The organism is Sporosarcina sp. SAFN-010, from assembly GCF_059415065.1.
The window spans coordinates 264699-322369 of record NZ_JBPFDS010000002.1; the positions used below are offsets into that span (position 1 = coordinate 264699).

Here is a 57671-nt window from a genome sequence, read left to right on the forward strand (position 1 = left end):
TTATGAGCACTTCTCAAGAGTTATGAGCATTTCCCAAGAGTTATGATCACTTTTCATGATTTATGAGCACTTTCCCAGAGTTGTGATCACTTTTCATGATTTATGAGCACTTCTCAAGAGTTATGAGCATTTCCCAAGAGTTATGATCACTTTTCATGATTTATGAGCACTTTCCCATCGCTTATGGCTATCCAAGATTAATGACCAAATGCTGAGAGAAGGTTTTGCACTAAGTGCCCTTTACCAATCAAATGTATACCCATTCTCCATCGGAAAAGATTAATTAGCAGCGCCTTGTTTACTTTTTTCCAATGTTTCCTTCAAACCACTCGGTCCATTCAACAACAACCAAATATAGCGCGATTCCTCTTTACTGCCAGGTTCGAGACGCTGTTGGCGTGGATATTCAATCGTTTGAGCACGGAACGCCATCAAGTGCATGACGTTGCCATTTACTGCAGATGCTTTCTTCAGCATATCTGCCTCTTCTTCAGACTCGCCACCAGATGCTTCGTTTTCGAGCTTCCAATCCAAGTATAAATACGTGGCATCATTTTCAGAACCGCGCTCGTAGCGAACTAATAACTCTCCTGCTTCATTGAAGCGTCCAGCGTGGATCAGCGAAGCAATCGCTTCATAGCGAGCTCCTTGGTTGTCTGTCGTATTCATGCGGACGAGATCCAAGAACACCTCGGCGGCTTCGTTGAACTCTCCGTGCATGAACAGATGCGTACCGTATGCAAATGCCGCCCGCATGAACGGTCGATTGGGAATGTTTTGCCACGGATTTTCGCCCGCTTCAAAACGTTTACTCGCCTCTCGGATTGCCCGCTCATAGAGCTCGCTCGCCTTCTCTGCATCCTTTTCTGTTTCCGCTTTCAGCAATAGCCCATCAGACAAGTCCGGTACAATGGACAACGCCGAATCGGCTAATTTCCGGCGCGTTTCTTCGTCTTCTGCGCCAAACGCTTCATAAGCAAGTCGCTGTGCACGTCCTTCATCCACCCCTGGACGTCGCTCAGGTTCAACAACACCTGAAGTCGTCATCGCCGTTTCCCATAACTCCGATTCTGTTGGTCTTGGGTCTGTACCAATCTCGTAGATAGCAGCGGCTGCAGCATCTCCATCTGTCATCATCGCTTCATATAACTCTCTCAACTCTTTCGAGAAGCGGTCAACCGCGTCCGGATCTTCTGCCGGTTCAAGCATAGCCTCTTGTTTGACCAGTGATAATGATTGACCGACTTGAAGCGATGCCTGTACAAACGCAGACACATCCAATTCAGCATCCTCTGTCATTTCGGTATTCAAAAAGTATGCAACCGCCAATTTCTGAAGCATTTCTCTGACATCTGCAGGCTCATCTGCTTTCGCAAGATGTTCGTCAAGCTGCTTCAATGCAGTCAACTGTGCCGGCGCAAGCACATCTTCAATCATTTCATTCATCGAAGCCATGCTGCGTTTCACGAGCAGTTCATAGATTTGAAGCGTATGCTTGCGGACGAATTCTGCAGGTGACTGATCAGATGATTTCTCCCATAGCTCAAGCAATGATTTTTTCGTCTGTTTGCTCCATTTAGCTAAAAACAGCATAGATGAAACCGGAGCAATCGACTTGTCACCACGGCGGGCATCCGGAAGTACAACGCCAAACACTAATGTACCTTCATCTGCAGGCATCCCTTCGATACGCGCCAATTCAATTACATCGCCAGTCAATAACTTTGTAATCTCCAACGCATTTGGCTTCGCCGCTGTAATTTCACCAAGTAGCATAAACGGCTCTTCCCACTTCTTAAGAACGTCCTGTACCGTTCCACGGGCCGCAGCGATTTGTTGCTTGCGGATATACTCTTTCCATTGTGAATTGTCTTCTATGAATAAATAAAATTCAGAAGCCGCCTCTTCTATATGTGCCGGTTCCCAACTGCCACGGAGTTTTTCAGCCCACTGACGCATGAGACGCATCATGGATTCCCGCTTGTCCCCTGTTGGATATGTATCGAAAAATTGACTAAGAATACGATCGAGCTCTTCATTGACGACAGCACTAAGCAGATCATCGCCAACTTTCCCACAGCATTTTTTATACTTTTTCCCACTGCCGCATGGGCATGGTTCGTTTCTTCCAGTCATGTTCAAATCACCCCGACTATTTAAGGAGGCTGTTGGTCAGCCCCCGATGTAACTCATGTTAATCTTTTTGTTTTTACGATTTTTCACAGTTTGTTCCGTACGTTCATCCGAATAACGATCTGCACGGTTTTCCCATACGCCCGTTACAGCTGCAGCAAGTTCTTCGTCTGTAGCACCCTCACGTATAAGCGCGCGGACATCGAATCCTTCTGACGCAAATAAACACGTAAATAACTTACCTTCTGACGAAAGACGAGCACGTGTGCACGTTGAACAGAACGACTCGGATACCGATGTGATGAAACCAACCTCGGCTCCATTGTTTTTATAGCGCCAGCGCTTCGCCACTTCTCCATAATACTCTTCCTCAACCGGCTCAAGATCATGGACAGCTTGCAAACGTTCCAAAATCTCCTTCTTCGTCACGACCTTCTCAAAACTCCAACCATTGTCATTTCCAACATCCATAAATTCAATGAATCGCAACGTGATACCGCGCTCTTTGAAGTATTGAGCCATGGGCAAGATTTCTTGCTCATTGGCTCCCTTTTTCACGACCATGTTCATTTTTATAGTAAACCCTAAAGCGTGAGCCTTATCGATATTTTTAAGTATGACTTCAGGCTTCACGCCTCGACCGTTCATCTCCCCGAATAACTCCGGATCCAGTGCATCCAGACTAATATTCAACCGGCGTAAGCCCGCGTCATATAATGGCTTTGCATATTGACCGAGTAAAACGGCGTTTGTCGTGAGGCCAATATCTTCAATTCCTTCAATTTGCATCAGTTTCCCTACAAGTTCAGGAAGTCCTCGTCTCATGAGTGGTTCTCCACCCGTTAACCGTAACTTCTTCACGCCCATCTTCGCAAAGAGTTGCGCAAGCCTTTCAATTTCTTCAAATGACAGTAACTCACTTTTTGGTAGGAACACATAATCGTCCCCAAAGATCTCTTTCGGCATGCAATAGGAGCATCTGAAGTTGCAGCGGTCTGTCACGGATATTCTCAAGTCACGAATCGGACGACCAAACTTATCTGTTATTGGCTCCATGTTGTCATCTCCCCTCAAGTTGTCCAGGCCTGTTTACATTATCAAAAAGCGATGGCTTCTTTTCCAATAACGCCTGTCCATCCACCCAATGATGAATGAGTGGTCGGACACTTCTGTTCTCCATCTCGAGCGAAGAGCGGATCATCGGTTCCGCCTCCTTGCTCCAAATGGAGAGCAGCGGATGTAACTTGCCGATTTCTTCAATCGCAACGGACATATTGCCCACCCTATGGTTCATTAATTTCCGAATAATAGAGTCATCTGCAAACGGAACATCACACGGCAGCACCGCATACCAATCACTTTGAATGGTATTCATTCCCGTTAAAACCCCTGCGAGAGGACCTTGTCCCGCAAACTCCTGCAAATCCGTGACGACATGCAATGTACTAGGAAACCGGTCAACGTCTTCTGGTCTAGCAACGACTACAATTTGCGTGCAATGGGGCGTTAACGCAGCAATCGTATACTCGTAAAAGCACTTTCCATTATAAGTTGCGAATGCCTTTGTTGAACCAAACCGTCTCGACTGACCCCCTGCTAATACGATACCAATCATGACATCAACCTCCACTGACTGGTGGAATGAAAGCACATTCATCTCCTGAATGAATGACGTCTTCAGGAAGTGCATATTCTTCATTCACCGCCACTTGAATATCGTCTTTTCCAAACCCGGGATAGGTTTCTTCAGCCCAGTCCAACAGTTCTTGCACCGTCATCTGCTCACGGTCCAGCGTTTCTTGACCTTTTCCAGCAAGCTCTCTAAGTCTGGCAAAATATTGAATGCTAATCATACAGAATCCACTCCCTTGTCAGGATATTTCTTTTGGGCGCCTAGCCATTCTTCGCCGTCTTCCCAAATCTCTTTTTTCCAGATGGGAACAACTTCTTTAATGCGCTCAATTGCGTATTCATTTGCTTCGTAAGCTGCTTTTCGATGCGGAGATGAAACCGCGATCACAACAGCAATATCCGATATGTGCAATTCTCCGATGCGATGCGCAATCGCAACTTTGACCCCTGGCCATTTCGCTTCCATTTCCGCACCGATTTCAGCGAGTTTTTTTTCCGCCATTGGTACATAAGCTTCGTAAGCTAAATAGACCGTCCGTACGCCGTGGGTCCATTCCCGAACGTGCCCCGTGAACAACGTGACCGCGCCTGCACCCGCATGCAGGACGTAATTGGAGTATAATTGCGCATCAATCGGTGCTTCCACTACTTCAAATGGTTTCATAATGATCCTCCTTATTCAGCCAATCCGTGAACCAGTTATCGAGTTGCATCGAATCACCGCGATCTTTGATAGTCGAGTATTCACTGTGCGCAACCTCTCCAATAACAAGCCGAACTCCTTCAAGTTCTTGCAATGTATCCCAGTCTTCGCAGCTGCGAACGAGAACAACCTTCGCGCCGCGCTCATCCTTATAGCCTTCGATCAGCAACACGTCTGGTGAATCGTATGTAACTAGCGCTTTTAATGCTCCAAAGGGGGGCTCATTGTTCAATAAAAGCTGAGCACTGCCGCCGCCAGCCACTAGTGTCGCATCCGCGCCTTTATCGAAAAAGCGGCTGGTATCCGTTTCTATAGAAGGCAGCTCAATCTGTCCCCCGTGGCCATGGTGCTTCAACACAGCGACCGTGAGCCCTTTCGCTTTCACAACACTGATCCAACGTTCTAGCAGAGTCGTCTTTCCGCTGTTTTTATAGCCAACAATATGGAGGGTCTTCAAAGCACCCAATCCTCCACACCTTGTTCAGCGCCAATTAGCAATAAATCTACTTCATCGCCTGTAGAATACCCTCTCGTACCGCTTGGTAATACAATTAGACAGTTTCCTCTCGCAATAGATGACACCGCATTGGATTTATTGAATCCTGCAGGAGCTGCAGTTACACCCTTTTCAGTCATTTGCCAAACCGCGCGGACAAATCGAGTGAACGGATTCGGTTTTGTAAAATCTTCTGCTAATTTGGCTTTTAAATAGGGCAGGTATGGTGCCGTACATCCCATCATTGAAAGCAAGGCAGGACGCGCAAACAATTCAAACCCTGTAAAACAAGCAGATGGATTACCCGAAAGTCCGAACAAGAACTTGTCCCCTAGGACTGCAACCGTCGTCACACTTCCCGGGCGCATGGCAACTTTGTTGAACAACACTTTTGCGCCTAACCGTTCATAGATTGCAGGTAAATGATCGAAATCTCCGACTGAAACGCCACCTGTTGTAATGAGGGTATCCGTTTCCTGCAGGGCACGCTCAATCACTTCTGTGCATGCATCCAAGTCGTCTGAAGAAGTGCCATATGATCTAAATAGTACGCCTAGTCGCTGTAATTGCCCTTTCACCATAGGACCATTAGAGTTTCTGATTTTACCTGGCACTAAATCATCCGATACGTCCAACAATTCTGTTCCTGTCGATAAAATCCCGACGACTGGCTGCCGATAAACCGCTACATCTGCATATCCAAAAGTCGCAAGCAATGCAATCGTACCTGCATGAATGAGAGTTCCTGCTGCAATAAGCAACTCGCCTTCCGCAGCGTCTTCTCCTTTGTAAGAGATGTTTTCCCCAGATTCATATGGTTTCCTCACTGTAAAGCCTTCTGCCGTTTCTACTGTCTGTTCAAACATTACAACAGCGTCTGCGCCTTCAGGTATTTGAGCACCTGTCATAATTCTATACGCTTCGTGAGGTCCCACAGGTTGTTCTCCTACGTAGCCCGCGCCAATCTCACCAATAACCGTAAATGGCACACGATGTTCACCTGATGCCCCTTCACTGTCTTTCGCTCGGATAGCAAAACCATCATAAGGTGATCGATCAAACGGAGGTACGCTATGGCGGGCAACAATCGGTTCAGCTAAAATACGGCTCATAGACTGTTCCAATGAAATCGATTCGGTTCCTAATCGTTGAACGTGACTCATTACTTGCGCTACTGCTTCAGCTACTGGGATCGGCTTTCTCATCTCCACCAAAAGCACCTGCTTTCTTCTGTTATACTGAGTGTATCAGAGTTGAAAGGAATGATTCGAATGTCTGAACTCACTCATTTTAATGACCAAGGACGTGCACGGATGGTCGATGTATCCGACAAATCTATTACATCACGCACTGCTGTTGCGAGCACATCCATCCTTGTCAATGACACGATTTACAATCAAATTAAAGACGGTAAAAATAAAAAAGGCGATGTCTTCGCAGTGGCACAAGTCGCTGGGATTATGGCAGCTAAAAATACGGCAACCATCATTCCAATGTGTCATCCACTTCCTCTAACCGGTGTCGATATTCGATTTGAATGGAATATCGATGAATCTATGCAACACTATGAAGTACTCATTCGCGCAGAAGTGAAAACAACAGGACTCACCGGCGTTGAAATGGAAGCACTCACAGCCGCATCAGCGACTGCCTTAACGGTGTATGACATGTGTAAAGCAGCTGGTAAAGAGATGGTCATCGGCCCCACGATGCTTCAATCTAAAACTGGTGGGAAAAACGGGGATTATACTAGGACGGATGCGTAACTCGCTTCCGTCTTTTTGTATCCCTTATAAATGCTTCGTCAACTCATAGTGAATGTGCAGCAGCTCCGGCATAACAAGGCGATCCATCGCAAGCGCAACTGCTTTTACGGATCCTGGTAACGCAAACAGGACTTTTTCTCCGACAGCTCCAGCAGCTGCACGGCTTAGCAGCGCTTTCGAGCCAACATCCTCTGCGTAACTAATGTAGCGGAACAACTCTCCGAAACCGGTTAATTCCTTCGTGAAAAATGGACGGATCGTTTCAATTGTCACATCCCGATAACTGATGCCGGTTCCGCCAGTGATGATAATCGCATTCGCATCCTTCTTGCCAATCCACGATTCCACCGCTTTCAAGATCGCGTTTTTATCATCCGGACAAATGACTCGGGCAATCACTTTATGTCCCGCTTCCTCTACCTTTTCTCTAATTAATCTTCCGCTATTGTCATCTTCCTCCGTACGTGTATCGCTCACTGTTAATACACACACATTCAATTTCCTTTTCATCTCTGAGTTTTCTTTGTACACATCGATTCTCCCCTTATCCGAACAGTTGATGATAGATTTTGCGCCCTTTCCGCATATCCTTCAACCCATGAATGAGCAGTCTTCCATTTGAGAACCCCACACAACGATATCCCTCTGCGTAAAACTCAACAAAAAATGGGGTATGCTTTTCCACTGTCCCGAGACGTTCCGCAACGCGATAGACATCTTCTCCAGTCAACTTACGCTCAGCTGCCGGGATGATTTGAACCGTTTCCCGACCGCACAATACGGCGTAGTTCGTGCCTGACTCGGAATTCAAGGACGGGTATGTAGGAGTACTTCCACATGTTTCACACGCTTCCTTCTTCAATCGTGTGATGCCCGCTTCCACTTGCGTATTATGCCAAATATCTGTGTGTAGCAATTTTGTACGCATCGCTTCTTGGTTCCCTGTTAACCATTTTAGCGCTTCTGTACTTTGGTGCGCAGCTGTAAGTTGAACAGCTGGTGCAATAATGCCCGCAGTATCACAGGTTTCATTGACAGAAGGAAGTACTGGCAACAAACATCTGAAGCAAGGCGTTTTACCCGGGATGAATGGAAATACGCTACTGGAGCTTCCGACACACGCTCCATACACCCATGGAATCTTATATTTCCACGCGAAGTCATTCAGTAATAATCTAGCCTCAAAGTTATCGGTCGCATCCAATAAGATATCCGCATCCTGCGCATATCGTTCCAGAAGTTGCCCATCAACATGGTCAAGTAACGGAACCAGTGTCACATCACTACGAATCGCACGCAGTCTTGCTTCTGCTGCAATTACTTTCGGCACGCCTTGAACAGCATCCTGCTCTGTGAACAGTTGTTGTCTTTGCAGATTCGAAGGCTCTACGTAATCCCGATCCGCTATCGTCAGTTTCTGAATACCCGCACGCACAAGTGTCTCTGCAATTGCCGACCCAAGTGCCCCACATCCGAGGACAAACGCATGGGAGTTTTCCAATTTCCGTTGTCCTGTCTCTCCAATTGGATTGAACAAAACTTGTCTTGAGTATCGTTGTTTCAAAATACGCACCTTCATTTCGCTTAAAGTAAGCAGAGGACCGCCAGTCGATTAGACCGGCCGTCCCCGTTTTAAGCTCTGGTTATATCGCTGAATGTCCCAACGTAACGGGTTACGTCACCATCATTATTTTTAATGGCATTGATGGTCAACAGCTCTAAGTACTCAGAACCATCTCTCCGTTTGTTCCATATCTCTCCTTGCCAAGATCCTTCGTTCCCAATGACGCTCCACATAGATGTGTAGAACTCCTTGGATTGCTTGCCTGAACTGAGGACATTCGGGTTTTCCCAATGACTTCATCTGAAGGATATCCTGTCAATCTAGTAAAGGCAGGATTGACCGACAAAATCTTTCCAGATGCATCGGTGACAAGAATCCCTGAACCTGTCGAGTCAAATACTTCTTTTGCAGTAGACAGACGGTCCATGTAATAGAGCCAGATGACGAGGACTAGACTTACGAGTGCAAATTGGGCAAACGCCATGAACCCAATTGAGTACGACCCTGTCATTGAATGCACCGCAGATAAGAGTAATGGTGGGAAGAATCCACCGAGACCACCCATCATCGATACAATACCATTTGCTGTTCCTGCTTGTTTACTGAAGTAAAACGGAACTAGTTTGAAAATAACACCATTTCCGATACCAGCAGTTAGGGCAATGAGCATGATTCCGACTGTGTATAGAAGAATCGATGGGGAGAATGCGAGTAGAACCGCAGCGAATGTCAGTCCTGCGAAAACACCCATCAATAGGAACAACGGTTGGAAGCGATCCGCAAGCCATCCGCCCACTGGACGAAATAGTGTTGCTACGATGATAAATCCTGCTGTCCGCATTCCTGCATCCACTTTTTCCAACTCAAAGTAATCGACCAGGAAATTCGGCAAGAAGATTGTGAACGCGACAAACGCTCCAAAAGTGATGAAATAGAATAACGAGAAGAACCATAGTTTTTCATTTTTATAGACACCTTTAATTTGTCCGATCATCGATGTCTTCACTTTAGGTTCTTTGCGATCACCGAGTACGAAGTTCAATGCTGCGAACGCAAGCAGTAGAATCAGATAGAATTTAACAGTAGCACTCCATCCAAACTGTACCGCCAAAACAGGTGCAGCGAACGTTGTAACGGCTGTACCCACGTTCCCCATTCCATAGATTCCGTTGATCAAACCATGTTTTTCTTTTGGATAGTACTTCGGCAGTGAAGTAACCCCAACAGAGAACACAGCACCCCCGATACCTAGGAACGTACCGCCAATGATTAAGTCCGTGAACGATGATGCAGCACTTATGTAGAACACTGGAAATAGTAACAAGATGAAACTCACTGCAAAGATAATCCTTGCTCCAAAAACGTTTGCGTAATAGCCAAGCGGAATTCGCAAGATCGAACCGAGAACGACTGGAACTGCAGTGACTATCGCAACACGTGATGCTGGAATCGCAACGTCTTCACGAATAAACGGAAGCAGTGACGAAATGAGCACCCACACCATGAAACCTACGACTAAGTTTGCCGTTTGTAACGGCAGTTGCACTTTTTTAATCATCCATATCAGTCCATTTCTATAGGGAATGAAAGGCTCTTGTAGATCAGGTATTTCCTGTTTACCTTACAAAATTGGTGTATATAACTTTTCGAATAACGCGTCTTGTTGTTCAATACGCAACATGGATTCTACCATCGGAAAAACAATCGATTCTTCCTTGATGAAATGCACAGTAATTGCTTCAAAAGCTTCTCCCGCGTCTTTTGCTACGGCTTCAAGATCTTTCAATGACAGGTCATCCAGACTACCTCGTGTATGGTGAAGGAAATGTCCGATGTAGGCATCCAGCTCTTCATGCTCTTCTTCAACTGCCTTGACTGGACCCTGATCGCCTCCTATATATTGCGCAAGCACAGGAAACAAAATATCTTCTTCCTTTTCTGTATGATTCTTAAACGGTTCGATAAACTCAATTAGCGCTTTCCGCAATGAGGCAATAGCTTCACGAGCCTCTTCAAGTGAGTAGATGTTTCGTTCGAATCCAAGAACAATCGGATGCCAATTATCCATTAAATACTTCAAGTACTGATGCTCGTTTTCCAATACCTGCAACGCAGGCAAATCGAATTTGAATCGCTTAGATTCCATGACGAAGCCTCCGTTTCAACTAAACCAGTTTTAGAAATTCAAGAACTTCTTCTTAAGCGCATATTCAACTAGCTCTGGTTTACTCTTCAAGTCTAACTTCTCCATCAACTTCGCTTTATGTGCTTCCACTGTTTTTACAGATATATATAGCTTTTCAGCAATTTCTTTGTTCCCATATCCTTTTGCAACGAGTGGCAACACTTCAATTTCACGCTTTGAGAGAATTTTAAATGGATCTGTTTCCACTTGCTCTCCATCCTTTTTTACAAACTCTCGAACTAGCGAAGTCGCCATAGATGGTTGAATGTACGTACCGCCGTCATAAACTGTACGAATCGCTGTAAATAATTCTTCGTCCGGTGAGTTTTTCAATACATATCCGGATGCTCCGTTTTTCAACACATGAAACAAATATTCTTCGTCGTCATACATCGTTAAAATTACAATTTTTGTGTCTGGGAAATCTTCGTTGATTTTCCCAGTGGCGATCAAACCACTTTCTCCAGGAGGCATGCTCAAGTCCATCAAAAGTACGTCCGGTTTATGTTTAGCGACTAAATCATAAGCCTCCAAGCCATCCGCGGCTGTTGCTACGACTTCCATATCCCGTTGGAAATTCAATATGTGCATGAAGCCGCTTCTTACGACTGCGTGATCATCCGCGATGATTATTTTCAATGTCCGTTTCCTCCTTCTTTAGAGGCACGGTGAGTATTATTGTCGTTCCATTTCCAATGCCTGTTTGAACCGTTAAAGTAGCATCCACCAACTCCGCACGTTCTTTCATCCCAAATAATCCAAGCCCTGTCCCTTTGTACGTCGGCGAATTCGAGTCAAATCCCACTCCTGAATCGCAAATAGTAAGTGTCAACTCATCTGAAGACAATAAAAGATCGACATCGACTTCATCAACATCTGCGTACTTCAATGCATTGAATACAGCCTCTTGACAAACTCGGTAGACGACGGTTTCAATCTCACCTTCGAATCGTTGAGAGTGCATATTGCTTTTGAAATGGACGAGAAGTCCATAATTTTTTTCAGTCCATTTGAAGTGTGTGCGGAATGCTGCTTCTAACCCTAAGTCATCCAACGTTGCCGGTCTTAGCTGAACCGATAGATGGCGGATATCATCGAGTAGACGCATAAGTGATCCTTCTGTTTGTCTAACCTTTTTCAATACATCATCTTCCACATTCATGTACTTCAACACGCGAAGGTCAACTAAAGAGCTCAGCATCTCTTGAGCCACACTGTCATGTAACTCACGGGAGATTCTCTTGCGCTCATCTTCTTGTGCTTTAATGACTCGTTTGACGAGGGTCTTTTGATGCACGGTTTCAGACGTTTTGAATTGCTCCGTCAAATCCCGAAGCATGAACACGCGAATTCCTTGTTCCTCATCGATCATTTGAATACTTCCTGTATACGGAACAATACCTCGACCAACTGTTTCCAGAAACACTTGAAATGAAGGGATATTCCGATTCGGATCTGACATATAACAAGAAATACATGTCTGTTCTTCTTCAGCACTTGTGAATCCTTTGCACGCCATACAGATTGCATCTGCACTTCCAGATTTCATGAGTTGAGCGACCTGAGGATCGAGAATTTTTTCAGCAGCTTTGTTCATCGAAAGAACGCTACCCTCAAGGCTGAAGAAGAATATAGCTTCTGTGGAGTTTTCATATAGCTGCTCTAACAGATTACTCATGCCACTTTGACTAATTCCATTCAATTCCCGGTCAACTCCTCACTGTAATAAGGTCCGAATGTCGGTGCAACTAGGGATTGCAACAATTCATACTTCTCAACAGACATACTATTCTTCTTGCGACACCCCGCTAGCAAGATCCCCTTCACACGGTTGTATTTAAACAAAGGAATTGCTGCGAAACTTTCAAGCTCTTCTGCTATAAGAATTGGATAGTTATATAAATCTTCTTTTTTATAATATTTCTGAGCATCCGGTACGTACATCGGTTTACCTGTCTTGAATACAATCCCTGCAACGCCTTTTCCAGAATGGAGAACAATGCGTCGAAAACGTTGACTCAAATTCCCAGATGCGTACTCCCAACGAATTTGAAAGTGCCGCTCCTCGGGTTGCACAAGTGCCAATGCGACGAAATCACACGCCATTGCAAGACGAATCTCTTCAACTTGCTGCTGGTAATTAAATGCTGACTGGCTTTCCATGAGACATCCCCCCCTCTAACTTGAGAAAGGGCTCACTACGCCTCTCTCTTCATCAGTTTCTCTTATCCTTCCTGTAAAGAATATAACTTCTACCTACATAATTCAACGGCACACTCCATACGTGAACGAGGCGTGTGAAGGGCCACATTGCAAAAATAAGAAAACCTGTGAGGATATGCAGCTTGAATGCAATAGGAACGGATGCCATGAACTCAGCTTGAGGCTGTAGAATGAGCAAGGATCGGAACCAGATTGAGATCGTCGCACGGTAGTCAAATCCCGGTGTCGTAGTGTTCGTAATCAGTGAACTGTATACACCGATAAATACAATAAACAGCAAGAACGAATTCACAATCAAATCCGAAGCGGATGACAAATGACGGACATTACTATTCGTAAACCGTCTACTTGTCAAAATAATCATTCCAACGAGCGTCACGACTCCGAAAAATCCGCCGCCCCATACTGCACCGATGTGATACATATGGTCACTGACTCCCATTGCACGCGTCCACTCCATTGGAATTCCTAGCCCCGCAACGTGACCCAGAATAACAGGGAATATCCCGATATGGAATAGCAAACTCCCAATCATCAATTGCCTTTTTTCGATGAATTCACTGGACTTCGCCGTCCAGCCAAACTGATCGTGTCTATAGCGAAAAATATGTCCGACTATGAATACTGCAATACAGAGGTAGGGGAAAATCACCCATAGAAATTGACTAGTCATTGGCTGGAACCTCCCGGCGGATACATGCTTTGAATTCTTCTCTCATCCCTTTCACAAGCGAATGATACGGGCTTTCGTATTTTTCTAACGCTTTCATCAAATGATAAGAACCATCTTCAAGGACAGCTAACAACATGGAGAAACTTTGTTGCGCACGTGGATCTCCTTTCCATTCAGCGGCGTAGATGAATTCACACATGAGCGGCAACGAATCCGAAAGTTCACTATCCGGCATGACAAGACCGAACATTTCATACAACACTTTGAGACGAGCCAGTGTTTGACCACGCTCTCTGGAATCACCATATTTCACATAGGTCATGAATAACGTGGCATCTTTTTGAAAATCCAGCGTGTACGTGTACATTTCCTGGATTTCATCGAGACTGTACGTTTGCATCTTATCCCAATACTCTTTGACCTCTTTATAGGAAGGATCGGAAGGGTTCAGCGACCCTTCCAACACACTCGGATGAAACGTCATTTTGTCGGGATATGAAAATTGCTTCGCAAAGAATCCGAAGATCTGTTTCTTTTCGTAGAGAAGGTCTAAGTCAATCACGCCAGATCCCCCCATAGAAGTTCTCTTCATAAATTTCCTTACCTGTCTTTACAGGAGCACTTGGTGATGCAGGTCCACATCCATCACAACTACCATTGGATCCCATTACTGAATAGCTATAGTTATCGGATTGTGCAGCTTCACCGTACGTCCCCATATCTGTGTAACCAGCTGAACCTTGTGATCGATAGACATTCATCTGTCCTTCTTTGTGGGAAGTCGGAATAACAAATCGATCCTCGTATTTCGCAATCGCAAGGAGGCGGTACATCTTCTTTGTTGAAGATGCCGTCAATCCGACGCGTTCCAGTTTGGATTCATCAAAGTCTTTACCGGAGGATTGCGCACGCATGAATGATCGCATCATCGCCATACGCTGCAAGGACCCTTTCACTGTTTCCGTGTCTCCAGCTGTCAGCATATTCGCTAAGTACTGAATCGGAATCCGCATCTCTTCAATTGCCGGGAAGATCATATCCGGATTCTGGATGGAATCTTTCCCCTCAAAGTAGTTCATGATTGGGCTTAGTGGTGGCACGTACCAAACCATTGGCAATGTACGATATTCAGGGTGTAACGGGAATGCGAGCTTGTATTCGATCGCAAGCTTATACACGGGTGAATTTTGTGCTGCTGTAATCCAGTCTTCTGAAATCCCATCTTTTCGTGCTTGCTCCATGACTTCAGGATCATTCGGATCAAGGAACAAATCACATTGTGCTTTGTACAAGTCTTTCGGATCTGGAGTTGCTGCGGCTTCTAGTACACGGTCTGCATCATACAACAAAACGCCTAGATAACGGATTCTTCCTGTACATGTCTCAGAACATACAGTAGGCAGTCCAGATTCAATTCTAGGGAAACAGAATGTACATTTCTCGGCTTTATTTGTTTTCCAGTTAAAGTACACTTTCTTATACGGACAGCCCGTCATACAATAGCGCCATCCTCGGCACGCTTCTTGGTCAACGAGTACGATTCCGTCTTCATCCCGTTTGTACATAGCGCCTGAAGGACAAGATGCTACACAACTCGGGTTTAAACAATGCTCACATAATCTGGGTAAATACATCATGAACGCTTGCTCAAAGTTGAACTTGATCTCTTCTTCGATCTTTTGGATATTCGGGTCAGTCGGTCCAGTAATGTGACCTCCTGCTAGTTGGTCTTCCCAGTTCGGACCCCACTCTAGATCCATATAGTCGCCTGTTATAACCGATTTAGCACGTGCAACCGGTGTATGCTTACTTTCCGGAGCAGTCGTCAGTTTTTCATAGTCGTACGTCCACGGCTCGTAGTAGTCTTTCATCTCAGGCATATCAGGATTGTAAAAAATCTTCCCGAGGGCAATCTTGGACAGCTTGGAGCCCGACTTGAGCTCCAATTTTCCGTTTCGCAAGTTCCATCCACCTTTGTAGATTTCCTGATCTTCCCAGCGTTTCGGATAGCCAATCCCAGGTTTCGTTTCCACGTTGTTGAACCACATGTATTCAGCACCTTCGCGGTTCGTCCATGTCGTTTTGCATGTCACACTGCACGTATGGCAGCCGATGCATTTGTCCAAGTTCATCACCATTGCGATTTGCGCTTTAATCTTCAAGCCAGTTGACCTCCTTCATTTTACGGACGGCTACGTATTCGTCACGTTGGTTTCCAATCGGTCCATAATAGTTAAATCCATAACTGAGTTGTGCGTAACCGCCTACCATTTGGGTCGGCTTCATATGGATACGAGTTGGTGCATTATGACTGCCTCCGCGTTCTTCCGTAATCTCTGAACCAGGAACTTGAATGTGTTTGTCTTGTGCGTGATACATGAACATTGTGCCTTTAGGAATCCGGTGGCTGACTACAGCACGTGCTGTTACGACACCATTCCGGTTGTACACTTCAAGCCAAGCATTATCGTCGATGTCGTGAGCTATTGCATCCACATCAGAGATCCATACAGTTGGTCCTCCACGGAACAACGTCAACATGTGCTGATTGTCTTGGTACGTCGAGTGGATGTTCCACTTGCCATGTGGCGTCAAGTAACGCAACACCAGTGAATCCTCTGTCCCTGCGACCGGTCGATCATGCGGTCCAAGTACGAGCGGTGGTAACGTCGGTTTATATACCGGTAATGCTTCACCAAAGTCCAAGAACAATTCGTGATCCAAGTAGAAATGCTGACGTCCAGTGAGTGTGCGGAACGGTACCATCCGTTCGATATTCGTTGTGAATGGTGAGTATCTCCGTCCAAGTTTGTTGGATCCACTAAACACTGGTGTCGGAATGACCTCACGTGGCTGTGCTGTGATGCTCGCGAATGTGAATCGCTCTGCTGCACGGTCTGCTGAAATATCCTTCAGCTCGACGCCTGTGTCGTGTTCCGCTGATACAAACGCTTTTTGAGAAACACGACCATTTGTTGCGGATGAAAGAGTTAACATCGCTTCAGCCGCATGCTTCGCTGTGTGCAGTTTCGGCAAGCCGTCCTTAATGGTGTCGTCTTCGTAGACACCGTTGATGCCTTTCATCATCTCGTATTCTTCAGCGACTGAGAAGCTGACACCATGTGCTCCGACTTTCCCTGTCGATAGAAGCGGACCGAGTGTGACGTACTTGTCATAGACTTTTGTATAGTCACGCTCCACGATTGTCATGCCCGGCATCGTCTTCCCTGGTATTGCTTCAACTTCGCCTTTCTTCCAATCTTTCACGTCCCCGTGTGGCTGGGCAATCTCCTGAATTGAGTCATGAGCAAGTGGAGAAGTGACGAGATCTTTGTACACACCCGGTAAATGAGTTTTCGCCATTTCTGAGAACGTTTCTGCAATGGATCGATAAATATCCCAGTCTGAACGAGATTCCCAAAGTGGATCCACTGCCGGGTTGAACGGGTGAACGAATGGGTGCATATCCGTTGAAGACAAATCTACTTTTTCATACCAAGTTGCTGCAGGAAGAACGATATCCGCATATAGTGGCGTTGTTGTCATACGGAAATCGAGTGCAACGAGCAAGTCGAGTTTCCCTTCAACTTCTTCGCGCCAGACGATTTCTTCAGGCTTCATGCGTTCGTTCGGCTTCGCAAGCAACCCATCAGAAGCTCCGAATAAATGCTTCATGAAGTATTCTTGACCTTTCGCTGAACTAGACACTAGATTTGAGCGCCACACGAATAGGCTTCTCGGGAAGTTTTCAGGTGCATCCGGATCTTCCACTGCAAAGTTCATTTTTCCGGAAGTCAGTTGTTCCTTCACATACTCTACAATTTCAGGTGTCGTTGTTTTTCCTTCTTTCGCTGCTTCTTCCGTCAGTTGTAGACTGTTTCTATTGAACTGTGGATAGGAAGGAAGCCATCCTAGGCGCGCCGCAAGTACGTTATAGTCTGCCGGATGCTCATATCTAGCGTCCCCGCCAAGTGGTGACATAAGGGATTGAGTGCCAGCTTCTTCATACTTCCATTGGTCTGTCGAGAAGTAGAAAAAGGATGTCGCGTTCTGCAGACGTGGCGGTGCTTGCCAGTCCCGTGCAAAGGCGATTGTACTCCACCCTTCAATTGGACGACATTTCTCTTGTCCGACGTAGTGAGCCCAACCTCCACCGTTCACACCTTGCGAAGCTGTTAACGTCACTAAATTTAAGATTGCGCGATAAATCGTATCACTGTTAAACCAGTGATTAATCCCTGCACCCATGATGATCATTGAACGTCCGCCTGTATCCAGTGCATTCTGTGCAAATTCCCTAGCAATCTGGACGACAAGTTCCGGTTTCACACTCGTAATCTTCTCTTGCCACGCCGGTGTATAGATAGACGATTTGTCGAAGTAATCTTTTGCTTCCAATTCGCTGCCGATTCGATTCACACCATATTGACTGAGCATGATGTCGTAAACAGTTGCGACGCGTCTTGTTGTGCCGTCTGCCATCGTAAGTACCTTCGTTGGAATCGGACGTGTGAAGACACCGTTCGATAAATTATCGAAGAATGGGAAATGAATTTCTTTCCACTCTGCATCTGCATCCGCAATGGACAATGCAGGTTCTACGCGAGTACCATCTTCTTTGTCGAGGAGCAAGTTCCATTTGACGTCATCTTCCCAACGCTGACCCATTGTCCCGTTCGGAACGATGATTTCATTGACGCTTTCATCCAAAATAACCGGTTTCCACTCTGAGTGCTGCGATTCTTGACCGATATCACTTGCGCGCAGGAATCGACCTGCTTTATATGCCCCTTCGTGTTCATCCAAAAAGACGAGGAATGGCATGTCTGTATATTGTTTAGCATAATTCAAGAACATCGGCTCTTTGCGCTGTTCATAAAACTCATCAAGAATGACATGTGTCATCGCTTGAGCAACAGCTGCATCCGTTCCTGGGTTCGCTGCAATCCAGTCATCCGCATGTGTAACGCTTTCCGCATAATCTGGTGCAACCGAGACGACCTTTGTTCCTTTGTAACGAACTTCAGTCATGAAGTGAGCATCCGGTGTACGTGTTAACGGAACGTTCGATCCCCACATGATAATGTATCCTGCGTTGAACCAGTCACTCGACTCTGGTACATCTGTCTGTTCACCCCAAATTTGCGGTGAAGAAGGCGGAAGATCTGCATACCAATCGTAGAAACTGAGCATTTCCCCACCAATAAGGGAGATAAAGCGAGCACCAGATGCATAACTGACCATCGACATCGCCGGAATTGGTGTAAAGCCTGCAATTCGGTCAGGTCCGTACTTTTGAATCGTATAAATGAGTTGTGCGGAGATGAGCATTGTTGCATCACGCCAATGAATACGGACGTGACCTCCTTTTCCGCGAGCTTGTTTATAGTCTGTCGATTTCTCTGGATCTTCTACAATGCTAGCCCATGCTTTAACAGGATCTTTATGCTCTGTCAGCGCCTGTCCCCACATGCGCCACAACTTCCCTCTGATGTACGGATATTTAATACGAAGCGGGCTATATTCATACCAAGAGAATGATGCTCCACGTGGACATCCGCGCGGTTCAAACTCCGGCATATCCGGGCCACAGGAAGGGTAGTCGATTTGTTGGTTCTCCCAAGTAATGATTCCGTTCTTGACGAACACTTTCCAACTGCATGAACCTGTACAGTTCACTCCATGTGTTGTCCGGACTACTTTGTCATGCGACCAGCGTTGACGGTACATGTTTTCCCAATCACGGTTCTTTTCTTCTAGCGCAGACCAATTGCCTGAATACTTTTCAACCGGTTTGAAGTAATTCAAATTGAATTTCGTTTTCTTCATTGAATTTCATGCTCCCTTCCTAATGACCAACAAGATGTGCAATGATGATACATTCTAGAATTTTCCTATATTTCTATCCTATAATGTATTCTGACTATTTTCCATTAGGGTTTTCCCTATTACTAAATTCAGTTCTTTTTTCACATCTAGAATATTGATATAAAGTATCAGTTTAGTCTCTTCCCTTTTCGGGAAAGACGTATCGGCGCTAATTAGGAGTGTATTGGCATGGATAGTTTTATGTCCATCGCCCCCTAATTCCCATTACTTTTTAAAGAAATGTATTGTGCCTTAATTTGAGTATATCGATGAATTCTCCAGATATATATGAGGGTAAGTCCTATTTCACACCAAGATTTTTGACCATTTTCCCGATGGACTTAGGGAAATGGAGGGGGGATAGTCGGTAAGTTTCGAAGAAATGCTCTTGCAAGAATGAGTCACTACACATTTTTGAGTGTTATCGGTCAAATCAGCCAAGTTCCACTTCAATTGAAGAGAGTTTTCCATCGTCCAGAGTAGGTTAACTATCAAAATCATCTCGTTTTACACTAGATTGATGAGTTGATCACTACTTGACTACAATGCGATTGTTGTGAGGGATTACTCGGAGTCATTCAGGGCTTTTCTTTTCGTCTCCTTGAATTTACTCCATAAAAAAAGCCAAGCGATCAGCAATATGCTGAACACTTGGCTTTTCCATTATTTATAGATCGTCGAATCCGTTTAAATCACTCGTTTTCACGTATTGACGGGAAGTTTGTTCGAAGAAGTCTGTTTTCGTTCCATCGAAATTGTCCGTATAAGCACGGATCCACTTCATAGGATTGTCGATGAATTCCGGATAGATTTCGCTGAGTCCGAGCATGCGAAGCATTTTGTTGGCACGGTATTTGACATAGCCGTCCATTTCATCCAAGTCGATGCCATCGATATCAGCAAGCACGTAGCGGCTCCAAATCGTTTCCTGCTCCACAGAATGACGGAACTGGTCGTAGATCCATTCCGTAAATTCTTCTGTATTGTACTCAGGATTTTCCGCAAGTGCCGCACGGAAGATATCGCTAATTGCTTTTCCGTGCTGCAGCTCATCACGATTAATGTACGAAATCATCGTCGAGGTACCTACCATCTTTTGATGGCGAGCTAGGTTGTAGAAGAACGCAAATCCACTATAGAAAAATAGCCCTTCAAGCAACGTTGTGTAAACCATTGCCTTTAGTACGGTTTCAATCGTTGGATTCGTTGCGAATTCATTGTAAATCTCAACAATGCGTTCGTTTCGCTTCATTAATACTTCGTCTGACCGTCCCATTTCAAATGACTCCACTTGCTTGTCATATGTTGTCACGGAAGACAGGACGTATGCATAGCTATGGTTGTGCTCGCTTTCCTGGTCAGCGATCGTTGCCATAATCGATTTGACGGATGGATCTGTCGCAAAGTCAGCGATTTTCATCGCAACGACCGTCTGTGGACCGTCAAGCGTTGCAAGTAGGCCGATAATCTTCAAGAATGCGTCTTGCTCTAATTTAGAAAGGTTCGCGAATTGCTTCACGTCTTGTGTCAAATCTACTTCATTGGCTGTCCAGAACAATGAACGGATTCGCTGACGCAATGTATAGAAATGCGGATGTGCCAAGTTGTTCCAGTTCAGGATACCACTTGCTTCCCCGCCGAAAATCGCGGTTGCTTTGTTTGGATTTGTTGGATTTAGTACGTTAACTCGTGTAAGTGTTTCCAATGGTCTAGCACTCCTTCTGCCCAGTCTGTCACGCGGATCTCTTGCGCGCCACGCGGGCTTTGTTCAATTTTCAGCGGCTCAAGCGCTGAGTTATAAAAACGAGCTAATTTCACGGCTGCTTTGCAAAACAGATCATCGCCACCGAATTGTGTATCTCCCGTTCCAAATACGTACACGTGATCCGGCTTTACGCCGACATCCAGTACGAAATCTTTCACTTCGTCAGGCGTTGAGCCTTGGTCCCATGTAAACGATCCGACAATCATCGCGTCAAAATCTCGATAATCTGGTACGGGTCCTATGCCGATGCGATGCATCTGAACTGATGCACCGCTAGCCACTAATGTCTTTTCTATCAATTCCGCAGTTTCTGCAGTATTGCCGCTCCAAGAAGCATAGGCAATTAAGAATGACACCATTCGCACTCCTCGATTTCTGAAGCTGTTGAACGAGTATAATACGTTGTTTTCATTCCTGATTTCCAAGCTTGCAAGTGAAGATTAAGTAATACAGAAGCACGGATATTATTCGGTACATAGAAGTTAAATGAAATCGATTGGTCAATGTGACGCTGACGCGCAGCGTTTTGCTTAATCGACCAACGCTGATCGACAATATATGCAGAACGACGGTAAACATCGTACGTATTATGGTCTAAGTCCGGTGCAATGACCGGCAATTTATAGTCTTTCTTCTCTTCATGGTAGAACGGTTTGAACACAGGGTCGATTGATGCTGTAGAACCTGCGATGACGGATGTTGAACTGTTCGGTGCAACCGCCATCAGATAACCATTACGAATTCCTGTTTCCGCAACGTTTTTACGTAGCTCGTTCCATTCGTCTGAAACGTATTCGCGTTTGTCGAAGTACGCTCCTGTTTCCCAATCGGATCCTTCGAACAATGGATACGCTCCCTTTTCGCCAGCAATTTCCATAGAAGAACGAATCGTCAAGTACGCAATTTGTTCATACAGACGATCTGCGAATTCAACCGCTTCGTCTGACTCCCACTGAATTCCTTCCAGTGCAAGAAGATGATGCCATCCGAAAGTCCCAAGTCCAATTCCACGATAACGGCTGTTTGTACGCTGCGCTTGGACAACCGGAATCTTATTCAAATCGATTACGTTATCGAGCATACGAACTTGAATTGGGATCAAGCGCTCCAATACACCTGCAGGGACAGCTTTACCTAAGTTGACTGACGACAAGTTACAAACTACGAAGTCGCCTGGTTTTGAACGAGTCACAACGATATCATCTTCCAATGTGACGGACTCAAATTCAGTGGCACTCATGTTTTGCATGATTTCTGAACATAAGTTACTTGAATACACGATACCTGCGTGCTTATTCGGGTTTGCACGGTTTACTTCATCACGGTAGAACATATAAGGTGTGCCCGTTTCAAGCTGGCTGCGCATGATGCGTTTCATGATTTCGATCGCCGGGACGGAATCTCTTGAAATTTCAGGATGATTCACACACGCTTCATAGCGCTCACGGAATGTTCCAGCACCCTTTGCTTCATCGTAAGAGTCTTCGAGTGAATACCCCATCACTGTACGAACTTCGTGTGGGTCAAACAAGTGCCAATCTGCGCGAGCATCGACAGCTTCCATGAATAAGTCAGGCAAGCAAACGCCAGTGAAAATATCATGTGCACGAAGACGTTCGTCACCGTTATTCAATTTCAAGTCAAGGAACGTGAAAATATCTTTATGCCAAACATCTAGATAGACGGCTACTGCGCCTTGACGCTGTCCGAGCTGATCTACGCTAACCGCAGTGTTATTCAATTGCTTGATCCAAGGGAGGACTCCGCTGGAAGCACCTTTGAAACCACGGATGGATGATCCACGTGAACGGACTTTCCCCATATAGACGCCAATGCCGCCGCCGTATTTCGACAAGTTTGCGATATCCGTGTTGCTGTTATAAATTCCCGTTAATGAATCATCAACCGTGTCAATAAAACAACTGGAAAGCTGACCGTGTGGTTTTCCTGCATTAGAAAGTGTCGGTGTTGCAACAGTCATGTACAAGTTGCTCATCGCCCAATACGCTTCAGCGATTTTCCCAATACGATCCTCTGTTTCGCGTTGCATAAGCGTCATTGCAATTACAAGCCAACGCTCTTGTGGCAACTCAACAGGAACTTTTGAGTAGTTGACAGCTGCGTAGCGGTCCATCAGTGTTTTCAAGCCGATGTATGTAAACAGCTTGTCCCGTTCAGGTTGTATAAGAGCCCCGATTGCTGTCAATTCGTCGGTTGTATAGTTTTTCGCCAAGTCTTCCGTATAAAGACCTTGTTTAACTAGAGACGCGACATGACCCGCAAAGTTCGAATAAACAGCTTTCCCGCGAAGTTGCTGCTGGTCTGCATACAATTTTTGCAAGTATAGACGTGCTGCAACGAACGTCCAGTAGCTAGATGCTTCGTCAATCAGACTTAACGTTTCAAGAACCATTGCATTTGTCCACTCAGCAAGTGCTCCTCCTGGATGTTTTGCAAACCATTTGTCACTCGCTCCTGTAAGTGGAGCAATTCGTTCTGCACCAAATTCCTCCTGCAAAGTTTCAAGCACGCGTGTTGTATCATTCGTTTCACGGGTTAATGTCATATCGACCGTCTCCTTCCAATTTCTCTCATATTTTAGCAATTAAAAAAGAGCTGAGAAAACGCGATTCAAAGGCGTTTCCTGCGAAAGCCTTTATGACGGCATTTCGGCATCAGCACTATATATAGTGTTTATATTCTTTATCTACCCTAACATCTTGTGTCCAAACAGTAAATAGGCAAAAAGTGACGTTAATTTCCCTTTGTCGCCTATATGTGTTTTGCACCCGGGATTTTCTCTCGAAAGACTAGTTTATCACACATTGAGTTAGGACAGTTACTCGCACCGCTCCAAATTATTAGAAACAAAATCCTTGCTCTTTTCTTCCTATTCCGCTTATCAGATAGATGCATTTTCATGCATGAAAAATTTAAAACAGAGGAGAAATTTTGCAATCTCAACCTCTGCTTTAATTGTTAACTACCCAATATACTTAATCTTGTTTTGCTAATTCAAACCGTTCGACAACTTCTTGAAGTTCACTCGCAATGCGTGACATTTGTTGCACAGAACCTGCAACACGTTCAAGTTCTTGTTGCTGGGCAACTGAAGAAGCGCTCACCTGTTCTGCAGATGCAGCTGTTTCTTCTGAAACTGCAGATACACTTTGAATTGCAAGTACGGCCTGATCTTTATGTGAAATCATTTCCGATAAATTCGCTGAGAGCTCCGCGATCGATTTGTTCATTTCATTAGTTAGTTGCGCATTGAGTGCAAATGACATTTCTGTACTCGCGACAGACTCGCTCTGAGTCTTCATTGATTTCGTATTTTGAGCAATCACGTCAACCGTAGCTTTCGACTGATCCAGAATTTCTTGGACGGTCTGTTGGATTGTTCCTGTTTCGCGGCTCGATTGCTCCGCAAGCTTACGTACTTCTTCAGCAACTACGGCAAAGCCTTTTCCGTTCTCGCCTGCACGCGCTGCTTCAATACTCGCGTTAAGCGCGAGCAGGTTCGTTTGAGCCGTAATATCCTGGATGGACGTAATCACATGGTTAATGCCTGAAATTTTGTCTGTTAGGGCTGTCATTTGCTGCTCCACTTGCGCGTTCATACGGTTTGCCAACTCATTTTGTTCGCGCAACCGATCGACTTCTGCAAGTCCGTTTTGCGTAGACTCCACTGTTTGACGTGATAAGCCATCCATATTTTCAGATAGTGTTGAAATGGCCGTAATCTGATCTGCGAGGTCCCCCATGCGGTGGCTCGTCTCTTCTGTGTCTTCTGATTGCTTAGATGCCCCTTGAGCAATCTCTTCTGTTGCAACTGAGACCTCTTGGCTGGACGCAACGATTTCTTCAAACGCATGATTTACCTGAGCGGATGAATCCGTAAGTCGTGAAGAAGCAGACAATACTTCCACAAGCGCTTCATTTGTTTGGCTGAGCATATGGTTGTACGAAGTGGCAACAGAGCCAATTTCGTCTTGCTTCAGCTTGCTCACATCTACTTGTTCCGTCAAATCTCCTGACGCCGCCAATTCCATCGATTTCTGAATGCGTGTCAGTGGGTTTATGTGGCGATATACGAAAAATGCGGTAACGAGACCCATTAATACCACCATAACTGCAGCTGCAATTAACGTAAAGATCACAATGCGTGCAAAAGGAGCAACGATTACTGTGCGTGGTAATACTGTTTGGACGGACCATGTCTGTTCAAATCCATTCAAGGTAATTGGAGCAAATGCGTTGAATGCTTTTTCGTCATATGTTTTTGAATCCACATATAGTGAGTCTGTTTTTCCAGCTGTTAATTTGTCTTTCACAGGCTGCCAATCAATGGCGTCCTTCATATTCGAATTGTTCAGTTGCTCTTTCAGACTGTTTTGGATAAGAACGCCATCGTCAGATATGACAGAAGCATATCCGCCTTCAGGTGCAATTTCTTTAGTTAACTCTCCAAGAAAATCTAGTGACATGTTTGCACTGATTACCCCTGCAAAATCCCCGTTTCCTGTTAGTAACGGCACGGATAGAGAAGTAAAACTGTTATTTTTCCCATCTACCTCATACGTTGTCGGTTCTTGGAAATAAGATTTCTTATCGGCTTTTGGCCGTAAATACCAATCACCTTGGCCCGATTCTTCATAACCACTTGCAGGTTCAATTTGTATTCCATCTTTTGTTTTCAATAAGAACGGAGTAAACCTTCCTTCTGAGTCTATAAGTTTCTGGTTAGAATCAGACAAACCTTCTGTAGAAAGAACACCTTTTTCAAATACAGCACTCATACTAACTGCATTCGGATTTCCTTCTAGATTCGCTTGAAGCACTGATAGAACATCAGTCGCTGCCAATTTAGAATTCGAATTCATCGTTTCTAATACTCGTTTAGTTGTACTAAGCGATTCATCCGTTTGCTTAAATTGTTCACTTAGCTTTAATGCAACTCGCTCTGTATTCGTTGTTGCAATTTCCTCAGCATCATTTACGGTAATGCTATGTGTGTAAATCATAGTTCCAAATGCATAGAGCGCAAACAACAGGAAAAACACTCCTATTATGAGTGATGAGAGTTTAAAGACAACACTTTTCGACTTTTTCATTATGTACATCCCTTCTATACTTTAAGACTTAACGATTATACCTAATAGCATATTCAAAGGATAGCATTTAGAACTTTCGTCACAAAAAAGCCACTAGACCAATGACTCATCTAGTAGCTTCTTGTATTTGCTTCTTATTGCAATTTAGCATTTACTTTGATTGTTCTTCGCCCCAACATTCAGTTCCCTTTAACCCTGGAATCGATTTTGCTTGGAACCTAGGATTCAACCCTTTGCGACGCTGAATAGTAAAGTCATCCAATACTTTGAAGGCAGTTCGACTCAAGACTGCAATGACAATGAGGTTCAATACAGCCATCAGACCCATGAAGACATCCGCAAGATCCCATACAGTCTGGACTTTCGCCATTGCACCGAACATGACCATGCCCAGTACAGCAAGACGATACACCGTCATCCAAACCTTATGTGCATTAATGAATTCAATATTTGTTTCCCCATAATAGTAGTTTCCGATTATTGAACTGAATGCAAAGAACAAAATTGCAATCGCTACAAAATAAGGAGCCCAAGAACCCACGTGCTCCGCCATGGAAGCTTGTGTCAACAGGATTCCATCTGTCTCGCCTTTATCATAAAGTCCGGCAAGTAGAATAATGAACGCTGTCGCTGAGCAAATAATAATCGTATCGAAGAACACTCCAAGACTCTGAACAAGTCCTTGTTTCGCAGGATGCGTCACGTTTGCTGTTGCAGCAGCGTTTGGTACACTACCCATACCTGCTTCGTTTGAGAATAACCCTCGACGAACACCTTGCATGATTGCAACTCCGACACCGCCACCTACCATTTCCTTAATGCCGAATGCATGCTCAACAATCAAAGCAATCATTGCAGGAATTTCAGTAATATTCACAATAACAATATACAAAGCTACAATAATATATAATGTGGCCATGACGGGCACGATCGCTTGAGTTACTTTTACAATCCTTTTAACACCGCCAAAGATTATGATTGCTGTTAACACAACAAGAACAATACCTACAGCCCAATCCGGAACATTAAACACATCCGAGAATGACTGACTAATTGTATTTGACTGAACTGCGTTAAATATAAAACCAAAACATAGTGTAAGTAATATAGCAAAAACAATTCCTAACCCTCTTAACCCCAACGCCTTTTGCATATAGTACGCTGGACCACCTCGGAACGTATCACCATCTCGCACTTTATAGACTTGTGCTAACGTACTTTCGATGAAAGCGGTTGCCATTCCAATAATTGCAATAATCCACATCCAAAATATCGCACCTGGACCACCAATTCCAATGGCAAGAGCGACACCAGTCACATTTCCTGTACCTACACGAGAGGCAGCGCTGATTGTAAATGCTTGGAATGCCGAAACACCGTCTTCACTATCTTTCTTTTCAGTTATCAATCGGAACATTTCACCGAAGAGACGAAATTGAACAAACTTCGTTCCGATGGTGAAGTAAAGTCCGAGCACTAGCAACAAGCCGATAAGTACATAAGACCACAAATAATTATTGAACGAGCCTGTTATCCAATTTAAAAAATCTGTAAGCATCAAGCCACACCTCCACTTATTGTATTCTATTAAACTTCAATCCAACTTGCTTCTTCCTATACCCTCTTTTTTTAAAGGGTAGACAAGAAAAAATGCCGATGGTTTAGTAAACCACCGACACTGCATGTATTGCAATAGAAATTGTTATACACAGAATATTTTCAAATCACGTATTGATCAATCTTTAAGACAAGTTCTGCAATTTCAGGTTTGCTGATTTGTTCGTCTGCACCTACGCTTGTTCCTTTGTGCTTTAGTTCATCTGTGATTAAAGAAGAGAAGATAATAACCGGTAGTTTCGCAAGCCCTTTATGTTCCCGAATTCTCCTCGTGAAATGATGACCATCCATTTGTGGCATTTCAATATCTGTAATGACGAGTTGGATCGTATCCGCCACATCACCTGTTTCCGCAACCTTTTCCAAATAGGTGAGTGCATCTTTCCCATTTTCAAAAAACTCTACTCTCTCATAACCGGCTTCAGATAACGTCGTCTGCAACAACTTCCGTAAAAGTGGAGAATCCTCCGCAACAAGTAAACGCTTATCAGAACGCTCGCGCTTCCCTAGCTTCTTGATTTGCTCTAGGCGGATTCCTGTTTCAGGACTAATTTCCATGACGATTTTTTCAAAATCCAGCAACAACATCATGTCACCGCCAAGCTTGATGACTCCAATAACTGGAGAGGTTTCTGTCGAGTACGCACCAGATGGCTTCTCAATTGCATCCCATGAAATCCTGTGGATCATCGTCACGTTGTGTACGTGGAACACGACTTGTTGTTTATTGAAAGATGAAACGATGTACTTGTCATTTTGTGGGTTCGCAGACTGTCCCATCCCTAATACGCGTTCCATACTAATAACCGGTAAGATTTCACCGCGCAATTGAATAATTCCTTCTACTGCAGGATCCGCGTGAGGGATGGGTGTAATCGGCATCGGCACAATAATCTCTTTCACTTTAATGACATTAATACCATACCGGCTCCCTGCCACTTCAAATTCCACAATTTCCAGTTCGTTTGTACCACTCTCTAAGAGTATTCCGCTTTCATAAGCCATTGCAATCAGTCCTTTTCATGTAGTCGCAATTTTAATCGTTCGTCTCATGCCCCGCCGTTCTGTGCGAAGCGGCTCTACTAGTCTATTTCGGCATAATGTATCCAATCATTGAGGGCTCTTCCCTCTTTTTCTCAAATTATGATGATCTGTTGGCAGATCTGTGTCTGCGAGATGATTAAATATGTTCATAAATCATGAAATTTAATCATAACCTCTGCGATCTGCTCATAAATCGCGGAATGTGATCATAACCTCGGGATATTGCTCATAAATCACGAAATATGATCATAACTTCTGGATATTGCTCATAAATCACGAAATGTGATCATAACTTCTGGATATTGCTCATAAATCACGAAATGTGATCATAACCTCTGCGATTTGCTTATAAATCTCGATTGACTACAATAAAAAACCAACCAGCACATGCTGGTTGGTAGGTTTTCATTCAGTATTCACTTAAAAATCAGTCGTCCCATGTGACGGACATAATCTTGCCAGAGATAGCGTGGATTTGATAGGTCGCTTCGTCAGGACCATCATCTACGTCAATTTCGATTTCGACGAGGTAATAGCCTCCTTCTGACGTTTTGACAAAATCGACGTCATCCACTTCGCCATTCAATTGACGCAATGCAATTTGAATGGCTTGTTGTTCTGTAAGTAAAACCGTTGTCTGTGGCGCCGGCTTATTTACAGGTGGTTTGGGCTGAGGTTTCTCTTGTGGTTTGGGTTGCGGTTTGGGTTGCGGCTTCGGCTGAACCGGAGCTGGTTTTGGAGCCTCAGTTGGAGTCTCCGGTTGTGGCTTAGGCTTTTCTGGCGCTGACTGAGCAGGCACTTCCTCCGGTTTTCCAACCGATGACTCGTCCTTCTTAGCTTTTTCAGCAGCTTCCTTTTGTTTTGAAACCAGTTCTGTCGAAGGCTCCTTCAAAATCATTGATAGGACTTTCCCTGTTGCTCCATCCACACGAACCGCATAGACGGATCCTTCCCGTGTTAGTGTCGCCCCATATATATTATCATGCAATAATAAATTGTTTACTTCGCCATTGTACATTGTTTCCAGTTGGTTCTTGATCGAGTCGGACGGAATGGTATCCGCGTGAGAAACGATGCTTTTCATATAAAGCATACCTGCAACCACCAGGAGTAGCACGAGACTGAATGGCAGCAAAAATTTCCTGCTCTTTTTCATATCGGTTCACCTCTCCTTTAAAGTACCAGGTAGACATTAAAATTCACTGAGAATCAGACGCTTTTAATAGCCAAATTGTTATTTTCGTCCCTTTACTTTCCTCACTCTCAATGTCGAGCTTCGCCCCTAGACCAATCGCAATTTCGTTTGCAATGGCAAGTCCTAAGCCGGTTCCTCCCGTTTTACGGCTACGGTCTTCATCCACCCGATAAAAACGGTCAAATAAGTATGGGATATCTTTTTCAGGAATTCCTTTTCCGTAATCCTGGATACTAATCCGCACATATTCATTTCGCTCTTCCATCTCAACATCGATTTCACGTTCACTATATTTCCGCGCATTATCGAGCAAGATTATTAAAAGCTGCTTTAAATGAGTCCCATCTGTTGATAAAGTCAGCTGGTCCGATCCCTTAATCTGAACGGCTCTGCCATAGGCACTCGTAATCATTTGGGCAGCATCATCCACAATTACACGGACATCTGTCTCTTCGAATACGTAGGAAGCTGGTTCATTGTTTCGGGCAAGGTCCAACATTTGCTCAATCATTTCGGTCATCCGTTTCGTCTCATTACGTATCGCCGTCAGTGCTTCTAGTGCAATTTCTGGCTTGTCCATTCCGCGACGTTCGAGCAGCCTCGCATAACTATCTATGACTGTAATTGGTGTTTTTAATTCGTGAGAGGCGTCTGACACAAACTTTTCCTGCTTGCGATAGTTTTGTTCCAACTGAACCATTAAATCATTAAACGTCTGACCCATTTGTGTCAATTCGTCTTTCCCTTTTTCCGGAACAACAATTTGCTGAAACGTTCCTGAGCGCCGACTATCCGTCATCGCTTGGATGAGCTTCTCAATTGGCTGTGTAACAATTCTTCCAAGCGTGATGCTTGAAATAATGATTGGGATCATGGCAAACAACGTAATGCCGATCATAACCATCTTCAACAATCTCAAATTCGCTTTTAAGTCCGTCAAAACTTGAGTGACCTCAAGCTGGACCACTTCCCCAGTCGGCCAGATCGTAGGGATGGCAATCGAAAGGGCTTCATACCCATCGTAAGGAACAAGTGTATATTCCTCACTTCTATCCGGAACCGGGAACTTTTGGTCTAACCCTTCCATTGACTGTACTGACAAGACTTCGTTGCCGTTCTTCCCAACAATTCGCAGAGCCCCATTCGGAGGTACATACGCACGTAAAATAATCTCAGCTTCTTCTTCGTCCGTCATTTTGCTGAGTGCAACCGTTAATTCTTTCGCACTTCCAAGAAGTTGACTGTATTCGGTTTTATGTTGAGTCCGATCAAACGTGAAGTAAATTCCTATATTACTAAGAATGAGTAAAATCAGCATCATCAAAGTGGAAAGGGAGTGGATCTTATTTTTAAGTTTCATGACGCGAGTCCTTTAGTGCATATCCAACTCCTCGCACAGTATGGATGAACGATGGACCACATTCGGGATCAATCTTCTTTCTAACATATCGTATGTAGACATCGACAACATTCGTATCTCCGTAATAATCATATCCCCACACTGCATCGAGTAATTGCTCCCTCGTCAACACCTGATTCGGATGCTTCAGCAAATGGAATAACAAGTCATACTCCCGCGGGGTCAGTTCGATGAGGCTTCCATTGCAACGAACTTCGCGAGTTTGGTCATGAATGGAAATGCCATTAAACTCATGTAAATGAACATCTGCTTCTTCAGGCACTCCTTTGGCAGAGAACCTTAACGCTGAACGAATTCGTGCTAGCAATTCTTCAATTTCAAAGGGCTTAGTGACATAATCATTGGCGCCTAAATCGAGCCCCGTCACTTTGTCTTCCATATCACTTTTCGCCGTCAGTAAAATAACCGGGGTCATCGTTTCATCGGCACGAATACGTCGCAAAACATCCAGACCATTAAGACCTGGCAACATGAGATCCAGCAGAACCAGATCCCATTCTTGTTCACGATACATAATGAGACCGTCCGTTCCGGTATGACACGTCGACACTTCGTAGCCCTCAAATTCGAGCTCTAACTGTAAGACGCGAGCGATACTTTCTTCATCTTCAACAATCAATACTTTTTCAGTCATAAAAAACTCACCCCGTCACTTAGTTGCTAGACATCATTCGCTTCTATATTTGTGCTGCGGATTTTGTCAAAACAAGTTTTCCTTTAATTCTATCAGTTTTCTGTCTAGTAAGAGAAATTAAATGCAAGCATACAAAAAAGAAGCAACCCGCTTTGTTAGCGGGGATGCTTCTTAGAAGAATACGATAATCGCTAAAATAATCGCTAATACAATTCGATAGATTGCAAATGGAACGAGTTTGATCTTCGAGATTAGTTTCAGGAAGAATCGGATTGACAGCAGCGAGAACACGAATGCGCTGAGGAATCCTACGACATAGAACGAGATATGATCCATCGATAGGTACTCCCAGTTTTTCATCACAGAAACAAGACTGGCACCCATCATAATCGGAACCGCCATTATAAACGTAAAGTCCGCTGCGGTTCTGTGGTTCATCCCAAATAATACACCACCTGAAATCGTGGCACCTGATCGTGAAAATCCTGGCCATAGTGACAAACATTGAACGAGTCCAACGGTAAAGGCTTGACGGTATGTAATTTGGTCAAGAGTTGTTACGCGTGGAGTCTTTGGTCCAAATCGATCTGCCGCGATCATGAGAATCGCACCTGCGACAAGTGCGACGATGACCGTTTCAACGCCAAACAAATAGTCATCGATCAAATCCTTTAGAGCAAATCCGAGGATAACAGCAGGCAACATACCAACGATCACGTGAAGCAAGTTGAAACTTTTGCTCGCCTTTTGACCTTCCACTTTATAAAGACCGACTAAACTGAATAGCCGCTTCCAAAACACGACAACAACGGCTAGTATTGAACCGAGCTGAATAACAATTTTAAATGTGATAGAAGGATATTTCCCAAGAAATTCTTCACTTTTCAACCACATGTCATCGACAATAATTAGATGCCCTGTGGACGAAACAGGCGCAAACTCTGTCATTCCTTCAACAAATCCTAACAGAAGCGCTTTTAAAAGTTCAAATAAATCCATAGTTGATTATACCCACTTTCTGCGAAGCCTGACATACGAGATGCATGCGATCACTCCGCCAATTCCTATTAAAATATACACAACGTTTGAATAGATGTCCATATATCGGATGACCGATTCAAAGTTCGCCCCAAGCTTGACCCCCATAAAAATGAGGACACTGTTCCAAACGAAACTTCCTAAAGTCGTGAGTATGATGAAAAGAGGGAAGTTCATCCCAGACATTCCCGCTGGTATCGAAATGAGGCTTCGAACAAGCGGAACCATTCTACAAATGAGCACTGTCCAAGGTCCATACTTGTGAAACCATGCATCCGCCCGACGAATATCCTTCTTCTTCAGCCTGAGCCAACGACCATATCGATCTGTAAGTCGTTCGAGCCGGGGAACATCAAGAAACATGCCGATTCCATATAGGAACATGGCTCCGATTACTGATCCGGTCGTAGCCGCCGCAATCATCCATCCCATTGATAAACTGTGGGATGCCACTAAAAAACCACTGAAAGTCAAAATCAGTTCAGAGGGAATCGGAGGAAACAGGTTTTCCACTAAGATGAGTGCAAGCACGCCATAATAGCCATATTCCGCCAACAACTCCATGATCCACTCTTCCATCCACGCCCTCCCGTCACTAGTTGTCACTAAACTGCATAACGCCCACTACTATTGCTCATAGATCATAGGGAAATGCTCATAAAACTTGCGATGTGATCATAAATCTTGGATTCCGCTCATAAATCTCGAAATGTGATCATAAACCCTGCATTCCGCTCATAAATCCCGGAATCTGATCATAAACCTCGCATTCCGCTCATAAATCTCGAAATGTGATCATAAACCCTGCATTCCGCTCATAAATCCCGGAATCTGATCATAACCCCCGCATTCTGCTCATAAATCCCAAAATCTGATCATAACCAACTCGCCTATCTTGTCATAAAGACGACATCCCCCGTCACAAGTTTCGCCCAATCTCTATTAGTTTACGAAACAAGCTTCCATTCTATGACTTCAGCATAACAAAACCCGTCCAGCATTCTCCGCCAGACGGGCTCCATTGTCCATACTTACTTCACTTCAACCAGTTGTTTGCGCAACTCGGCTTTCAAGAACTTCCCGACAGAGGTTTTCGGAATCTCTTCCATAAAGATGATGTCGTCCGGGACCCACCACTTTGCAAATTGTCCTTCCATGTACTCCAGAAGTTCCGCCTTCATGGCCTCATTCGCTTCCCGACCATCCGCCAATACGACACAGCCAAGAGGACGTTCTTGCCACTTCTCATGTGGCACTGCAATTACCGCAGCCTCAAACACAGCATCATGCGACATAAGCGCATTCTCCAAGTCTACGGATGAAATCCACTCGCCACCACTCTTGATCAGATCTTTCGTCCGATCCGTCAGTTTCAAGTAGCCGAAGTCCGTCATAACCGCAATGTCTCCTGTATACAGCCAACCGTCACGGAATGCCTCTGATGTCCGTTCATCTTTATAGTATTCATCCGCAATCCATGGTCCTCGAACCGCGAGCTCTCCCATCGTCTTGCCATCCCACGGAACTTCTCCGTTTTCGTTGACAATCTTCACATCCAGTCCTGGCATCACAAGACCCTGCAACGAACGAATATCGATTTTTTCGTCCATCGTGACGTCATCCATCCCTGACGTCAACACCGACAAACTGACGAGTGGCGAGGTTTCCGTCATGCCGTACCCAATAATGAACGGAACCTGATAACGTTCCTCAAATGCGCGTATCAACCCTTTCGGCGAAGCCGAACCGCCACAGACAACCGCGCGTAATGAAGACAGATCACGTGGTTTGGCATCTTGAGCTTTCAATACAGCTAGCCAAATTGTTGGCACTCCCGCCGTCAGCGTCACCTTTTCTTGTTCGATCAAATCTAGCAATAAATCTGGGATAATTCCTGGCCCCGGGAGCACTTGTGTAGAACCAAAGAACACAGCAGCAAACGGCAGTCCCCAAGCATTGACATGGAACATCGGTACAACCGGCATAATAACATCCCGCTCATTCAATCCCATTGCGTCTGCTAGTCCGAGAGCATAACTATGGAGCACGATCCCACGGTGCGTGTAGACGACGCCTTTCGGATTGCCTGTCGTTGCAGACGTATAACACATGCCAGCAGGCGTGTTTTCATCCAAATCCTCTGGAAATTCGAATGTGTCCGAAGCATCCTCGAGAAGTGCTTCGTACGCATAGACATTCGGTAAGTTCGTATCTGGCACTTCTTTGCTGTCGCCCATTATGACATAGTGTTTCACTGTTTTCAGTAGAGGTGCCAGCTTCTCAAGATGTGGGAACAGATTATCGTCTACTAAGAGAATTTCGTCTTCTGCATGGTTGATGACATACGCAATATGTTCAGGGGACAAACGGATATTGACCATATGCAAAATCGCACCGGTACAAGGTACACCAAAGTACGCTTCTAGATGACGATGGTGGTTCCAACCGAACGTCGCTACTTTCGTTCCGTGCTGCATTCCTAGTTTCGTCAGTGCGTCTGCAAGCTTCCGCGTCCGTATCGCAAATTCGCGATACGGGATGCGGTGAATTGTATCTGCTGCGGTACGTGAAATGATGAGCTTCTCCGGGAAAAACTGTTCAGCACGTCGGATGAACGACGTTAAATTGAGTGGTGTTTGCATCATTATGGCCATCTCCCTTTGTCCTTTAAATTGGTCATGCGTATGTCATACATATGAATTAAAGACCGAGATTTTTAGCGATGATCACTTTCATAATTTCGTTCGTTCCTGCGTAAATCGACGTTACGGGGATGTCGCGATAGCGTCGGGCGATTTTATACTCTTCCATATAACCGTAGCCGCCGTACAATTTCATGCACTCCGTTGCAATTTCCCGTGCACTTTCCGTAATCCAGTATTTCGCCATCGATACTTTTGTGACGACATCCGCACCGCTCATATGCTCTTCAATTAATGACTCCAAGAAGGTCTTTCCAAGTTCCACTTTTGTTGCCACTTCCGCCAACTTGAACTGTGTGTTTTGAAAAGATCCAATCGACTTGCCGAATGCTTGCCGTTCCTTCACATACTCAAGCGTCATCTCTAACATGTCTTCTGAAGCCGTTTGTGCAGATAGTGCGACAATGAGACGTTCTTGCTGTAATTTTTGCATTAAGTAGTGAAAGCCTTTATTCTCCTCACCAACCAGATTCGCAACAGGCACTTTACAATCTTCAAAATAGAGGTCTGCAGTATCTTGTGAATGCATGCCGACTTTGTTCAGCTTACGCCCTTTTGTGAAGCCCTCCATTCCTTCTTCAATGAGCAGAAGACTGATTCCGCGATGCCTAGGCTCCGCATGGTCGTCCGTTTTGACAACTGTCAAGAACAAGTTGCCGTTGACTCCATTCGTAATGAACGTCTTTTGACCATTTACAATATAGAAATCGCCTTCCCTACGAGCGCTCGTCTGGACATTCGCTAAGTCTGAACCAGTTCCTGGCTCAGTCATCGCTACTCCAGTGATGAAATCAGCCGTCAGACATCCCGGCAAATACCGCTCTTTCTGCTCGTCTGTCCCGTACGATTCAATATATGGGACAACGATGTCATTATGCAAACCAATTCCTGTCAAACCTGCACCGACTCTTTCCATCTCTTCGCCGATAATGACACCGTAGCTGAAATCCAATCCCAACCCGCCATATTGCTCGTCAATTTGAGGGCAAAGAAAGCCCATCTCGCCAAGTTTCCGCCAAAACGTTTTTGGAACAATGCGCTGTTGCTCCCACTCATCGTAGTGTGGCACTGCTTCCTTTTCTAGAAATTTCCGAAGCGTCTTTCTGAATAACACATGTTCTTCCGTCTCAAAACGATAGCGCTTCATTTATATTAACCTCCCTTTTCACTGGGATTAAATCATTTCAATAATTGTTGCATTGGCCATACCCATTCCCTCACAAATCGCGAGTAACCCATAACGTCCTCCGGAATGTTTTAATTCGTGCATCAGCGATACAAGCAACTTCGTCCCCGTTGCACCAAGGGGATGGCCGAGTGCAATCGCCCCGCCATTCACATTTAACTTTGTACGATCCGCTCCCGTTTCCGCAAGCCATGCAAGCGGCACAGGCGCAAACGCTTCATTCACTTCATAGAGATCCATGTCGTCAATCGTCAACCCGGATTTCTTTAACACTTGATGGGTTGCTTCAATCGGACCCGTAAGCATAAGCGTCGGATCTGAACCGACTACTGTTCGCGCCACAATTCGCGCAATCGGCTTAACGCCAAGCTCATTGGCCTTATCTCGACTCATGAGCAACACCGCGGATGCCCCATCGCTCATTTGACTCGCGTTTCCTGCCGTAATGACGCCTTGTTCATCAAATACCGTTTTCAATCCAGCCAGCGCTTCTAGCGTCGACTCAGGTCGAGGTCCTTCATCTATAGAAAATAGTTTCGAGTTTCCTTCTTGGTCCATCACGGCAACGGGAACGATTTCTTCATCGAACCGTCCTCCATCGATTGCCTGCATGGCTTTCTGGTGGCTATCATATGCAAACTGATCAAGCGTCTCACGCGATAGCTTCCATTTTGAAGCAATCCGTTCCGCAGACAGGCCTTGATTGATGATTTCATACTGTGACATCAATTTGCCGCTAGGCTTAGCGACATGCATATTGGAGAACATCGGCTCTCGAGTCATACTTTCCACTCCACCCGCAATCACGACGTCCATATCCCCACTTGCAATCGCCTGTGATGCGAAGTGAACCGCTTGTTGACTCGATCCACATTGACGGTCAATCGTTACACCCGGAACAGTTACCGGAAATCCACCAATAAGCACAGCTGAACGTGCGATATTCCCACCTTGTTCTCCTGATTGGGTGACACAACCAAGGATGACATCGTCCGTCTCTTCTTTCGCAACGCCCGCCCGTTCCATCAGTTCATCCAAAACAAGCGCAGCGAGTTCATCAGGTCGCGTATTGGCGAGACTCCCCTTCCTTCTTCCTACCGGCGTCCGAACACCCGCAACGATTACAGTCTCTCTCATTACGACACTTCCTTCACATTAGAATAGTCCTAGTTTTCTAATAACTATACCAATTATTGAAAGCGGTTTCAATCTTTGTTTCATAGTCTCGATAGGATCTCATCCTAAAGTATGAGACAAATCTCCATACCAAGCCTGTTTGGATAAATCCCATTCCGTCTTATCATTAGGGTACAAACGAAGGGAGGCACCACAAATCATGAAAAAACTTCTACTCATTGTCTTCGGAATTATCGCCGCAATTGTAGCAGTCGCCAATATAGGCTCTATCGTAGCACTCGCGCTTTCAGCAGCTGCTGCAGTCTTCGGTTACCACTACTTCCGTAAAAGTGACTCAACAATCGGTCGTATTCTGTGGGGAATCGTCATGTTAGTCGGAGTCCTAACAGGAATTTCAAACATCCCTGCATTCATCGGACTTCTTGCTGCAGCCGGAGCTTATTATGCATGGCGCAAATGGAAACTGAACCAACGTACAAATAGCAATGTAATCGATGCAGATCCGTTCGCAAAGTTTGAAAAACAATGGAACGAATTCAATAAATAAGGAGGGCTTTTGATGAATGAACTATGGTATAAATTCAAATTCGCCGTACAAGACGATCTCGAACAGATAACAGCAAAACGCAATACTCAAAATGCCGCAGATGTGTTAAACGAAACCATCAAGGAAGCCGAGCAACAAACGAAAGCAGTTGGGAAACTTTTGGAGCGCCAACGGATTTTGCGCGATGAAGTCACAAAGGAATTACTCGAAGCGGAACAGCTCACTGACAAACGGACAGAACAACTCTCTTTAGCTGAAGCAACAGGAGACGAAGCGCTTATCAACTACGCGAAAGACGAGGCCGAAGCTTATAGTCGACGCCGAGACGAATTGCGTTCTCTTGAAACGGACACGACGGAGTCCATGATTGCGTTGGAACGCCGTTTTGAAAGCATGAAGCACAAAGTAAAAGATATGCAAGTCCGCCGTTTGAAGTTAATGGGTGAAGAAAACGCAAAACGGGCAAATAGCCGGATGGATCGCATTTTCTCTGCAGATCTTGAGCCTTCGTCTGACGAACCCATGAATCGCGATTCCGCCAAAGACGATGACATCGCATCTATGCGACGCCGTCTTGACGATTTGACGGCAGAAGAAGCAACCATCGAGAAAATCGTGTAAACTGAAAAGACAGCAACGAGCTGTCCGGGTGATCAGGGACATCCTTGGCCGCTCGGCAGTTCTTTTTTCTGAACGCTAACCTTGCTGGCGAGTGGAATCGGGCGGGTTTCTCCGTGAATCGGGCGGGTTGCCCGGCGATACGAGCGGGTTCCCCCGTGAAACGAGCGAGTTGCCCGGTGATACGAGCGGGTTTCTCCGTGAATCGGGCGGGTTGCCCGGCGATACGAGCGGGTTATCCCCTGAAACGAGCGAGTTGCCCGGTGATCCGAGATCGCCTCCACCCTTAGTAAAGTACTGACATTGAGAAAGGAGAGGAAGCAGAATGAAGCGGAGCAAAACAGAACGGACTACATTGTGGGTTATGGCGTTTGCACTCCTTGTATTTGTGGAAGCTGGTTTGTTTGGAAACGGGAACGTCATCTTCTTCTTTCTCGGTGCCATTGCCATGTACTTCGGACTTCAGCGTCGCTCTAAATGGCTCGTCATAACAGGTGGCATATTCATCGTGATTGCCTTGCTTTCGTTATGGAGTTTACGTTTACTCATTTTCGGTTTGCTCATTTATCTGGTTATCCGATTGTGGAAAGGGACGCCGGCAGAAGAAATTATGCGTCCTTTAAAAGAAACCACCCGAGAAACACAGAACGGTATTTGGAAAGACCGACTCTTCTCCAGCCAGTCGACTCCATTCACTTCCTATGAATGGCAAGACGTACACGTACAAGGAATCGTTGGAGACTTCTATATTGATGTGACAGACACGGTGCTGCCGAAGCAGACTTCCTTCATCTCCATCAGGCAAGGACTGGGACGTGTTAAAATCGAATTACCGTACGATTTGCCCGTGCGAATCCATAGCTCAGTCTTATTTGGTGAATGTCGTCTGTTCGATTTACCCCCCAAGCGATTGTTGAACGAATCCATCCATATGAAAGATGGATATGACCGCGCAATTGGTACAGAAGCTGAACTCATCATCTCAATATCTGTCCGATTTGGGGATGTCGAGGTGATTCGAAAATGACCGGACTCTTTTGGCGTGGAATCTTACTATCCACACTATTCGTCGCTGTTTGTGCCGGCGGGGTTTATTACATCATTGAATACCCTCCATCATTTGAATGGGAATATCTGTACAACCAAAATCTCCTGGATGTGCCCGTAGGAGTTTGGTTGCTTGTCATTCCGATTACTCTCGGCTGGATGTTTTCGATTTGGATCTACAACATTGCGCGCTCAAAGGAAAAGACCATTGAACGCACACTCAACCAGCTCGCAGAAGAAGGAACCGCCCCTTCGAATAAAAGCATCTCCCGCAAACTAAATCGAACAATCGCTTCCGTGTCAGAAGTATTGGATACACAGAAACGGAGCTTACAGCGAATTACTGATCAACGGGCTGAGGACCAAGACCAAATCATCCAGGAGCGATTGATTGAAGAACGGCAACGTCTCGCTCGCGACCTTCATGACTCCGTTTCCCAACAATTGTTCGCAGCATCAATGCTGTTGTCGTCACTTACAGAGCAACCCGAAGAAACAGCGCTCCAAAAACCACTACTCCAAGTGGAACGAATGGTCCAACAAGCACAACTCGAGATGCGCGCGTTACTGTTACATTTACGTCCTGCAGTCCTTAATAGTAAATCACTGAAAGAAGGACTTGAGGAATTGCTGACGGAACTGCAGGAAAAAGTAACGTTTACCATTCGATTCCGACTTGAAGACGTTCCCCTTTCGAAAGGTGCAGAAGATCATTTGTTCCGCATCGCACAGGAAACCTTATCGAACACCCTCCGTCATGCACAAGCCACGGAAGTCGACGTAGTCTTCATCGAACGGGAGGGTCTCGCGATTTTCCGCGTACAAGATAACGGTGTCGGATTTAGTGAATCGGGCGGTAAGGGTGGCTCGTATGGTCTTCAGAACGTTAAAGAGCGTGCCGTTGAAATTGGTGCCGTGTGCAAAATTGTATCCGTCCCTTCGCAAGGAACGATTGTAGAAGTGAAATTACCGATTAGGACAGAGGAGGAGGAAGCGCATGATACGCGTACTACTCGCAGATGATCATGAAATGGTTCGCATCGGAGTATCTGCATATCTAGGGACTCAACCTGATATGGAAGTCGTTGGAGAAGCAGTCGACGGTGGCGAAGCGGTTGAAAAAGCACTTGAATTGCGACCGGACATCATTTTAATGGACATGGTCATGCCAATCATGACCGGTGCTGAAGCAACGAAAGCGATCATTCAACAATGGCCAGAAGCCAAAATTATCGTTGTTACAAGTTTTTTAGATGACGATAAAGTCTATCCAGCACTCGAAGCAGGTGCTGCCAGTTACATTTTAAAGACTTCAAACGCTAAGCGTATTGCCCAAGCGATCCGCGAAACCGTACAAGGCCAAACGGTTCTAGAACCGGAAGTGACGGTCAAAATGATGGAGAAAATGCGAAGTGGCGGATCTGACCATCCTCTTCACGAAGAGTTGACGCAGCGCGAACTAGAAACGTTGTTACTCCTCGCTCAAGGAAAGTCCAATCAGGAAATTGCGGATGAACTATTCATTTCCTTGAAAACTGTTAAGACACACGTCAGTAATGTTTTGTCAAAACTCGAAGTACAAGACCGTACGCAGGCGGTCATTTATGCATTTCATCATAAATTAGTCCAATGAAAAACGCGCAGCCAGGGGTATCCCCTACTGCGCGTTTTTTGTCATCATTCGTGATTGTGATCATCTTTAGGCTTCTGATTGTTCCATTGCTCATGAGCTTCTTTGTTGAACCGGCTCTTCTGATTGTGGTCACCATATGGATATTCTTCTCCTGGTTCCACTTCGTTATAGCCCGTATCCACATCATCTTCCATGAACGAAATTGGATCATTCCCTCCAAAGTTCTCAGCTGGCGGGACGTCATTCACATCAGAATGTGCAGGTCCTGTTAACCCTGCTTCAGTGTCTCCAGGGAAATCGTCGGCAGGAGGAACTGGAGGAGCTTGTTCAGTTGCTCGTTTCAGCTGTTCCTTTTCACGCTCAACTTGAGCTTTTGTAGTATTCATTCCTTGTTTTGCTTGTTGCTTCGCTTGCTCTGCGTCTTGTTTCATTTCTTCTTTTTGCTGTTCCCAACCTTCTTTCGAAACATCTACATCTTGCAAGCTGGACTCCATCTTAGACAAGTAACGAGATGCGTGATCGCGTCCACCCAGTCCAAAAGCTAGACCAAATGCAAGTGCAACGCCACCTAGGATGAGAATGAATGCAGCATTGATGATCGCAGGTGCAATCCCAAGCTGACTAAGCGCCATGAAGAACGCGAACGCTAAGATAGCGTATTTCGCGACGTAGCGGAGAATGTGTGGATTCCCTTGCTTCGTTTGCATAACATTTCCAATGAATTTCTCTGCAAGGTTCGCAAGCCAGAACCCGACTGCTAGAATTAGTACTGCAGCAAGTACCATTGGCAAGTAAGCGAAAATCGCAGTTGCCAGAGTCACCATAAACGCAAGTTGTACAATTTGAAGCGCTTCTACAACAAACAATAGAATCACTACAATTTGTACAATCGTTCCGATAACAGATGAAACTGTAAAACTGCCAGAACGGTTCGTTGACTTCACACCCATCTTATTCGATAAGGAGTCTACGCCGAGATTGGCAAGTAACGTTTCCACAATCCCTTTAATCCATTTCGCCACATATACACCAACGAGAATCAATGCAATCGCAACGATGATTTTAGGAAGCATCACCATAATGTCATTCAACATGGCAATCGCAGGCTGGGAAATCCCTTCTAAGTCCAGTACTTCAAGTGCTGAAATGGTAACAGGAATCAAGATTAGTACGAACACGATGGTTCCGATCACTTTTGAAATACTTGTCCCTTTTACAGCAGATGAAACCTTCAATTTGTCCGCAACTTTATCTACACCGATTGATTCGAGCAACTTCGTCACAATCATGCGAACAATTTTAGCGATCAGGATACCTACTACAAAGATTAGTGCAGCACCAACGAGCTTAGGGATAAATGCGACAAATCCAGTTAATAAGTTCTCAAACGGACCACTTACTCCACTTAAACCAAGCGCATTCAATACCGCTGGGATAAACAGAAGTAAAATCAAATAGAATGCAACGTTCGCAGCCGTCGAAATCCACTGTGCTTTATCGACTGATTCTGCAGATCCGCCTACTTTAGAGACATATTTGTGTACATTCACTTTATGTCCTGCAGACAGAATCAGCTTTTTCACGAGGGTTGCAAGCACCCAAGCTAGCAGCAGGATAAGACCTGCTTTTAGAATTCCAAGTACCGCACCGCTTAGTCCTGCAAACACATCCAGGAATGGTGAAGAAATTGTGTTGAGGTTCATAATATTAAAGAAGATGAGGATGGTGAGTAGTAAAATACCGAAAAATACAATCTTGCCGGCAATTCGGTCAGCACTCCACTTTTGGTGTTGCATGTTTAAACGTTCATTCATGTGACCTTTTTTCATGGCTTTCACAACTGCCCCTTCGGCAACTTTAGCAATGATAAAACCAATGATAAGTACAATAATGCCGAGCAGTAGATCTGGTAGCCAGCTGAAAAGGTTTGAATAATACGGGTCTCGGAACATTAAGATCCTCCATTCTAGTAAATAGTCTAGTCATCTATTCCTACAAATGGAGATTGGTAAACCTGCTAAATATAAGTTTCCTTAATAGAAGCCAAGAGTTCATTCAAAATTGACCTATGCGGTTAATAAGCTAAGCATTAGAAAACCAGCTGACTGGTTGCGTCAGCTGGCTTATGTGTTGCGTTTAGATTCGTTCCATTCCGTGTGGGCTTTTTCATTATGATTACGTTCAGAGGACTTCTCTTCACTTTCCCTAAATACAGAAGGCGCATGCTCCCCTGTTTTTTCGCGTTCGTTTTCCAGAAACTCCTGGGTGAAATTCGAATCGGCAGGATCCGACAATGGTAACTCATCCGCAGGTCCTGCTGGTTTCCCTTGTTTCGGCACTTTGGGTTCCAAGTCTTCTTTGTTTGGATATTTCCCGTCTTTAATGGTCATTCCATACTCCCCCTCTTCAACTTAGTTAAGCTAACTACTCCAGTTATCTAATTATAATTCCCTATAATATATAAGTTCAAACACAAAAAACTGTATACTACCCCCCTCTCATTATCGTCCAGTTAAGCTAACGGCATACGGACCATCGCTTCACCTTTTATTTCAATTGCTTGTTACACATGCTACAAAATATTAACAGACTGCTTGTACAATTCCATAGTACTCCATCCTCCAAATATAGTAAGTTTTTTGGATTCATTTTAAGAAATGCTGAATTCGCAAGACCAATCTCCCATTGGTAATCTATGCTGCTCTCACCTACGTACTCTCGCCATACTACTCATCGAACGCTACACAGCCTTCTGTGAAATGTTCAAATTGACAGCAGGTGCATCTTCTTTGTATAGTAGTTTTAAACGATGTGCATCCCCTGTTCTTTAACAAGAACAGGGAATAATCACAGTTCACATGGTTTTTGTAAAGTCATAGCTTCGAATTGGTACTTTATAGTCATAACCATAAACAAATACCATAGACCCATTTCAATAGGTTTTTATACCATACTTCTTTATTTAATAAACCTGATTATTGCAAGTCCTGTACGTAAAATTCATGCGATGCTAGTGATAAAATTTAGTTTTTGCATAACTAAGGGTGATTATAATGTCTATCGGAAAGCGAATTCGCGAACTTCGGATGATAAAAGGATTGTCGTTAACTGAATTAGCAAATCGAGCTGGTGTAGCAAAATCCTATATCTCTTCAGTCGAGCGACAACTACAATTAAATCCTTCTATTCAATTTTTAAACAAAATAGCTGCAGTTCTAGATGTCAGTGTTGAGAAGTTAATTCTTGAAGATGAGGCTCAAGAAGAGGATTTGGACATTGAGTGGCTAGAGTTAGCCAAAGAGGCAATGGATTCTGGAATTAGCAAAGAGCAGTTCAAACAGTATTTGGAATTCCAAAAATGGCAGAAGTCTACCCACGATAATAACTAACGTCTATTATCGTGAGTCCCTTATGATTATTATCCTTATGGTGTGTGTCTAAAGTTAGAAGTAGCTGTTCTGTTAACGCAAGGGGAGCTGCAGTGATGTGAAATCTGATGGTTGCGTGCTGTAATCACAAGTAGCTTAGCAATCTGTAGTTTAGGTGTCCAACCATGTCAGTCCTGATTGTTCATAAGGATGAAATCCACAAAATGATTGCGAACTTTTTATTTTCAAGATCGATTTTACATTTCTGGACTTAACCTCTCTCTTTACGTAAACTAGCATTCCATAAGACTGCTAGTTTGCCTTTTCCTTTGGGAATCCATCATTCGTTTCCTTCAACTTCACATTTTTTAGGAACTCTCTTACTTCCTCCGGGGAGACACCTAGATTTTTTGCTTTCTTCATCAAGAACACCCATTCCCCATCCAACATCTCTCGATCGTTCTTCATCAGAAAATCCCCCTAATAGGATAGGTAGCTCAGCCGTCATAGCAACTTTCCCCTTAGACCTGAAGCTTTGCGTCCTTACTTTTAAGTAAGTTTGCCTTTTCTATGATTTGGTACTTATACCTAATTACCACTATCATATAGGAAAATTCAAAATGACAATATTGACGAATGTTAATGGGTAGGCACTTTTTTTCAAACAGTTCCATTAATACAGTTAATTAAGCACTTTATTTGTAGCGTTAAGTATAATCTCGGTTCCTTGTGTTACCTTCAGACATAGAGGTTAACTCAACCACTAGTATGTAAAAATCCACCCGCGATGGCAGGTGGTCGATTGAAGCTAATATCGCATAGATTCAAATGACAGTGTTAAGTTATTCTCTAATACTGATTATTTTGCCCTTTGTCGCTTAAAGATTTAGTCGCCACATTCATATCTAATTTATTGTATTCGGTTTTAGCTGTAAATAGCACAAGTGGATTCGAACCATTAATACGTTGCGCATCCCAAACCATTCCTTCAAATTTATTATATGAACCGTCTACTTTTATTATTTGTTTTGTTTTCTCGGTTAGTTGCACTTGCAATCCCGTGAAAAGGTTACCTGAACATTCGTTGGGGATTGTCATGGAACCTATTATTTGTATACCTAACACACAATCATCTATCGTCATATTTTCAAAGCGATTAGCATTAATCCAGCTATATGTGCCAGCTCCTGGATTCTCTGCTTTTAGTTGAATAGCTGTTTTAAATCCCACGATTGAGATATTTTCAAACTGGACGAAGCTAATATTGTGCCACTTTCCTTTAGCATATAATGAAAGCCCCGTGCCATTGTAGTTTTTACTTTTATTAATGATTGTCATATTTTCAACTCGCGTTTTATTTGTAGCATCATACTGATCCTGGCCTTTTAGAAATATAACTTCTGCTTGAAAGGTTGGATCCATTACTTGGATAGTCCCATTCCTAATGACCGCATCTTTTTCAACCGTCAACACTCGATAATTCCCTTTCACCACGATTACGGAATTACTTCCAAACTCTAGTTCTACCCCTTCCTTCACGGTAAAACCAGACTTTATTGTATATATTTTATTGGCTTTCAACTTCACTTTTTCTTTCTTTTGCGTTGCACAAAAATCAATAGCCGACTGAATTGCCTTTAAATAATCTTCTGTTTGACCATTCTCATTTGTTATAAAATCTTCTACAGCAACTGTGTCCTCCGGTAGGTTTAGGTTACTTCGCTCCACATTTGCTCTCCCCCACATCTCGTTGTTAAACATTAAATAAAGGATAACGGCACTGCTGATGACAATTATAGCTATCCATCTTATGCATACATCTTTAATCTCCATTTACTCATCTACTTTCCTAGCTCACAACAACGCTACAATGCTTCACCACCTCATCCCATTCCATGTATATGCGAAATATATCCTCTTCTATCAGCTTTGTCCCCGATTGAACTTCAATAAATTCTAAATCTGTAATTGCCTTTAAACCATGCTCAGCACCAATTGGGATATGAAGTACATCCCCGACATTTACAGAATAGAGTTCACCGTCAAGGGCAAATTCACCTTTCCCTTTAATGATGGTCCAAATTTCCCGACGATACCTATGGTTCTGATAGCTAATGTTTTTGTTGGCTTTTATGCAAATCCGCTTTGTCAAAACCTCTTCCCCGTCTTCCACCTTCGTATAGTCAAGGACACGATACCATCCCCAGCGTCTTTCTTCATACATCGGCCTTTGCTCAACACCTTCTAATAGTGCTTTCACTTGAGGACTTTCTCTTTTATCCGATACCAGAATGCCGTCAGGGCTCGCTGCGATAATAAGATCTTTAACACCAATTGCTATAATTGGAATGTCTAATTCATTGATCATATGTGTATTTGTAGAATCCTTAGTCATGGTTCCAGTACCCATTTGATTTGTACACATTTCTTCAGTGAGTGTGTTCCAAGTACCCAGGTCTTTCCAACACCCGTTATAAGGAATCGCCACTATTTTATTTGCTTTTTCTACGACCTCATAATCAAATGACCTATTCGGCAGAAGTGAATAGTGTACATATAATTCCTCGTATTGGATTGGCAAGCCCCGTTCTTCAAGAATGGAAAGGATAAATTCTAACTTGAATGCAAATACTCCTGTGTTCCATAACGCCTGTTGCTTTATTAAGTTTTCCGCCTGTTGTTTAGACGGTTTTTCCTTAAAATTACTTATCTCAATGTAACTTCCTTGATGACCATCTGATTTAGGAGAAAGATACCCATATTTTTCAGACGGGAATGTGGGCTCTACCCCTATTAAGGCGAGTTCAGCATCACAAGATAGTAATGCATCTTCTAAATCAATCACTCTCTGAAAAAAACGTTCTTCAACAAAGGGGTCAACAGGAAGGACTCCAATCACTTCTTGTACGTCCACACCTTTTACGGAATATAGATAGACTGCCGCCAAGGCAATCGCTGAAAAGGTATCCCTTCTCTCCGGTTCAATAATAAGGGGAATTTGTGCACCGATCTGACTTTGAATCATATCTACTTGGGATTTGCTTGTAGCAATCATGGTGGATTGTTGTAGCCCCGCCTTATCCAGCTGCCTCCAGACCCTCTGCACCATGGATTCCAGCTGTCCTCTCTCATCAGCGAGCACTTGCAGAAATTGTTTTGATCTTGACTCATTCGATAGTGGCCACAAACGTTTTCCTGATCCACCTGAAAGTAAGATTAGTTCCATTTAAGCTCCCCTATTCCATCAATTTTTTTGACACTAGATTGTTTCTTTATACGCCTCGATTAATCGATCCGTCACGATCTGCTCTGAAAAATGATTGGATACAAACGTCCTCGCTCTCTCGGCTAAAGAATTTGCATATTCCCTGTCGCGCAAAACTTGTTCGGTACATGTTATAAACTCTTCATTATCCTCACAGACGAGTGCCTCTTCCTGATGTGTAAAACCAATACCTGCATTTGTAATGGTACTCATAACAATTGAGCAACCAAGAGCCGCTGCTTCCAATATTTTGTTTTGTTGACCTGCACCGAAACGGAGTGGGCAAACATAGACAGCTGCCTTCCATTGCCATGGTCTAATGTCTTCCACGAAGCCGCTTACTACGACACCACTAATTTTGCCTAACCTTTGAACATCAGATGAAGGATTTGCACCTACTATCCAACATTCCAGATCCGGGAATTTTTCTTTGAGAGGAAGATAGATATCTTTCACAAGTCTTATAGCTGCGTCTACATTCGGGGCATAGTTCATCGTCCCCGTAAACACCAACGCATTCTTTTTATTTTCTAAACGATTCATATGAAAGTACGATAAATCGATATAGTTAGGTACCACATTTATATCTCCATAGCGTTTCGGGTGAAGATATTCTTTATCCGCCGGGGAAGTGATAATTGCTTTAGAACCTTGTGCATCAACGAATTTTTCATACTTTTTCATTCTTCCTAGTTCTCCCCCAACGGCTAATCTTTCAAGTGGATTCTTTGTCCACTGAGCTCTCCTTTCCAAATTCAGGCTGATAGCGTCGATATAATCAACCACAAGTGTTGAATGTGGAATGTCCAGGGAAGAAAAGTTGTGAAGTACTTTAGATTGAATGTGTATGACATCATAATGCATTTGGCTTAATATATTTTTAAGGAATACAGTTAAAATCGGAAATGAATGGAGGGATACACTTAACGGATATCCCTTCAGAAGGAAACTTCTAATGATTGAAAGGTGATTATTCTTTGCTTTCAGCCTATCCTTCTCTTCAGGGCTTCCATCTATTAGGGAAGAAGCACAGCACCAATGTGCCTCGTCATTTTCTTGAAATAGAAAATGAACAGTATGCCCATTGCTTACTAGACTTTTCATCTGTTGAAAAGCTCTTACTTGATCCCCTTTCCCGGGAACCTTTGGTACTCGATGAGTAATGAATAGAATGTTCATTCGATATCCCCTTTATAAGCCAGCAGCCTGGTTATGACCAATCGACTGCAATAGCTTCTTTTCGTCCTGTTTGGCTGTCACTTTCAACCCTTCTGCCTGCTCCCTTTGAAAGAGTATCCGAATTGTTTGGAGTAATATTTTGATATCATTTCCAAAAGAATAGTGACGAATATACAGCAAATCAAAGCGAAGCTTATCCTCAGGAGTTGTCGTATACTTCGCCATTACTTGTGCAAGACCAGTTATACCTGGCTTAACGTTCATTCTGTAAGAATATTCTGTAAACTCCTGTTGGAACTGGTCACAAAAATACTTTCTTTCGGGCCTCGGCCCTATCAGACTCATCTCTCCTTTCAGGACGTTGTATAACTGTGGTAACTCATCTAGCCGCGTAGCTCGAAGCAATTTACCGACCGTCGTTATCCTCGGATCATACTCTACAGCCAGCACAGGCCCCGTATTTTTTTCCGCATCTCGTACCATGCTTCTGAATTTATAAATTTGATAAGGTTTACCACTCATCCCCAGCCTCTCTTGCTTAAATAACGCTGGTCCCTTAGATGTCAGCGGGATCAAGATCCATAGACAACACATGACAGGACTTATCGCAACGAGTAATGAAAAGGATACAGTTAGATCGAAAGCTCGTTTAACACCACGTTTTCCTCTACTAGTCTTAATCGATGGAATAGAGAGAACTAATCGATCATCCACTTGCTGAGAGGTGGACCCGTGAATAAACAATTCGAAGAACTGAGGTACAATCAATGCCTCCTTTTCATGCTTTATGCAAAGACTAACAAGCTCTCTTCTTTGCTTTTCATCAACTGATGGGCTGATAAGGAACACGTCGACCCCTTCTAAAAAGTCTTCAAGTCTTTTTCTTTCATTTAAAATAACTAATCCACTGACAACGAACCATCCCTTACGGTGCGACAGAAGTTTATTAGCTAAGGAAACTCCACTATTTTCATCACTAGCGAAAATCATTACCTTTTTCATTCCATGAATCTTTTTAATTACTCTCCAAATAATAAAACGGCTTCCTATTAAAAAAATGGTATGAATAAAACAACCGGTGATAACAACTTCCAGCGATAGAAACATCATCGGTGTATATAAGACAGCCAAGGTCAATAAAGATGCCACAATTCCCAACGAAAATATATTCGTATAGATTATCTGACTGAATCCCTTTCGTTTCAAATCCGTGTAAAAGCCAAAAAAGTACAAAACAAAACATGCTATTGCTGACATGAAAGTTACTACTTGTGCGTCATGCAAAGGTGCAACTGATCCTTTCAACAGCCAATATGCAGTTATATATCCTAAATGAATTAAAACGACATCGAATAGTACAAGCGCCATTTTGACAAAACGCTTTTCGCTATCTCTGATCATTGCGACCACCCTTCCCAATTCGTAACGTTTTCGACCGCTTAAGAAAACGGTGAAAATTTTCATCTCTATCTTTCTACTAAATACGCCCTCATTGTTTCGCTAATCATTTTTTCTAAAGTAAAGTTCTTCTGTACACGATCACGTGCAGCCTCAGAGATTTCCTTTCTTAGCTCTTGATGATCTTTCATCCATGTAATGTGATTGCAAAAGCTCTCCACTGAATAGTCTGGGACAAGAAATCCCAAGTCCGGACTACTAATAGCTTCCTTAATACCGCCTGCACTTACGGAAATGATTGGAGTACCAACTGCCATCGCTTCAAGAATAACCATTGGAAATACTTCGCGATGGGAAGTTAAAAGGAGTACATCCATTTCACGAATAAAGTCTACGGGCTCCTTAATATCGCCCATCATTTTTACCTGTTTAGTTAGTCCTGACTCTTCAATCATTTGAAGAATCTTACTGTATTCAGGACCTTCTCCACCGATATAGAATTGAATATTGAGGTCATAGTTAAGTTTTTTCGCGATTTCCAGAAACAATTCATGATTCTTTTCTGGAGATAGCCTCGCCAATATACCGACTTTAAAGGTTTCTCTTTGCTCTTTTTTGTGATACATAAATTGATTTATGTCTACCCCGTTATAAACGGTCGTTATCTTGTCAGCCTGAATACCAAGTTGCAAAAGGTTTTCTCTTTCATCTTCACTAACTGTTATGATTCGATGGACATGACGGTTTAACAACCGTGCAAACGCAAAACGATAGCCCTTTTCCAACATCGTGACATTATGCTTTGTGTAGATAATTTTTATCCTTTTCTTGATAACTTTCTGCAATCCCACAGCGTACAAGACCATTCGGAGACTGTTTGCATGAACCAGATCGATCTTGTGTTCCAATACATTCCTTCTAATGATTGACAGGTTGGCAACATGGTTATTTCGAGATAGATGAATAAACTGTTCTTTATTGTTGATGGTCTCGAACAACTCGCCACTTCCAGCTGCCGTATAAAATTTAATCTCAGGGTGTGTTAACATATTTTCTAATTTACAAAAATAATTTTCAGCTCCACCTGTTATCAGCTTATCCGTCATTAATAACACATTCATATCGTTCAGCCTCCTAGGTGGTCAGTTGAATGGTCGCCACCTTTTGTTTCTGTTCAAAATGCACGTTCTCTGCCCTTTGCAGAGTTACCGAGAGAATAGCAAGGTACAGAATAAATACTTCATGGATAATTAAAGATAGAGACATAATTTGCATTAAAAATGCGAGAAAACTTAACAATAAATAAGGATGCTCTTTAATTACATGTCTCTTCATGAGATGGACAAGAACTAATAGAAGAAATAGTAGATACAAACAAAGCCCTACAAGACCGGATTCTGATAAGATTTGTAATAACGTATTGTGCGTATAAAGGCTTTCCCCGTAATAGACTTTGTTATATTCAATAAAATTATCTGCTCCAATTCCTATAACAGGATGGGCCAAAAAGTATTCCCATGCCCGCCCCCATAGCTCAAATCGTCCACTTCCTCCATCATTCGAAAAGTCAGTAATTCTTCCCGTAAGCAGCCCACCGATATTGATTTTCATAATGAATACAGCAATGTAACCTGCTGCTATGAAGATTAGTCCCATCGTTGTCATAGTTCGCCTTCTTGTTGAAGAATTGCATATAACCATGTAAGTCAGAATAATTATGAGCATTGCCAAGATACCGCCACGTGAAAAAGTTAAAACCGTTGTGAACATACATAAGGCAAACCCTATTTTGTTTCTCCAGTTGGTCATATTCGTTAAAAAATATGCAAAGAAAAGTGAATTATAAAAAACATACAAATTAGGGTCTTGCAGCAGGCCCACAAGACGTGGATAGCTCCGGTCAAAGAGGACTCCATAACTGACGGTCATCTCCTCCACAGCTTGAAACCCTATTTTTTTCAAACCAATTGCATATAAAAGAAGACTGATTGTGTTAAACAGTAAACCAGCTTTTCCAATGGCTTCTTGTATTGCAAAGTTTGAGTACGATTTCAAGAAAAACTTTACGATGAAAAAAAAACCGATTAGTAAAGCAATTCCTGCCATAATCCGGATACTGGCTAATGGATATGCGGAGAACGCGCCAGTAAAACCATAAAACAAATAAAACAAGACCAACATAATTTCAAACGAGTACATTTTCTGGAAAGAGAATGTGGAAAGATGAAAGAGCAAAAACAAACTTAAAAAGACCATATACGGTTTTAAATAAAACCCAACATACACGTTATAATTACTCAGCATAAAGAAGAAAAGTAATATAAACAGACTGGTATGCCGCCGTTTTTGAGTAACAGTACTAAGAAATCCCATTCTCAATCCCCCGCTCTACCGTCTCTGTTTCTACTTTTTTATCTTTAAAAATAAGGTTCATTATCTTGCGCATTAACTGCCTATCAATGAGTATGATCATTGTCATGGATAGTAAATGAAAAAACGTGGCTAACACTGGATTTGCAGATAAAGAGTAATTGATAATTAAAAACACACCAGAAAAGAACGAACAATAGGGCAGTAACGCTTTAACAGCCAACGTTTTCTTTGATGGATTTAACAACCAATATCCAGCCAATGATACGAGTTCAATTGCGACTGCAGCACATGCCGCTCCCTCAATTCCGTACTGGCGACTAAACCCAATATAAAAACCAATTCCGCACAGGAGTGCAAACGCTTGAATAGCAGTTCTCCGATGATGCAAGGCTTTAGTTGTCAACCCATCCGCCAGTGCTACATTAATACTTTGCAGGACCAGTAAGAAAGACATTATTTGCAATGCTTTAGAAGCACCTATCCATTCTTCTCCAAATAATGATCGAATCAGGATTTCCGGTATATAATAGAAGGAAACCGTCATTGCCATGCCTGTTATGGCCATCATTTTCAGTTGCAGTATATTTAGTTGTAAATGCTCCTTAGTACCTTTACTGCTATAACTTTTAAATAATGCAGGATAGAATGCCCCTGCAAGAACACCTGGGATTTGGTATAACGCAGAAGGAATTCGATAGGCAACAGCAAATAGCCCAACTTGCGTAAGGGTTAATGTCCGCTCCAACACAATAGGTCCAAGCTGAGGGAGAAGTACGACCAATAAACCGCTTATAATGTAAGACAACACATTCTTTAACAACCCTTTATGAAAAGCTTGCTTAAAGTGAATTACAGTTCTCTTTCTTACCAATCGAATTCCTACAATTCCCGCCAGTAAATAGGAGCTTCCATATAACAGACAAATCATGTATGGATGTAACGATAACACCATGCCTGTTAAAACAGAGCTGACTAGAAGGACAGCTGAACAAATACGGATATATCCTAAATACTGCATCTCTTCTATTAGTTGAAAATAAGTGATGCTAATACTCTGTAAAGCCAATCCTGTAACCATGGGCAACATCAAATAATATGTGGTCTTCATTAACTCTGGCTGATTCTGATATAGTAATTGGATTAGGAAGAACCCACCCAACAATGTAAATCCCAACAATACAAGCCTGATTTTAATAAAGGAAGAAAATAACGTAGATAGACTTACTTCCTTTTTGGAACCTTCACGCAGCACTGCCACACTAATTCCAGCATCCGTACAGTAGCCCATTATTAGTGCATAAGCTAAAGCAACGCTGAACATCCCATAACTTTGTGAGTTCAAGTAGTTCGCTAAAATCACAAGTGTCACTGCGTTAAGTCCACTTGAAAAAACAGTACTATACAATAGATAAAACACATTTTTGCCAATAGAGTTCTTTCTTTCTTTAGTCATTTATCCTCACCCACAAATTTTCAACTTGTTTGATAAATGGTTCCTAATAACCGGGTGTTGGATCTATTCAATACCTTCTTCACTTGCAAAGCATCCTCTTCTTTTGTTTGGCCTTCTTGAATAACTAGGATGACACCGCTGCACGCTAAAGAAATTGCTTGGGAATCCGCAGCATCTAGAAATGCTGGTGTTTCCAGAATGACAACATCATAAATACGCTGCCAAGCAACTAGTAGCTGTTCAATTTCAGTCAAACCTTCAAGGTATATCGAGTGGGAACCGGCAGGAAGGACATCCAAGTCCTTTATAAATGCCTTAGTAATCTCTCCCGCTTCTCCTCGTAATATATCGCTTAGCCCATTCTCGTTCTGAATGCCAAACAGATGATGAATCCTAGGTCGATTGAAGTTCACATCCACCAGCAGAACTCTTTTTCCAGATTCCGCGAATGAGCAGGCTAGTTTTGAAGAAATCATCGATTGCCATTGATTTTCTTCTGTAGATGTCACCATTAAAACCGCTCTTTCATCGCTAATTTCATTCTGAACGTTCATTCTGATCATTCTTATTTGTTCTGTACTCATCCATCTTCTAGGAGATGGAAGCTGCTTTATCCACTTGTTCTTCTTTTTCATGAACAATCACTGATCTCCCTTCATGATTGCGTGGTGTATATGGATACATTCCTTTATGGCTCTTTCTGATTTCTGCCTTCCCTTTAAAGCTCCCTAAAAGTGGCACACCTAATAGCTCCTCAACTGATCGTTCTCGCTTTATGGAACTGTCCAATTGTTCACGAATGACCGCTAGCCCAATACCTGCAAATATGCCTATAATTAAAGAAATTGCCAGCGCAGCAGTTTCATTATTTTTTTTAATTACTTCGTCACTTTTTTCTAAGATTTTTAACTGATCAAATTGAAGAAGGCTATTCATTTTTTCAACAGTAACTGCGGCTGTTGTCTTAGCCATACTTTTCGCCATTTTCTCTTCGTGATCACTAACGGAGATGACAATAATTTGAGAGTCTTTGTTGTTTTCAATTGCTAGTTTTTCTTCAAATGACGTTCCGATTAAACCAAGTCTTTCCTTCACCGTATTCAAAACGACGGGACTCTTAATGAAATCCACGGTAGATGCCAACATTCTAGGAATCTTCTGTGTTTCCTCATAGGAGTTTTCTTGGTTCTTATTTTGTAAGTTACCGACCAATATATATTCTTTAGCTTCATATACTGGCTTAAACATATAAAGAGAAGCGAGTGCGGTAAGTGTAACTAATATAATAGCTGTCACGCTGATCAGAATGATTCTTTTCTTGATTAATTGAAAAAAATCTTTTAGAGTCATCTCTCCTTGCATAACAGCGTCTCCTTCCATCAACTTTGTATAAGCATTTCTTTCTCGTAATACTCAACGGTCTCTTTTATCCCCTCTGCAAATGAATAAGACGGTTTCCAATCAAGTACAGCCTCCGCTTTTTTATTTGCTAAACAACTTTTCCTAATATCCCCAGTCCTTTCGTTATGAAAGTCAGGTTCTTTATTCTCTCCCCTTATTGCATTCAGTTTTTTCACAATATCCATTATAGAAATTTCCTGCTGTGTACTAATATTAATCACCTCATTTTCCCCACTCGTTAACGCTGCCACATTTGCCTTCGCTACATCTTTTACAAAGACAAAGTCCCTTGTCTGGGTTCCATCTCCAAGGACAGCAAAAGGCTGATCATTTAAAAATCTATCAATGAAAATAGATACAACGCCAGCTTCTCCGTCGGCGTTTTGTCTCATACCGTATACATTGGCATAACGCAAAATTGTATATGTGAATCCATACAGTAGGGAAAACATTTTAATATACTCTTCTGCATGTTTTTTAGATAATCCATAGAAAGAAATGGGCGAAATTCGGTGATCTTCATCAAGTGGCAAGTAATTGGGGCTACCATATAAAGCAGCAGTAGAAGAGAAGACAACTTTTTTCACATTATATTTAACACACGCCTCCAGGACATTGACGGTGCCGATAATATTTTCTTCACAATCATTAAGCGTTGCTTGAAATGATTTGGCTACAGAAACTTGGGCAGCTAGGTGAATCACACAATCCGGTTGAAAGTCGAAGAAAAAACCCTCTAATTCCCTTCCCTTCACATCTCCTTTATAGAGAACAGCTCCTTCAGGAACCTGACTTATTTTACCTGACGAAAGATTATCGACTACTGCTACCTCATGACTCTGTGAAAGCAATTCCTCAGTAACATACGAACCAATAAACCCTGCACCGCCTGTAACCAGTACTCTCATCGACTTCGCTCCTCTCCCATTCAAAAAATCAAGACTCTATGAGTTTCACTAGAAAACGTATAGTATTCGCCGCATTCTATAACTCACCCAAAGAATATCTAATTAAAACGTTCTTTATAAAGAACATCCTTTTGAGAGTATATCACGCGTACTAGTGATTAATAATAGGCATTTGGAACTGTTTATTCTCAATAAAGAACAAAATGATCATTTAAATATACGGATTTAAGTTTAAGAACCAATGTATTCGTTATAATGAACAGTTATTAATAGAATGCATGAGAATTAATTAATTTGTGGAATGCAAAAAAGCATCGCTAAAAAGCAATGCTCATTTACAAATCCTTTATATCCTATAACTGTGTGGTTGGATATCTTTTGCTACC

At 43.5% G+C, this 57671-nt stretch carries 52 protein-coding genes, 1 pseudogene and 1 riboswitch; of the genes and pseudogenes, 8 read left to right on the forward strand and 45 right to left on the reverse strand.

The genetic code is table 11. The features are described 5' to 3' along the window. Positions 1–279: 279 nt before the first annotated feature. The 7 genes from ACR65F_RS04180 to ACR65F_RS04210 are packed head-to-tail and all read right to left on the reverse strand — an operon-like array spanning position 280 to position 6178. Entirely contained in the window at positions 280–2136 is a 1857-nt protein-coding gene (locus tag ACR65F_RS04180; RefSeq protein ID WP_440503385.1) for an SEC-C metal-binding domain-containing protein, read from the reverse strand. A 36-nt stretch (positions 2137–2172) separates the two neighbouring features. After that, positions 2173–3189, reverse strand: a complete 1017-nt coding sequence (gene moaA / locus ACR65F_RS04185; protein WP_440503386.1) for a GTP 3',8-cyclase MoaA — start codon at positions 3187–3189, stop codon at positions 2173–2175. Positions 3190–3193: 4 nt separating this feature from the next. Beyond that, positions 3194–3748, reverse strand: a complete 555-nt coding sequence (locus ACR65F_RS04190; protein WP_440503387.1) for a molybdenum cofactor guanylyltransferase — start codon at positions 3746–3748, stop codon at positions 3194–3196. A gap of 4 nt (positions 3749–3752) precedes the next feature. Next, the gene (gene moaD / locus ACR65F_RS04195) at positions 3753–3986 is read right to left on the reverse strand and encodes a molybdopterin converting factor subunit 1 (protein WP_039042695.1); all 234 of its coding nucleotides are present in this window, start codon (positions 3984–3986) and stop codon (positions 3753–3755) included. Beyond that, positions 3983–4429, reverse strand: a complete 447-nt coding sequence (locus ACR65F_RS04200; protein WP_440503388.1) for a molybdenum cofactor biosynthesis protein MoaE — start codon at positions 4427–4429, stop codon at positions 3983–3985. The genes moaD and ACR65F_RS04200 overlap by 4 nt, the downstream gene beginning before the upstream one ends. Further along, positions 4416–4925 (reverse strand): molybdopterin-guanine dinucleotide biosynthesis protein B, encoded by a 510-nt coding sequence (gene mobB / locus ACR65F_RS04205; protein WP_440503389.1) that lies wholly within the window; start codon positions 4923–4925, stop codon positions 4416–4418. The genes ACR65F_RS04200 and mobB overlap by 14 nt, the downstream gene beginning before the upstream one ends. Next, a complete protein-coding gene (locus ACR65F_RS04210; RefSeq protein ID WP_440503390.1) occupies positions 4922–6178 on the reverse strand; it encodes a molybdopterin molybdotransferase MoeA in 1257 nt (418 codons plus the stop codon). Before ACR65F_RS04210 ends, mobB begins: the two co-directional genes overlap by 4 nt. 57 nt (positions 6179–6235) lie before the next feature. Between ACR65F_RS04210 and moaC the strand changes: the two genes are divergently transcribed. After that, on the forward strand, positions 6236–6730 hold the full coding sequence (gene moaC, locus ACR65F_RS04215; RefSeq protein WP_440503391.1) for a cyclic pyranopterin monophosphate synthase MoaC: 495 nt from the start codon (positions 6236–6238) through the stop codon (positions 6728–6730). A 24-nt stretch (positions 6731–6754) separates the two neighbouring features. On the opposite strand, the gene ACR65F_RS04220 is transcribed toward moaC, so the two are convergent. The 25 genes and pseudogenes from ACR65F_RS04220 to ACR65F_RS04340 all read right to left on the reverse strand — a co-directional run bounded on the left by ACR65F_RS04220 (position 6755) and on the right by ACR65F_RS04340 (position 38095). Further along, on the reverse strand, positions 6755–7267 hold the full coding sequence (locus ACR65F_RS04220; RefSeq protein ID WP_440503441.1) for a MogA/MoaB family molybdenum cofactor biosynthesis protein: 513 nt from the start codon (positions 7265–7267) through the stop codon (positions 6755–6757). Between the two features lie 7 nt (positions 7268–7274). Beyond that, the gene (locus tag ACR65F_RS04225; RefSeq protein ID WP_440503392.1) at positions 7275–8294 is read right to left on the reverse strand and encodes a ThiF family adenylyltransferase; all 1020 of its coding nucleotides are present in this window, start codon (positions 8292–8294) and stop codon (positions 7275–7277) included. 68 nt (positions 8295–8362) lie between these two features. Continuing rightward, positions 8363–9852, reverse strand: a pseudogene (locus tag ACR65F_RS04230) (nitrate/nitrite transporter). Positions 9853–9915: 63 nt separating this feature from the next. After that, positions 9916–10440, reverse strand: coding sequence for a hemerythrin domain-containing protein (locus tag ACR65F_RS04235; protein WP_039042689.1), 525 nt, complete (start codon positions 10438–10440; stop codon positions 9916–9918). Positions 10441–10470: 30 nt separating this feature from the next. Then, a complete protein-coding gene (locus ACR65F_RS04240; protein ID WP_039042688.1) occupies positions 10471–11118 on the reverse strand; it encodes a response regulator in 648 nt (215 codons plus the stop codon). Further along, positions 11096–12181, reverse strand: coding sequence for a sensor histidine kinase (locus ACR65F_RS04245; protein ID WP_369795208.1), 1086 nt, complete (start codon positions 12179–12181; stop codon positions 11096–11098). The genes ACR65F_RS04240 and ACR65F_RS04245 overlap by 23 nt, the downstream gene beginning before the upstream one ends. Then, positions 12178–12642, reverse strand: a complete 465-nt coding sequence (locus ACR65F_RS04250) for a GAF domain-containing protein (RefSeq protein ID WP_440503393.1) — start codon at positions 12640–12642, stop codon at positions 12178–12180. Before ACR65F_RS04250 ends, ACR65F_RS04245 begins: the two co-directional genes overlap by 4 nt. Before the next feature lie 52 nt (positions 12643–12694). Continuing rightward, complete coding sequence (narI, locus tag ACR65F_RS04255) at positions 12695–13375, reverse strand: respiratory nitrate reductase subunit gamma (RefSeq protein ID WP_039042686.1); 681 nt, start codon at positions 13373–13375, stop codon at positions 12695–12697. Further along, on the reverse strand, positions 13368–13937 hold the full coding sequence (narJ, locus tag ACR65F_RS04260; RefSeq protein WP_039042685.1) for a nitrate reductase molybdenum cofactor assembly chaperone: 570 nt from the start codon (positions 13935–13937) through the stop codon (positions 13368–13370). Before narJ ends, narI begins: the two co-directional genes overlap by 8 nt. Further along, positions 13930–15537 carry a nitrate reductase subunit beta gene (narH, locus tag ACR65F_RS04265; protein WP_440503394.1) on the reverse strand — a complete coding sequence of 536 codons (1608 nt, stop codon included), beginning with the start codon at positions 15535–15537 and terminating at the stop codon, positions 13930–13932. The genes narJ and narH overlap by 8 nt, the downstream gene beginning before the upstream one ends. Continuing rightward, on the reverse strand, positions 15527–19204 hold the full coding sequence (locus tag ACR65F_RS04270; protein ID WP_440503395.1) for a nitrate reductase subunit alpha: 3678 nt from the start codon (positions 19202–19204) through the stop codon (positions 15527–15529). The genes narH and ACR65F_RS04270 overlap by 11 nt, the downstream gene beginning before the upstream one ends. Positions 19205–19910: 706 nt before the next feature. Next, on the reverse strand, positions 19911–20948 hold the full coding sequence (locus tag ACR65F_RS04275) for a ribonucleotide-diphosphate reductase subunit beta (protein ID WP_039042682.1): 1038 nt from the start codon (positions 20946–20948) through the stop codon (positions 19911–19913). Continuing rightward, positions 20918–21367, reverse strand: coding sequence for a flavodoxin (locus tag ACR65F_RS04280; protein WP_440503396.1), 450 nt, complete (start codon positions 21365–21367; stop codon positions 20918–20920). Before ACR65F_RS04280 ends, ACR65F_RS04275 begins: the two co-directional genes overlap by 31 nt. Next, positions 21352–23574: a ribonucleoside-diphosphate reductase subunit alpha gene (locus tag ACR65F_RS04285; RefSeq protein WP_440503397.1), complete on the reverse strand. Its 2223-nt coding sequence runs from the start codon at positions 23572–23574 to the stop codon at positions 21352–21354. The genes ACR65F_RS04280 and ACR65F_RS04285 overlap by 16 nt, the downstream gene beginning before the upstream one ends. A 430-nt stretch (positions 23575–24004) precedes the next feature. Next, on the reverse strand, positions 24005–26122 hold the full coding sequence (locus tag ACR65F_RS04290) for a methyl-accepting chemotaxis protein (protein WP_440503398.1): 2118 nt from the start codon (positions 26120–26122) through the stop codon (positions 24005–24007). 151 nt (positions 26123–26273) lie between these two features. Next, a complete protein-coding gene (locus tag ACR65F_RS04295; RefSeq protein ID WP_440503399.1) occupies positions 26274–27680 on the reverse strand; it encodes an alanine/glycine:cation symporter family protein in 1407 nt (468 codons plus the stop codon). Positions 27681–27841: 161 nt separating this feature from the next. Further along, positions 27842–28744, reverse strand: a complete 903-nt coding sequence (locus ACR65F_RS04300) for a chemotaxis protein (RefSeq protein WP_440503400.1) — start codon at positions 28742–28744, stop codon at positions 27842–27844. A 466-nt stretch (positions 28745–29210) separates the two neighbouring features. Further along, positions 29211–29939 carry a PepSY domain-containing protein gene (locus tag ACR65F_RS04305; protein WP_052245825.1) on the reverse strand — a complete coding sequence of 243 codons (729 nt, stop codon included), beginning with the start codon at positions 29937–29939 and terminating at the stop codon, positions 29211–29213. Positions 29940–29982: 43 nt separating this feature from the next. Beyond that, complete coding sequence (locus tag ACR65F_RS04310; RefSeq protein ID WP_440503401.1) at positions 29983–31338, reverse strand: sensor histidine kinase; 1356 nt, start codon at positions 31336–31338, stop codon at positions 29983–29985. Then, a complete protein-coding gene (locus tag ACR65F_RS04315) occupies positions 31328–32032 on the reverse strand; it encodes a response regulator transcription factor (protein ID WP_440503402.1) in 705 nt (234 codons plus the stop codon). The genes ACR65F_RS04310 and ACR65F_RS04315 overlap by 11 nt, the downstream gene beginning before the upstream one ends. 171 nt (positions 32033–32203) lie before the next feature. Next, a complete protein-coding gene (locus tag ACR65F_RS04320) occupies positions 32204–33031 on the reverse strand; it encodes an undecaprenyl-diphosphate phosphatase (RefSeq protein WP_039042675.1) in 828 nt (275 codons plus the stop codon). Positions 33032–33037: 6 nt separating this feature from the next. After that, the gene (locus ACR65F_RS04325; protein ID WP_440503403.1) at positions 33038–33649 is read right to left on the reverse strand and encodes a DedA family protein; all 612 of its coding nucleotides are present in this window, start codon (positions 33647–33649) and stop codon (positions 33038–33040) included. 452 nt (positions 33650–34101) lie between these two features. Beyond that, the gene (locus tag ACR65F_RS04330) at positions 34102–35715 is read right to left on the reverse strand and encodes a long-chain fatty acid--CoA ligase (RefSeq protein ID WP_440503404.1); all 1614 of its coding nucleotides are present in this window, start codon (positions 35713–35715) and stop codon (positions 34102–34104) included. A 55-nt stretch (positions 35716–35770) separates the two neighbouring features. Next, a complete protein-coding gene (locus tag ACR65F_RS04335; RefSeq protein WP_440503405.1) occupies positions 35771–36919 on the reverse strand; it encodes an acyl-CoA dehydrogenase family protein in 1149 nt (382 codons plus the stop codon). A 27-nt stretch (positions 36920–36946) separates the two neighbouring features. Continuing rightward, positions 36947–38095 carry a thiolase family protein gene (locus ACR65F_RS04340; protein WP_440503406.1) on the reverse strand — a complete coding sequence of 383 codons (1149 nt, stop codon included), beginning with the start codon at positions 38093–38095 and terminating at the stop codon, positions 36947–36949. A 199-nt stretch (positions 38096–38294) separates the two neighbouring features. Between ACR65F_RS04340 and ACR65F_RS04345 the strand changes: the two genes are divergently transcribed. From ACR65F_RS04345 to ACR65F_RS04365, 5 genes are all read left to right on the forward strand, one after another. Then, on the forward strand, positions 38295–38642 hold the full coding sequence (locus tag ACR65F_RS04345; protein WP_440503407.1) for a lmo0954 family membrane protein: 348 nt from the start codon (positions 38295–38297) through the stop codon (positions 38640–38642). 12 nt (positions 38643–38654) lie between these two features. Beyond that, positions 38655–39263: a hypothetical protein gene (locus tag ACR65F_RS04350; protein WP_052245824.1), complete on the forward strand. Its 609-nt coding sequence runs from the start codon at positions 38655–38657 to the stop codon at positions 39261–39263. Between the two features lie 322 nt (positions 39264–39585). After that, positions 39586–40287: a cell wall-active antibiotics response protein LiaF gene (gene liaF, locus ACR65F_RS04355; RefSeq protein ID WP_039042669.1), complete on the forward strand. Its 702-nt coding sequence runs from the start codon at positions 39586–39588 to the stop codon at positions 40285–40287. Continuing rightward, positions 40284–41330, forward strand: coding sequence for a sensor histidine kinase (locus ACR65F_RS04360; RefSeq protein WP_440503408.1), 1047 nt, complete (start codon positions 40284–40286; stop codon positions 41328–41330). Before liaF ends, ACR65F_RS04360 begins: the two co-directional genes overlap by 4 nt. Further along, positions 41305–41940: a response regulator gene (locus ACR65F_RS04365; protein WP_440503409.1), complete on the forward strand. Its 636-nt coding sequence runs from the start codon at positions 41305–41307 to the stop codon at positions 41938–41940. Before ACR65F_RS04360 ends, ACR65F_RS04365 begins: the two co-directional genes overlap by 26 nt. A 44-nt stretch (positions 41941–41984) precedes the next feature. Here ACR65F_RS04365 and ACR65F_RS04370 read toward each other — a convergent pair whose 3' ends face one another. Together ACR65F_RS04370 and ACR65F_RS04375 are read right to left on the reverse strand one after the other, a co-directional pair. Further along, positions 41985–43892, reverse strand: a complete 1908-nt coding sequence (locus ACR65F_RS04370; protein WP_440503410.1) for a mechanosensitive ion channel — start codon at positions 43890–43892, stop codon at positions 41985–41987. Between the two features lie 171 nt (positions 43893–44063). Then, positions 44064–44330 (reverse strand): hypothetical protein, encoded by a 267-nt coding sequence (locus ACR65F_RS04375; RefSeq protein WP_440503411.1) that lies wholly within the window; start codon positions 44328–44330, stop codon positions 44064–44066. A gap of 663 nt (positions 44331–44993) precedes the next feature. Here ACR65F_RS04375 and ACR65F_RS04380 point away from each other — a divergent pair. After that, the gene (locus ACR65F_RS04380) at positions 44994–45329 is read left to right on the forward strand and encodes a helix-turn-helix domain-containing protein (RefSeq protein WP_039042665.1); all 336 of its coding nucleotides are present in this window, start codon (positions 44994–44996) and stop codon (positions 45327–45329) included. A 291-nt stretch (positions 45330–45620) separates the two neighbouring features. Here the strand turns inward: ACR65F_RS04380 and ACR65F_RS04385 are convergent, their stop codons facing one another. The 4 genes from ACR65F_RS04385 to ACR65F_RS04400 all read right to left on the reverse strand — a co-directional run bounded on the left by ACR65F_RS04385 (position 45621) and on the right by ACR65F_RS04400 (position 49257). Further along, positions 45621–45776 (reverse strand): anti-repressor SinI family protein, encoded by a 156-nt coding sequence (locus tag ACR65F_RS04385; RefSeq protein ID WP_082003345.1) that lies wholly within the window; start codon positions 45774–45776, stop codon positions 45621–45623. 20 nt (positions 45777–45796) lie between these two features. Then, a riboswitch (cyclic di-GMP riboswitch) is annotated at positions 45797–45882 on the reverse strand. Positions 45883–46157: 275 nt separating this feature from the next. Then, positions 46158–47141 (reverse strand): hypothetical protein, encoded by a 984-nt coding sequence (locus ACR65F_RS04390; protein WP_440503412.1) that lies wholly within the window; start codon positions 47139–47141, stop codon positions 46158–46160. 16 nt (positions 47142–47157) lie between these two features. After that, positions 47158–48534, reverse strand: coding sequence for a sugar phosphate nucleotidyltransferase (locus tag ACR65F_RS04395; protein WP_440503413.1), 1377 nt, complete (start codon positions 48532–48534; stop codon positions 47158–47160). Between the two features lie 33 nt (positions 48535–48567). Next, positions 48568–49257, reverse strand: a complete 690-nt coding sequence (locus ACR65F_RS04400) for a glycosyltransferase (RefSeq protein WP_197054091.1) — start codon at positions 49255–49257, stop codon at positions 48568–48570. A 275-nt stretch (positions 49258–49532) separates the two neighbouring features. Here ACR65F_RS04400 and ACR65F_RS04405 point away from each other — a divergent pair, with 275 nt between their 5' ends. Next, positions 49533–49736 carry a hypothetical protein gene (locus ACR65F_RS04405; RefSeq protein WP_440503414.1) on the forward strand — a complete coding sequence of 68 codons (204 nt, stop codon included), beginning with the start codon at positions 49533–49535 and terminating at the stop codon, positions 49734–49736. Positions 49737–49764: 28 nt separating this feature from the next. Here ACR65F_RS04405 and ACR65F_RS04410 read toward each other — a convergent pair whose 3' ends face one another. The 7 genes from ACR65F_RS04410 to ACR65F_RS04440 all read right to left on the reverse strand — a co-directional run bounded on the left by ACR65F_RS04410 (position 49765) and on the right by ACR65F_RS04440 (position 57285). Beyond that, positions 49765–51153 (reverse strand): sugar transferase, encoded by a 1389-nt coding sequence (locus ACR65F_RS04410; protein WP_440503415.1) that lies wholly within the window; start codon positions 51151–51153, stop codon positions 49765–49767. 65 nt (positions 51154–51218) lie between these two features. Further along, a complete protein-coding gene (locus tag ACR65F_RS04415) occupies positions 51219–52271 on the reverse strand; it encodes a glycosyltransferase family 4 protein (RefSeq protein WP_440503416.1) in 1053 nt (350 codons plus the stop codon). 13 nt (positions 52272–52284) lie between these two features. Then, entirely contained in the window at positions 52285–53256 is a 972-nt protein-coding gene (locus ACR65F_RS04420; RefSeq protein ID WP_440503417.1) for an O-antigen ligase family protein, read from the reverse strand. A gap of 253 nt (positions 53257–53509) precedes the next feature. Beyond that, positions 53510–54976, reverse strand: a complete 1467-nt coding sequence (locus ACR65F_RS04425; RefSeq protein WP_440503418.1) for an oligosaccharide flippase family protein — start codon at positions 54974–54976, stop codon at positions 53510–53512. A gap of 20 nt (positions 54977–54996) precedes the next feature. Next, a complete protein-coding gene (locus ACR65F_RS04430; protein WP_156137935.1) occupies positions 54997–55611 on the reverse strand; it encodes a CpsD/CapB family tyrosine-protein kinase in 615 nt (204 codons plus the stop codon). Then, on the reverse strand, positions 55568–56338 hold the full coding sequence (locus ACR65F_RS04435; RefSeq protein WP_039042657.1) for a YveK family protein: 771 nt from the start codon (positions 56336–56338) through the stop codon (positions 55568–55570). Before ACR65F_RS04435 ends, ACR65F_RS04430 begins: the two co-directional genes overlap by 44 nt. A gap of 17 nt (positions 56339–56355) precedes the next feature. Next, positions 56356–57285, reverse strand: a complete 930-nt coding sequence (locus ACR65F_RS04440; RefSeq protein ID WP_440503419.1) for an NAD-dependent epimerase/dehydratase family protein — start codon at positions 57283–57285, stop codon at positions 56356–56358. Positions 57286–57671: the final 386 nt, after the last annotated feature.

Excerpts from the sequence above, each read along its gene's own strand:
- moaD (WP_039042695.1), bottom strand. The coding sequence starts at position 3,986 with ATGATTAGCATTCAATATTTTGCCAGACTTAGAGAGCTTGCTGGAAAA.
- ACR65F_RS04320 (WP_039042675.1), bottom strand. The coding sequence starts at position 33,031 with ATGGATTTATTTGAACTTTTAAAAGCGCTTCTGTTAGGATTTGTTGAA.
- ACR65F_RS04340 (WP_440503406.1), bottom strand. The coding sequence starts at position 38,095 with ATGAGAGAGACTGTAATCGTTGCGGGTGTTCGGACGCCGGTAGGAAGA.
- ACR65F_RS04285 (WP_440503397.1), bottom strand. The coding sequence starts at position 23,574 with ATGACATTAACCCGTGAAACGAATGATACAACACGCGTGCTTGAAACT.
- ACR65F_RS04280 (WP_440503396.1), bottom strand. The coding sequence starts at position 21,367 with ATGGTGTCATTCTTAATTGCCTATGCTTCTTGGAGCGGCAATACTGCA.
- ACR65F_RS04425 (WP_440503418.1), bottom strand. The coding sequence starts at position 54,976 with ATGACTAAAGAAAGAAAGAACTCTATTGGCAAAAATGTGTTTTATCTA.
- ACR65F_RS04325 (WP_440503403.1), bottom strand. The coding sequence starts at position 33,649 with ATGGAAGAGTGGATCATGGAGTTGTTGGCGGAATATGGCTATTATGGC.
- ACR65F_RS04270 (WP_440503395.1), bottom strand. The coding sequence starts at position 19,204 with ATGAAGAAAACGAAATTCAATTTGAATTACTTCAAACCGGTTGAAAAG.
- ACR65F_RS04380 (WP_039042665.1), top strand. The coding sequence starts at position 44,994 with ATGTCTATCGGAAAGCGAATTCGCGAACTTCGGATGATAAAAGGATTG.
- ACR65F_RS04290 (WP_440503398.1), bottom strand. The coding sequence starts at position 26,122 with ATGAAAAAGTCGAAAAGTGTTGTCTTTAAACTCTCATCACTCATAATA.
- moaC (WP_440503391.1), top strand. The coding sequence starts at position 6,236 with ATGTCTGAACTCACTCATTTTAATGACCAAGGACGTGCACGGATGGTC.
- ACR65F_RS04180 (WP_440503385.1), bottom strand. The coding sequence starts at position 2,136 with ATGACTGGAAGAAACGAACCATGCCCATGCGGCAGTGGGAAAAAGTAT.
- ACR65F_RS04200 (WP_440503388.1), bottom strand. The coding sequence starts at position 4,429 with ATGAAACCATTTGAAGTAGTGGAAGCACCGATTGATGCGCAATTATAC.
- ACR65F_RS04400 (WP_197054091.1), bottom strand. The coding sequence starts at position 49,257 with ATGAAAAAGTATGAAAAATTCGTTGATGCACAAGGTTCTAAAGCAATT.
- ACR65F_RS04435 (WP_039042657.1), bottom strand. The coding sequence starts at position 56,338 with ATGCAAGGAGAGATGACTCTAAAAGATTTTTTTCAATTAATCAAGAAA.
- ACR65F_RS04330 (WP_440503404.1), bottom strand. The coding sequence starts at position 35,715 with ATGATGCAAACACCACTCAATTTAACGTCGTTCATCCGACGTGCTGAA.
- ACR65F_RS04390 (WP_440503412.1), bottom strand. The coding sequence starts at position 47,141 with ATGGAGATTAAAGATGTATGCATAAGATGGATAGCTATAATTGTCATC.
- ACR65F_RS04335 (WP_440503405.1), bottom strand. The coding sequence starts at position 36,919 with ATGAAGCGCTATCGTTTTGAGACGGAAGAACATGTGTTATTCAGAAAG.
- ACR65F_RS04375 (WP_440503411.1), bottom strand. The coding sequence starts at position 44,330 with ATGACCATTAAAGACGGGAAATATCCAAACAAAGAAGACTTGGAACCC.
- liaF (WP_039042669.1), top strand. The coding sequence starts at position 39,586 with ATGAAGCGGAGCAAAACAGAACGGACTACATTGTGGGTTATGGCGTTT.
- ACR65F_RS04345 (WP_440503407.1), top strand. The coding sequence starts at position 38,295 with ATGAAAAAACTTCTACTCATTGTCTTCGGAATTATCGCCGCAATTGTA.
- ACR65F_RS04365 (WP_440503409.1), top strand. The coding sequence starts at position 41,305 with ATGATACGCGTACTACTCGCAGATGATCATGAAATGGTTCGCATCGGA.
- ACR65F_RS04305 (WP_052245825.1), bottom strand. The coding sequence starts at position 29,939 with ATGAAAAAGAGCAGGAAATTTTTGCTGCCATTCAGTCTCGTGCTACTC.
- ACR65F_RS04310 (WP_440503401.1), bottom strand. The coding sequence starts at position 31,338 with ATGAAACTTAAAAATAAGATCCACTCCCTTTCCACTTTGATGATGCTG.
- ACR65F_RS04385 (WP_082003345.1), bottom strand. The coding sequence starts at position 45,776 with ATGAAGAACGATCGAGAGATGTTGGATGGGGAATGGGTGTTCTTGATG.
- ACR65F_RS04315 (WP_440503402.1), bottom strand. The coding sequence starts at position 32,032 with ATGACTGAAAAAGTATTGATTGTTGAAGATGAAGAAAGTATCGCTCGC.
- ACR65F_RS04295 (WP_440503399.1), bottom strand. The coding sequence starts at position 27,680 with ATGCTTACAGATTTTTTAAATTGGATAACAGGCTCGTTCAATAATTAT.
- ACR65F_RS04350 (WP_052245824.1), top strand. The coding sequence starts at position 38,655 with ATGAATGAACTATGGTATAAATTCAAATTCGCCGTACAAGACGATCTC.
- ACR65F_RS04360 (WP_440503408.1), top strand. The coding sequence starts at position 40,284 with ATGACCGGACTCTTTTGGCGTGGAATCTTACTATCCACACTATTCGTC.
- ACR65F_RS04420 (WP_440503417.1), bottom strand. The coding sequence starts at position 53,256 with ATGGCAGGAATTGCTTTACTAATCGGTTTTTTTTTCATCGTAAAGTTT.
- ACR65F_RS04300 (WP_440503400.1), bottom strand. The coding sequence starts at position 28,744 with ATGGCTTATGAAAGCGGAATACTCTTAGAGAGTGGTACAAACGAACTG.
- moaA (WP_440503386.1), bottom strand. The coding sequence starts at position 3,189 with ATGGAGCCAATAACAGATAAGTTTGGTCGTCCGATTCGTGACTTGAGA.
- ACR65F_RS04235 (WP_039042689.1), bottom strand. The coding sequence starts at position 10,440 with ATGGAATCTAAGCGATTCAAATTCGATTTGCCTGCGTTGCAGGTATTG.
- ACR65F_RS04370 (WP_440503410.1), bottom strand. The coding sequence starts at position 43,892 with ATGTTCCGAGACCCGTATTATTCAAACCTTTTCAGCTGGCTACCAGAT.
- ACR65F_RS04430 (WP_156137935.1), bottom strand. The coding sequence starts at position 55,611 with ATGAAAAAGAAGAACAAGTGGATAAAGCAGCTTCCATCTCCTAGAAGA.
- ACR65F_RS04440 (WP_440503419.1), bottom strand. The coding sequence starts at position 57,285 with ATGAGAGTACTGGTTACAGGCGGTGCAGGGTTTATTGGTTCGTATGTT.
- narI (WP_039042686.1), bottom strand. The coding sequence starts at position 13,375 with ATGACTAGTCAATTTCTATGGGTGATTTTCCCCTACCTCTGTATTGCA.
- ACR65F_RS04190 (WP_440503387.1), bottom strand. The coding sequence starts at position 3,748 with ATGATTGGTATCGTATTAGCAGGGGGTCAGTCGAGACGGTTTGGTTCA.
- ACR65F_RS04250 (WP_440503393.1), bottom strand. The coding sequence starts at position 12,642 with ATGGAAAGCCAGTCAGCATTTAATTACCAGCAGCAAGTTGAAGAGATT.
- ACR65F_RS04410 (WP_440503415.1), bottom strand. The coding sequence starts at position 51,153 with ATGATCAGAGATAGCGAAAAGCGTTTTGTCAAAATGGCGCTTGTACTA.
- ACR65F_RS04395 (WP_440503413.1), bottom strand. The coding sequence starts at position 48,534 with ATGGAACTAATCTTACTTTCAGGTGGATCAGGAAAACGTTTGTGGCCA.
- ACR65F_RS04415 (WP_440503416.1), bottom strand. The coding sequence starts at position 52,271 with ATGAATGTGTTATTAATGACGGATAAGCTGATAACAGGTGGAGCTGAA.